The 57,671-nt window shown below is 74.1% G+C and carries 53 protein-coding genes and 1 pseudogene (2 of these 54 running past the window's edge); 20 read left to right on the forward strand and 34 right to left on the reverse strand.

What is annotated here, in order from left to right:
* Positions 1-261: pseudogene (gene shbA / locus AB7F12_RS03410) on the reverse strand (RNA polymerase sigma factor ShbA) (its annotated part extends 285 nt beyond the left edge of the window); the annotation flags it as partial.
* Positions 262-818: 557 nt separating this feature from the next.
* Between shbA and AB7F12_RS03415 the strand changes: the two are divergent.
* The gene (locus tag AB7F12_RS03415; protein WP_428501853.1) at positions 819-1,490 is read left to right on the forward strand and encodes a TetR/AcrR family transcriptional regulator; all 672 of its coding nucleotides are present in this window, start codon (positions 819-821) and stop codon (positions 1,488-1,490) included.
* 43 nt (positions 1,491-1,533) lie between these two features.
* Here the strand turns inward: AB7F12_RS03415 and rocD are convergent, their stop codons facing one another.
* Positions 1,534-2,802: an ornithine--oxo-acid transaminase gene (gene rocD / locus AB7F12_RS03420; protein WP_428501854.1), complete on the reverse strand. Its 1,269-nt coding sequence runs from the start codon at positions 2,800-2,802 to the stop codon at positions 1,534-1,536.
* A 143-nt stretch (positions 2,803-2,945) separates the two neighbouring features.
* Positions 2,946-3,401: an Lrp/AsnC family transcriptional regulator gene (locus AB7F12_RS03425; RefSeq protein WP_428501855.1), complete on the reverse strand. Its 456-nt coding sequence runs from the start codon at positions 3,399-3,401 to the stop codon at positions 2,946-2,948.
* 27 nt (positions 3,402-3,428) lie between these two features.
* On the opposite strand from AB7F12_RS03425, the gene AB7F12_RS03430 reads away from it, so the two are divergent.
* The gene (locus AB7F12_RS03430) at positions 3,429-4,679 is read left to right on the forward strand and encodes an arginine deiminase (protein WP_428501856.1); all 1,251 of its coding nucleotides are present in this window, start codon (positions 3,429-3,431) and stop codon (positions 4,677-4,679) included.
* Positions 4,680-4,805: 126 nt separating this feature from the next.
* Positions 4,806-5,705: a S1 family peptidase gene (locus tag AB7F12_RS03435; RefSeq protein ID WP_428501857.1), complete on the forward strand. Its 900-nt coding sequence runs from the start codon at positions 4,806-4,808 to the stop codon at positions 5,703-5,705.
* Positions 5,706-5,712: 7 nt separating this feature from the next.
* Here the strand turns inward: AB7F12_RS03435 and AB7F12_RS03440 are convergent, their stop codons facing one another.
* A complete protein-coding gene (locus tag AB7F12_RS03440) occupies positions 5,713-7,089 on the reverse strand; it encodes a replication-associated recombination protein A (protein ID WP_428501858.1) in 1,377 nt (458 codons plus the stop codon).
* Between the two features lie 271 nt (positions 7,090-7,360).
* Between AB7F12_RS03440 and AB7F12_RS03445 the strand changes: the two genes are divergently transcribed.
* The 4 genes from AB7F12_RS03445 (at position 7,361) to AB7F12_RS03460 (ending at position 10,800) form a co-directional block, all read left to right on the forward strand.
* A complete protein-coding gene (locus AB7F12_RS03445; RefSeq protein WP_428501859.1) occupies positions 7,361-8,545 on the forward strand; it encodes a PLP-dependent aminotransferase family protein in 1,185 nt (394 codons plus the stop codon).
* Positions 8,546-8,556: 11 nt separating this feature from the next.
* Positions 8,557-9,048 (forward strand): Lrp/AsnC family transcriptional regulator, encoded by a 492-nt coding sequence (locus tag AB7F12_RS03450; RefSeq protein WP_428501860.1) that lies wholly within the window; start codon positions 8,557-8,559, stop codon positions 9,046-9,048.
* Between the two features lie 156 nt (positions 9,049-9,204).
* Positions 9,205-10,359 (forward strand): aminotransferase class I/II-fold pyridoxal phosphate-dependent enzyme, encoded by a 1,155-nt coding sequence (locus tag AB7F12_RS03455; RefSeq protein ID WP_428501861.1) that lies wholly within the window; start codon positions 9,205-9,207, stop codon positions 10,357-10,359.
* 228 nt (positions 10,360-10,587) lie between these two features.
* A complete protein-coding gene (locus tag AB7F12_RS03460) occupies positions 10,588-10,800 on the forward strand; it encodes a hypothetical protein (protein WP_428501862.1) in 213 nt (70 codons plus the stop codon).
* A 156-nt stretch (positions 10,801-10,956) separates the two neighbouring features.
* On the opposite strand, the gene AB7F12_RS03465 is transcribed toward AB7F12_RS03460, so the two are convergent.
* The 3 genes from AB7F12_RS03465 to AB7F12_RS03475 form a co-directional block, all read right to left on the reverse strand.
* Complete coding sequence (locus tag AB7F12_RS03465; protein WP_428516253.1) at positions 10,957-11,844, reverse strand: SGNH/GDSL hydrolase family protein; 888 nt, start codon at positions 11,842-11,844, stop codon at positions 10,957-10,959.
* A 225-nt stretch (positions 11,845-12,069) separates the two neighbouring features.
* The gene (locus AB7F12_RS03470; protein ID WP_428501864.1) at positions 12,070-13,266 is read right to left on the reverse strand and encodes a hypothetical protein; all 1,197 of its coding nucleotides are present in this window, start codon (positions 13,264-13,266) and stop codon (positions 12,070-12,072) included.
* A gap of 133 nt (positions 13,267-13,399) precedes the next feature.
* Positions 13,400-15,838: an intein-containing Rv2578c family radical SAM protein gene (locus tag AB7F12_RS03475; RefSeq protein ID WP_428516251.1), complete on the reverse strand. Its 2,439-nt coding sequence runs from the start codon at positions 15,836-15,838 to the stop codon at positions 13,400-13,402.
* Between the two features lie 77 nt (positions 15,839-15,915).
* Here AB7F12_RS03475 and AB7F12_RS03480 point away from each other — a divergent pair, with 77 nt between their 5' ends.
* Together AB7F12_RS03480 and AB7F12_RS03485 are read left to right on the forward strand one after the other, a co-directional pair.
* Complete coding sequence (locus AB7F12_RS03480) at positions 15,916-16,500, forward strand: gluconokinase (protein WP_428499276.1); 585 nt, start codon at positions 15,916-15,918, stop codon at positions 16,498-16,500.
* 724 nt (positions 16,501-17,224) lie between these two features.
* A complete protein-coding gene (locus AB7F12_RS03485; RefSeq protein ID WP_428499275.1) occupies positions 17,225-18,316 on the forward strand; it encodes a YibE/F family protein in 1,092 nt (363 codons plus the stop codon).
* Here the strand turns inward: AB7F12_RS03485 and AB7F12_RS03490 are convergent.
* From AB7F12_RS03490 to AB7F12_RS03500, 3 genes are read right to left on the reverse strand one after another with little or no spacing between them, the layout of a single operon-like run.
* Positions 18,261-18,833 (reverse strand): class I SAM-dependent methyltransferase, encoded by a 573-nt coding sequence (locus AB7F12_RS03490; protein ID WP_428499274.1) that lies wholly within the window; start codon positions 18,831-18,833, stop codon positions 18,261-18,263. The genes AB7F12_RS03485 and AB7F12_RS03490 overlap by 56 nt on opposite strands.
* A gap of 5 nt (positions 18,834-18,838) precedes the next feature.
* Entirely contained in the window at positions 18,839-20,095 is a 1,257-nt protein-coding gene (gene hisS, locus AB7F12_RS03495) for a histidine--tRNA ligase (protein WP_428499278.1), read from the reverse strand.
* A 26-nt stretch (positions 20,096-20,121) separates the two neighbouring features.
* Positions 20,122-20,814, reverse strand: coding sequence for an MBL fold metallo-hydrolase (locus tag AB7F12_RS03500; RefSeq protein WP_428499273.1), 693 nt, complete (start codon positions 20,812-20,814; stop codon positions 20,122-20,124).
* Between the two features lie 114 nt (positions 20,815-20,928).
* On the opposite strand from AB7F12_RS03500, the gene AB7F12_RS03505 reads away from it, so the two are divergent.
* Complete coding sequence (locus AB7F12_RS03505; protein WP_428499271.1) at positions 20,929-21,789, forward strand: peptidylprolyl isomerase; 861 nt, start codon at positions 20,929-20,931, stop codon at positions 21,787-21,789.
* Here AB7F12_RS03505 and AB7F12_RS03510 read toward each other — a convergent pair.
* The 12 genes from AB7F12_RS03510 to polA all read right to left on the reverse strand — a co-directional run bounded on the left by AB7F12_RS03510 (position 21,782) and on the right by polA (position 35,852).
* A complete protein-coding gene (locus AB7F12_RS03510) occupies positions 21,782-22,162 on the reverse strand; it encodes a peptidoglycan-binding domain-containing protein (RefSeq protein ID WP_428499270.1) in 381 nt (126 codons plus the stop codon). The two genes, AB7F12_RS03505 and AB7F12_RS03510, sit on opposite strands and share 8 nt — an antisense overlap.
* Positions 22,163-22,308: 146 nt before the next feature.
* Entirely contained in the window at positions 22,309-24,639 is a 2,331-nt protein-coding gene (locus AB7F12_RS03515) for a RelA/SpoT family protein (RefSeq protein WP_428499269.1), read from the reverse strand.
* A 32-nt stretch (positions 24,640-24,671) separates the two neighbouring features.
* Positions 24,672-25,220 (reverse strand): adenine phosphoribosyltransferase, encoded by a 549-nt coding sequence (locus tag AB7F12_RS03520; protein WP_428499268.1) that lies wholly within the window; start codon positions 25,218-25,220, stop codon positions 24,672-24,674.
* Positions 25,217-26,485: a protein translocase subunit SecF gene (gene secF / locus AB7F12_RS03525; protein ID WP_428499267.1), complete on the reverse strand. Its 1,269-nt coding sequence runs from the start codon at positions 26,483-26,485 to the stop codon at positions 25,217-25,219. The genes AB7F12_RS03520 and secF overlap by 4 nt, the downstream gene beginning before the upstream one ends.
* Before the next feature lies 1 nt (position 26,486).
* Positions 26,487-28,226 (reverse strand): protein translocase subunit SecD, encoded by a 1,740-nt coding sequence (gene secD, locus AB7F12_RS03530; protein ID WP_428499266.1) that lies wholly within the window; start codon positions 28,224-28,226, stop codon positions 26,487-26,489.
* Positions 28,227-28,325: 99 nt separating this feature from the next.
* Positions 28,326-28,784: a preprotein translocase subunit YajC gene (gene yajC / locus AB7F12_RS03535; protein WP_428499265.1), complete on the reverse strand. Its 459-nt coding sequence runs from the start codon at positions 28,782-28,784 to the stop codon at positions 28,326-28,328.
* An 88-nt stretch (positions 28,785-28,872) separates the two neighbouring features.
* Positions 28,873-29,925: a Holliday junction branch migration DNA helicase RuvB gene (ruvB, locus tag AB7F12_RS03540; RefSeq protein ID WP_428499264.1), complete on the reverse strand. Its 1,053-nt coding sequence runs from the start codon at positions 29,923-29,925 to the stop codon at positions 28,873-28,875.
* 16 nt (positions 29,926-29,941) lie between these two features.
* Positions 29,942-30,544 carry a Holliday junction branch migration protein RuvA gene (ruvA, locus tag AB7F12_RS03545; RefSeq protein ID WP_428499263.1) on the reverse strand — a complete coding sequence of 201 codons (603 nt, stop codon included), beginning with the start codon at positions 30,542-30,544 and terminating at the stop codon, positions 29,942-29,944.
* Positions 30,541-31,110, reverse strand: a complete 570-nt coding sequence (gene ruvC / locus AB7F12_RS03550; protein WP_428499262.1) for a crossover junction endodeoxyribonuclease RuvC — start codon at positions 31,108-31,110, stop codon at positions 30,541-30,543. Before ruvC ends, ruvA begins: the two co-directional genes overlap by 4 nt.
* A 103-nt stretch (positions 31,111-31,213) precedes the next feature.
* Positions 31,214-31,606, reverse strand: a complete 393-nt coding sequence (locus tag AB7F12_RS03555) for a VOC family protein (protein ID WP_428499261.1) — start codon at positions 31,604-31,606, stop codon at positions 31,214-31,216.
* Positions 31,607-31,702: 96 nt separating this feature from the next.
* Positions 31,703-32,899, reverse strand: a complete 1,197-nt coding sequence (locus AB7F12_RS03560; RefSeq protein ID WP_428499260.1) for a hypothetical protein — start codon at positions 32,897-32,899, stop codon at positions 31,703-31,705.
* 148 nt (positions 32,900-33,047) lie between these two features.
* A complete protein-coding gene (gene polA / locus AB7F12_RS03565) occupies positions 33,048-35,852 on the reverse strand; it encodes a DNA polymerase I (RefSeq protein WP_428499259.1) in 2,805 nt (934 codons plus the stop codon).
* 417 nt (positions 35,853-36,269) lie between these two features.
* On the opposite strand from polA, the gene AB7F12_RS03570 reads away from it, so the two are divergent.
* The 7 genes from AB7F12_RS03570 (at position 36,270) to AB7F12_RS03600 (ending at position 42,782) form a co-directional block, all read left to right on the forward strand.
* Positions 36,270-36,845 carry a TerD family protein gene (locus tag AB7F12_RS03570; protein WP_428499258.1) on the forward strand — a complete coding sequence of 192 codons (576 nt, stop codon included), beginning with the start codon at positions 36,270-36,272 and terminating at the stop codon, positions 36,843-36,845.
* 8 nt (positions 36,846-36,853) lie between these two features.
* On the forward strand, positions 36,854-37,576 hold the full coding sequence (locus tag AB7F12_RS03575; RefSeq protein WP_428499257.1) for a TerD family protein: 723 nt from the start codon (positions 36,854-36,856) through the stop codon (positions 37,574-37,576).
* Positions 37,577-37,726: 150 nt separating this feature from the next.
* Complete coding sequence (locus AB7F12_RS03580; protein WP_428499256.1) at positions 37,727-38,911, forward strand: HpcH/HpaI aldolase/citrate lyase family protein; 1,185 nt, start codon at positions 37,727-37,729, stop codon at positions 38,909-38,911.
* Positions 38,908-40,293 carry a phosphoribosyltransferase family protein gene (locus tag AB7F12_RS03585; RefSeq protein WP_428516247.1) on the forward strand — a complete coding sequence of 462 codons (1,386 nt, stop codon included), beginning with the start codon at positions 38,908-38,910 and terminating at the stop codon, positions 40,291-40,293. The genes AB7F12_RS03580 and AB7F12_RS03585 overlap by 4 nt, the downstream gene beginning before the upstream one ends.
* On the forward strand, positions 40,290-41,447 hold the full coding sequence (locus AB7F12_RS03590) for a cysteine protease StiP family protein (RefSeq protein ID WP_428499254.1): 1,158 nt from the start codon (positions 40,290-40,292) through the stop codon (positions 41,445-41,447). Before AB7F12_RS03585 ends, AB7F12_RS03590 begins: the two co-directional genes overlap by 4 nt.
* The gene (locus AB7F12_RS03595; RefSeq protein WP_428499253.1) at positions 41,444-42,295 is read left to right on the forward strand and encodes an HAD family hydrolase; all 852 of its coding nucleotides are present in this window, start codon (positions 41,444-41,446) and stop codon (positions 42,293-42,295) included. Before AB7F12_RS03590 ends, AB7F12_RS03595 begins: the two co-directional genes overlap by 4 nt.
* Before the next feature lie 31 nt (positions 42,296-42,326).
* The gene (locus AB7F12_RS03600) at positions 42,327-42,782 is read left to right on the forward strand and encodes a tellurite resistance TerB family protein (protein WP_428499252.1); all 456 of its coding nucleotides are present in this window, start codon (positions 42,327-42,329) and stop codon (positions 42,780-42,782) included.
* A gap of 67 nt (positions 42,783-42,849) precedes the next feature.
* Here AB7F12_RS03600 and AB7F12_RS03605 read toward each other — a convergent pair whose 3' ends face one another.
* The 4 genes from AB7F12_RS03605 to AB7F12_RS03620 form a co-directional block, all read right to left on the reverse strand.
* Positions 42,850-43,431, reverse strand: coding sequence for a TerD family protein (locus AB7F12_RS03605; protein WP_428499251.1), 582 nt, complete (start codon positions 43,429-43,431; stop codon positions 42,850-42,852).
* Between the two features lie 76 nt (positions 43,432-43,507).
* A complete protein-coding gene (locus tag AB7F12_RS03610) occupies positions 43,508-44,731 on the reverse strand; it encodes a DUF475 domain-containing protein (RefSeq protein WP_428499250.1) in 1,224 nt (407 codons plus the stop codon).
* A 181-nt stretch (positions 44,732-44,912) separates the two neighbouring features.
* The gene (locus AB7F12_RS03615; protein WP_428499249.1) at positions 44,913-46,952 is read right to left on the reverse strand and encodes a hypothetical protein; all 2,040 of its coding nucleotides are present in this window, start codon (positions 46,950-46,952) and stop codon (positions 44,913-44,915) included.
* On the reverse strand, positions 46,945-48,630 hold the full coding sequence (locus AB7F12_RS03620; protein WP_428499248.1) for an Hsp70 family protein: 1,686 nt from the start codon (positions 48,628-48,630) through the stop codon (positions 46,945-46,947). The genes AB7F12_RS03615 and AB7F12_RS03620 overlap by 8 nt, the downstream gene beginning before the upstream one ends.
* A 30-nt stretch (positions 48,631-48,660) precedes the next feature.
* Here AB7F12_RS03620 and grpE point away from each other — a divergent pair, with 30 nt between their 5' ends.
* Positions 48,661-49,095 (forward strand): nucleotide exchange factor GrpE, encoded by a 435-nt coding sequence (gene grpE, locus AB7F12_RS03625; protein ID WP_428499247.1) that lies wholly within the window; start codon positions 48,661-48,663, stop codon positions 49,093-49,095.
* Between the two features lie 56 nt (positions 49,096-49,151).
* Here the strand turns inward: grpE and AB7F12_RS03630 are convergent, their stop codons facing one another.
* The 6 genes from AB7F12_RS03630 to AB7F12_RS03655 form a co-directional block, all read right to left on the reverse strand.
* Positions 49,152-50,021 carry a hypothetical protein gene (locus tag AB7F12_RS03630; protein WP_428499246.1) on the reverse strand — a complete coding sequence of 290 codons (870 nt, stop codon included), beginning with the start codon at positions 50,019-50,021 and terminating at the stop codon, positions 49,152-49,154.
* A 105-nt stretch (positions 50,022-50,126) separates the two neighbouring features.
* Positions 50,127-50,642, reverse strand: coding sequence for a GNAT family N-acetyltransferase (locus AB7F12_RS03635; protein WP_428499245.1), 516 nt, complete (start codon positions 50,640-50,642; stop codon positions 50,127-50,129).
* 30 nt (positions 50,643-50,672) lie between these two features.
* On the reverse strand, positions 50,673-50,966 hold the full coding sequence (locus tag AB7F12_RS03640) for a hypothetical protein (protein WP_428499244.1): 294 nt from the start codon (positions 50,964-50,966) through the stop codon (positions 50,673-50,675).
* A gap of 189 nt (positions 50,967-51,155) precedes the next feature.
* Positions 51,156-51,908 carry a YebC/PmpR family DNA-binding transcriptional regulator gene (locus AB7F12_RS03645; RefSeq protein WP_428499243.1) on the reverse strand — a complete coding sequence of 251 codons (753 nt, stop codon included), beginning with the start codon at positions 51,906-51,908 and terminating at the stop codon, positions 51,156-51,158.
* A 112-nt stretch (positions 51,909-52,020) separates the two neighbouring features.
* The gene (gene pdxT / locus AB7F12_RS03650) at positions 52,021-52,662 is read right to left on the reverse strand and encodes a pyridoxal 5'-phosphate synthase glutaminase subunit PdxT (protein WP_428499242.1); all 642 of its coding nucleotides are present in this window, start codon (positions 52,660-52,662) and stop codon (positions 52,021-52,023) included.
* Between the two features lie 43 nt (positions 52,663-52,705).
* Positions 52,706-54,118 carry an NAD-dependent malic enzyme gene (locus AB7F12_RS03655; protein WP_428499241.1) on the reverse strand — a complete coding sequence of 471 codons (1,413 nt, stop codon included), beginning with the start codon at positions 54,116-54,118 and terminating at the stop codon, positions 52,706-52,708.
* Positions 54,119-54,246: 128 nt separating this feature from the next.
* Between AB7F12_RS03655 and AB7F12_RS03660 the strand changes: the two genes are divergently transcribed.
* Positions 54,247-56,394 carry an elongation factor G-like protein EF-G2 gene (locus AB7F12_RS03660; RefSeq protein WP_428516245.1) on the forward strand — a complete coding sequence of 716 codons (2,148 nt, stop codon included), beginning with the start codon at positions 54,247-54,249 and terminating at the stop codon, positions 56,392-56,394.
* Positions 56,395-56,447: 53 nt separating this feature from the next.
* Here the strand turns inward: AB7F12_RS03660 and AB7F12_RS03665 are convergent, their stop codons facing one another.
* Both AB7F12_RS03665 and AB7F12_RS03670 read right to left on the reverse strand, forming a co-directional pair.
* Entirely contained in the window at positions 56,448-56,756 is a 309-nt protein-coding gene (locus AB7F12_RS03665) for an AzlD domain-containing protein (protein WP_428499239.1), read from the reverse strand.
* On the reverse strand, positions 56,753-57,463 hold the full coding sequence (locus AB7F12_RS03670; RefSeq protein ID WP_428499238.1) for an AzlC family ABC transporter permease: 711 nt from the start codon (positions 57,461-57,463) through the stop codon (positions 56,753-56,755). Before AB7F12_RS03670 ends, AB7F12_RS03665 begins: the two co-directional genes overlap by 4 nt.
* Positions 57,464-57,518: 55 nt before the next feature.
* Here AB7F12_RS03670 and AB7F12_RS03675 point away from each other — a divergent pair, with 55 nt between their 5' ends.
* Positions 57,519-57,671 carry the 5' portion of a helix-turn-helix domain-containing protein gene (locus AB7F12_RS03675; RefSeq protein WP_428499237.1) on the forward strand. Its footprint extends 435 nt past the window's final position, so only the first 153 of its 588 coding nucleotides appear in the window; its start codon is at positions 57,519-57,521; its stop codon lies off the right edge, out of view.

A 57,671-nucleotide genomic window follows, 5' to 3' on the forward strand; every position in this document is an offset into this window, starting at 1 on the left:
GAACGCGTCGGTGACCTTGTGCGCGGCGATGCCGTAGACGAAGGCGCGGAACGACAGTCCCTTGACCGTGTAGTTGGGCAGCGCGCGGACGACGGCGAGGCAGACGTCCTGGGCGACGTCCTCCGCCGCGCCGACGACGCACTCCTGGCGTCCCAGGCGGGCGCGGCAGTAGCGCAGCACCATCGGGTGGATGACCGACAGGAGCGCGTCCCGGGCCCGGGCGTCGCCGGCGACGGCGTCGCCGACGAGCGCCTCGATCAGCTCGGCCGGCCCGTTGGGCTCGTCGTCGGTGATCCCGTCCGGGACATCGTCGGGGGCGTCGTGCAGGGCGCCGACGGCGGGGACGACGGCGGGGACGACGGCGACCGGGCCGGGCTCCGGGAGGCGGGGCGCCGGGATCACCGGGTCGAACGTGGCGGGGTCGAGCAGGTCGGTATCGCGGAGCGTCCGTGGCGCGGCCGCTGCGGTGGTCATCGCGGTGGTGCGGCCGGCGCGGCCGCGCGCGTGAGGTCGATCATGGGGGTCCCCTCCCTGCACCGGACCGCGCCGGCTTCTCCGCCGGCGCGACTCTGCGTCCGGGCTCCGACCCGCGGCAGGGGTCGACGCACCCGTCGTGCGCGAAGGACGTCCCGACAGACCGGTCCACACACCGCGGTCCCCCGACCGCCGGCGAGCGAGGCCTCCCCCGTTCGGCGCGACACGTCCCGCTGTGCCCTGCGAGGGCGTGTCGTTCACCTTTCACCTACAGCTCAGTATTCTGGGTGAATGTCGATTTGGGGTCAAGGGTAATTGGGCCCCATTTGGTTACGCTGGGTGCAATGAGTCCGCCCCGAAAACCCCATTCGTCGGATCCGCGTGCCCGCGCCGCGGCCACGAAGCGCAACCGAACGCGCCGGGCGCTGCTCGAGGCGGCCGACGCGGCGTTCACCGCGCGCGGCTGGGCCCGGACCCGGATCGAGGACGTCGCCGCGACCGCGGGGGTGAGCCCGGCGACGGCGTACAACCACTTCCCGGCCAAGCACGCGCTGATCGCCGCGGTCTACGCGCCCCTGATCGCGCCGCTGGTCGCCACGGAGCACGCCCGCGCCGCGAACGGCGACGACGCCACCGCTCCCGACTCCGCCACCCTGCTGGTGGAGCAGATCCGGGCGCTGGCACGTGTCTGCGTCCGCAACCGCGGCCTGACCAGCGCCTACTGGGCCGCGGCCCAGGACTACGCGGTGCGTGTCGAGGCCCCGCCCGACCCCGAGGACGAGCAGGACCCCCGCACCATCGCCCCGGTCGCCGACGTCCTGCACGACCTGGTCGAACGCGCCCAGGCCGCCGGCGAGCTGCGGCCCGACCCACCGGCGGCCACCGTGTGCCCGATCCTCGTCGACGTCCTGCTGGCCCGGATCGCGCTGCACCCGACCGAGACCGTCGAGGCGCTCACCCGGCTCGTCGCGGGACTGGCGCTGGGCGTGCTCGCGCCGGACCGCCCCGCCCGCTGACCGCCCTGCGCGCTCAGGCCCGGCGAGCTCGGGCCCGGCGCGCTCAGGCCCGGCGCGATCGGTCCCGACGCATGTCCGCGAGCACCTCGCCGAGGACGCGGACGGCGGTGCGCAGGTCGGCCTCGGAGATCACCAGCGGCGGGGACAACCGGACGGTCGCGCCGTGGGTGTCCTTCACCAGCACGCCGCGGGCGCACATCCGTTCGCAGACGTCGCGTCCCGACCCGAGCTCCGGGTCGATGTCGACACCCGCCCACAGCCCGGCGTGACGGAACGTGACGACACCGCGACCCACGAGCATGTCCAGTTCAGTGCTCAATAAGTGACCGAGGGTGACGGCTCGCCGGAGCAACGAGCCCTCCTCCAGAAGGCCGATCACGGCCCGGCCGACCGCCGCCGCGAGCGGGTTCCCGCCGAAGGTGCTCCCGTGCTGACCCGGCCGCAGGACCCGCATGACGGCCGCGTCCGCGACGACCGCGGACACCGGCAGGATGCCCCCACCGAGCGCCTTGCCCAGCAGGTACACGTCGGCGTCGACCCCGCCCAGACCACGGGTCGCGAGGACGTGACCGGTCCGGCCCAGCCCAGACTGGACCTCGTCGGCCACGAACAGGATCCCGGCCTCGGTGCACGCCGCCCGGACCTCGGCCAGGTAGCCGGGCGGCGGCACGACCACGCCCGCCTCGCCCTGCACCGGCTCGATCATCACCGCGACCGTGTCGGGGCCGATCACCGCGCGCAGCGCAGCGGCGTCGCCGTACTCCACGACGTCGAAGCCGCCGGGGAACGGGCCGAACCCGTCGCGCGCCTCGGGGTCGGTGGAGAAGCCGACGATGCTGATCGTCCGGCCGTGGAACGCCCGGGCCGCGACGACGATCCGTGCCCGGTCCCGGGGCACGCCACGCACCTCGTAGCCCCACTTGCGGGCCAGCTTGAGCCCCGACTCCACGGCCTCGGCACCGGTGTTCATCGGCAGCACCATGTCCTTGCCGACGAGTGCGGCCAGCTCGGCGCAGAACAGGCCGAGCCGGTCGTTGCCGAACGCGCGGCTGGTGAGGGTCAGCCGGTCGAGCTGCGCGTGGGCGGCCGCGAGCAGGTCGGGATGGGCGTGACCGAAGTTCAGGGCGGAGTAGCCGGCGAGGCAGTCGATGTGGCTGCGCCCCTCGACGTCGACGACCCGGGCGCCGCTGCCGCGGGCGAGGACGACGGGCAGCGGCGCGTAGTTGTGCGCCGAGTGCGCCGCGAGCAGGGCCTCGTGGTGGGCGGTCGCCTCCCCGGGGCCGGCGTGCTGGGGCGGGGTCGTGAGGGTCACGGTGGCGCCTCCCGTCGTCCGTGTCACCGTCGTCCTCCCACGCTAGGAACGCCTCGGACGTGCCACAACGCCGCGACGTTGCACGTGCGCGCGGGATCGTTGCGTCCTGACCGCGATCGCCGACCGATCGTTGCGCGGGCGCGTCAGGCGGTGCGCGGACCCGCTCCACGGCGCAGCAGCGGCGACAGCACCAGTACCGACTTCGTGCGGGCGACGAACGGCTCCGCCCCGATACGCTCGAGCACCCGCTCGAAGTCGCGCATGTCGGCGGCCAGGATGTGCAGCAGCGCGTCGGCCTCGCCCGAGATCGTGCTCGCGTCGACCACCTCCGCGTGCTGCTCGACCGCGGCGCGGATCGTCTCCGGCGGCGTCGACGAGCGGCAGTACAGCTCGACGTAGCCCTCGACTGTCCAGCCCAGCGCGGCCGGGTCCAGCGTCACCGTGAACCCCGTGATCGCCCCGCCCTCGCGGAGCCGGTCGACGCGCCGCTTCACCGCCGACGCCGTCAGCCCCACCCGGGCGCCGAGGCCGGCGTAGCTGCGCCGGGCGTCGGCGGCGAGCAGCGCCAGCAGCTGCTCGTCGAGCCGGTCCAGGTGCATCGGCCCATCATCGGCCACGATGGGCACATGGTGGAGCCTTCGCTGCGTGCCGGCCCGTCGTTCCGGGTCGACTCCGAGGTCGGCACGCTGCGCCGCGTCGTCGTCCACCGGCCCGGGCTGGAGCTCAAACGGCTCACCCCCGGCAACAAGGACCGGCTGCTGTTCGACGACGTGCTGTGGGTCGCGCGGGCCCAGGCCGAGCACGACCGGTTCGTCGCCGTCCTGCGCGAACGCGGTGTGCGGGTGGACCTGTTCGGCGACCTGCTGCGGGCGACCCTGGCCGTCCCCGCGGCCCGCAAGTACGTGCTCGACACCGTCGTCGACGACCGGGTCTACGGGCCGCTGGCCGTCGACGGGCTGCGGGCCTGCATGGACGCGATGGACGTCGACACCCTGGCCGAGCACCTGGCAGGCGGGATCACCAAGCGGGAGGTGCTGGAGCGGATCGCCGAACCGGCGTCGATGGCCTTCCACGTCCTCGACCTCGACGACTTCGTCCTCGAGCCGCTGCCCAACCACCTCTACACGCGCGACACCTCGGTGTGGATCCACAGTGGTGTCGCCGTCAACTCGATGCGGCGCGAGGCCCGGATGCGCGAGACCGTGCACTGGGAGGCGGTCTACCGCTGGCACCCCGAGTTCGCCGCCGCCGAGTTCGCCACCTGGTCCGACGGTGCCGCCGACGGCCCGGCGACCGTCGAGGGCGGCGACGTGCTCGTCGTCGGCGGCGGCGCGTTGCTGGTCGGGCTGTCCGAGCGGACCACCCCGCAGGGGGTGGAACGGCTGGCGCGCAGGCTGTTCGCCGGGGGCGAGATCGACCGGATCGTGGCGCTGCGGCTGCCGTCGTCGCGGGCGCAGATGCACCTCGACACCGTCATGACGATGGCCGACCCCGAGACGCTCGTGACCTACGCCGGCCTCGGCGAGCTGCCCGCCTACACCGTCCGGCCCGGGCCGCGCCCCGACGCGATGCACGTGACCGACCATGCGCCGCAGCAGATGTACACCGCGATCGCCGCGGCGCTCGGCGTCGGGACGCTCCGGGTCCTGACCGCCGAGCAGGACGTCCACGCCGCCGAACGCGAGCAGTGGGACGACGGGTGCAACGTGCTCGCGGTCGCGCCGGGCGTCGTCGTCGCCTACGAGCGCAACGTCACCACCAACTCGCACCTGCGGCGCAACGGGATAGAGGTCCTGGAGATCCCCGGCGGCGAGCTGGGCCGCGGTCGCGGCGGACCGCGGTGCATGAGCTGCCCGCTGCTGCGCGACCCCGCCTGACGGGCCCGCAGGCGCCGCCGACGGCGACAAGGGGTGACGAACACGACCCGGACGTGCACCGGGCGTGACCGCCGTTGCCGACGATCGTTCACCGGGAGACGCCTCCCACGAGAAGGGCTCCCCGCCGTGTCCGTCCGTCTCCGCCGTGTGATCTGCGGTGTCGCCATCCTCGCTGCCGCAGTCACCACGCTGCTGGCCGCGACACTCGCGGCGCCCGCGTCCGCGGCCCCGGTGACCGCCCTGCTCGACCCGGCCGCCGTCAAAGCGCTCCTCGACGGCCGCGCCGCGCTCGGGCTGCCCGCCGAGGTCGCCGACTACGGCGTGGACCCGCAGAGCGGACGCCTCGTCGTCGACCTCACCGGCTCCCGGACACCCGCCGTCGACGAGCTGCTCGCCGGCGTCGCCCCGGACGTCCTCGACGTCCGGACCGACGCCCCCGCGCCCCGCCACCACGCCACCACGCTGAAGGGCGGCGACACCATCATCAGCGGCTCACGGCGCTGCACCCTCGGCTTCCCGGCGACGGGCGGCGGCCGCACATGGCTGCTCACCGCGGGCCACTGCACCCGCGGGTCCGGGACGTGGAACGTCGAGACGGCCGGTGACGCGCTCATCCCCGTCGGCTCCGGCGCGCGCACCGCGTCGTCGGGCACCGACGTCGGTGCCGTGCCCGTCTCCGGGACCGGGGTACAGGTCCGCGGCATCGTCGGCGCGGTCGCGGTGCGGGGCTCGACCCCGGCCGCCGTCGGGTCGTCGGTCTGCCTCTACGGCTCCACCAGCGGGCGCGTCTGCGGGACCATCACCGCCCTCGACCGGACCGTGAACTTCGAGGGCACCATCCAGTACGGCATGACGGCGACGTCGATCTGCTCGGCGGAGGGCGACTCCGGCGGCCCCTACATCACCTCGTCGGGCCAGGCGCAGGGCATCCACTCCGGCGGCGGCACCGGCCGCGGCTGCACCAGCTACTTCACCCCGATCAGGCCGGCGCTCTCGACGTTCGGGCTGACGCTGCTGACGAGCTGACCCGCACTCACGTCGGCTCGCGCGCGGCGGTGTCCCCGCGCACCGCCCGGCGCAGCCTCGGGACCCGCTCCGCGAGTACCCGCTCCGCGCCCCGCGACGTCGGGGAGTAGTAGTCGCGGCCGACGAGGTCGTCCGGCGGGTACTGCTGGGCCAGGACGCCGTCGGCGACGTCGTGGGGGTAGCGGTAGCCGATCGCGTTGCCCAGCTTCTCCGCCCCCGAGTAGTGCCCGTCGCGCAGGTGGGCCGGCACCGACCCCACCTTGCCCGCCCGCACGTCGGCCATCGCCGCGTCGATCGCCGTGATCGCCGAGTTCGACTTGGGTGCCGTGGCCAGGTGCAACGTCGCCTGCGACAGCGCGATCCGCGCCTCCGGCATGCCGACGAGCTGCACCACCTGCGCGGCCGCGGTGGCCGCCAGCAGCGCCGTCGGGTCGGCCAGGCCGATGTCCTCGCTCGCGTGGATCATCAGCCGGCGCGCGATGAACCGCGCGTCCTCCCCCGCGACGATCATCCGGGCCAGGTAGTGCAGCGCCGCGTCCGGATCGGAGCCGCGGATCGACTTGATGAACGCGCTGATGACGTCGTAGTGCTGGTCGCCCGCCCGGTCGTAGCGGACGGCGACCTCGGTGACCGCGCGCTCCACCTCGGTCACCCCGACCTCGGTGCCCCCGTCGGCGCGCACCCCGTCGGCCGCGGCCTCCAGCGCCGTGAGCGCCCGCCGCGCGTCGCCCGCCGCGAGCCGGACCAGGACCTCCTCGCCGTCGTCGGTGAGCGCGACGGCACCGGCGAGGCCGCGCTCGTCGGTGACCGCGCGGCGCAGCAGCCCCCGCAGCTCGTCGGGCTCCAGCGACCGCAGCTGCAGCACCAGCGACCGCGACAGCAGCGGCGCCACCACCGAGAACGACGGGTTCTCCGTGGTGGCCGCGACGAGCAGCACCACGCGGTCCTCGACCGCACCGAGCAGCGCGTCCTGCTGGGTCTTGGAGAAGCGGTGCACCTCGTCGATGAACAGCACCGTGCCGGTGCCGTCACGGTCGAGACGGCGACGGGCGTCGTCGATCACCGCCCGCAGCTCCTTCACCCCCGCCGAGAGCGCCGAGAGCGCCACGAACCGGCGCGACGCGCCGCCGGAGCCCGCCATCAGCCGCGCCAGCGTCGTCTTGCCCGTGCCGGGCGGGCCGTAGAGCAGCACCGACGCCGCCGAGCCGCCCTCGAGCAGCCGCCGCAGCGGGGCACCGGGCCCCAGCAGGTGGCGCTGGCCCGCGACCTCGTCGAGCGACCGCGGGCGCATCCGCGCCGCGAGCGGCGCACCCGGGCGGACGTGACCCTCGTCGGGATCGGCCCCGTCGTCCGGGGAGATGTCGAACAGCCCGTCGATGCTCATCGGGGTGCAGCCTGCCATCGGGCACCGACGACCTCGCAACGACCTCGGAACCACCCGATCCAGGTGTGCCACATGTTGAGATCACAGTTCCGGATCGCAGAAACGCGACGACAATCGTGGGCAGGGTCCGGCCCAACCGGCCACACCCCACACCTCTCGCAGTGATCGATCCGCGCGGGACATGCGGTCGGGCGCCCACCAGCGCCCGACCCGACCCCGCCCGGTGCTGCGGCCCCGCCACCGGGCACCGTCCCGTGCCCCGGAGGCCCTCATGAGCTCCCTCGCCCCACACCCCTACCCGCTCTCCGCCCGGCTGCGCGACGTCCGCAGCTCCGCGATCCGCGACCTGCTCACCCTCACCGCCCGCGCCGACGTGCTCAGCCTCGCGGGCGGCCTGCCCGCCGCCGACCTGCTGCCGCACACCCGGATCGCCGACTCCGCCGCCCGCGCGCTCGCCACACCCGGCGCCGCCCAGTACAGCGAGACCGCCGGCGTCGCCACCCTGCGCGAGGTCGTCGCCGGGCTCGAGTCCGCCCGCACCGGCCGCGACATCGGCACCGGCGACGTCGTCGTCACCAGCGGGTCCCAGCAGGCCCTCGACCTGCTGGCCCGCGCCACCCTCGACCCCGGCGACGCCGTCGTCGTCGAGGACCCCGCCTACGTCGGCGCGCTGCAGGTGTTCCAGGCCGCCGGCGCCGTCCTGCACGGCGTGCCCGTCGACTCCGCGGGCATGGACGTCGACGCCCTCGAGGTGCTCCTGCTGGGCGGGCTGCGGCCCCGGCTCGTGCACACCGTGGCGAGCTTCCACAACCCGCGCGGCGTCACCCTGTCGCAGGCGCGGCGGGCCCGGCTGTGCGCACTCGCCGACCGCTACGGCTTCCTCGTCGTCGAGGACGACCCCTACGGCCTCCTCTCCTTCGACGGGCCGCCGCCGGTCCCCGTCGCCGCCCACGGCGAACGCGTCGCCCGCCTCGGCAGCGCCTCCAAGGTCCTCGCACCCGCCCTGCGCGTCGGCTGGCTCGTCGCACCCCCCGAGGTGTGCGCCGGCGTCGAACGGCTCAAGCAGTCCACCGACCTCTGCGGCTCCGCACTCACCCAGACCGTCGCCGCCGAGCTCCTCGCCGACAGCACCTGGTTCGACGAGCACCTGCGCGGCCTGCGTACCGCCTACCGGTCCCGGGCCCGGGCCCTCACCGACGCGCTCGACGACGCCTTCGGCGACACGATCACCCGCAGCACACCCACCGGCGGGATGTTCTGCTGGGTCGAGTTCCGCGACGGCCGCGACACCGGCGCGCTGCTGCCACGGGCCGTCGACCACGGCGTCGCGTTCGTGCCCGGAGCCGCGTTCGCCGTCGGCGCGCCGCTGACGTCGGCACTGCGATGCAGCTTCGCCGGCTACCCCGAACCGGTGCTGCGCGACGCGGTCCTGCGGTTCGCGGCCGCGGCGACGTAGGGTTGTCGATCGTGCGGGAGATCCTCGAGTTACTGGAACGCGACTCCTCGTTGAGCCACGACACCATCGCGACGATGCTCGGCCTGCCCGTCGAGGAGGTGTCGGCCCGGATCGCGGAGTGGGAGACCAGCGGCGTCATCCGCCGCTACAAGGCCGTCGTCGACTGGGAAGCCGTCGACGACGCCATCGCCCGCGAGAGCGTCGTCGCCTTCATCGACGTCTCCGTCGCCCCGGCACGCGGCGTCGGGTTCGACGACGTGGCGCTGCGCATCTCGCGCTTCGACGAGGTCACCAGCGTGCACCTCGTGTCCGGCGGGCACGACCTGCGCTGCACCGTCGTCGGCCGCGACATCCGCGCCATCAGCGACTTCGTCAGCCAGCGGCTGTCCACCATCGACCGGGTCATGTCGACCGCGACGCACTTCGTCCTCAAGACCCACAAACGTGACGGCGACGTCTTCGCCGAGCCGGAGCCCGACCACCGGCTCCGCGTCACACCCTGACGGGCGCCCCATGGCCCCCTCACCGCGGTCCCGGCGCCCGGACGGCACCCGGCGGCGTCGCGGCGCCCCGGTACACCCGCGCTCCGTCCCGCCCCGAACCGCCCGGATCACCGAGCCCGTCGACGGCGACCGACCAGACACCCCCTTGGAGACCCCGTGAAGCCCCTCAACGAGGTCATCGCCGCCTGCCCGCCCTCGGGGATCCGGCGCTTCTTCGACATCGCCGCCGAGATGGACGACGTCATCTCCCTCGGCGTCGGCGAGCCCGACTTCGTCACACCGTGGCGCATCCGCGAGGCCGGCATCTACGCCCTCGAGCACGGCTACACCACCTACACCTCCAACGCCGGGCTCCCGGCCCTGCGCATGCTGATCTGCTCGGACCTGCAGCAGCGCTACGGCGCCGAGTACGCGTGGGACACCGAGTGCCTCATCACCACCGGCGTGTCCGAGGGTCTCGACCTCGCCCTGCGGGTACTGCTCAACCCCGGCGACGAGGTGATCATCCCGGAACCCTGCTACGTCGCCTACGAGCCGTGCGTGGCCTTCGCCGGCGGCACCACCGTGCGGGTGCCGACGCGCTGGGAGGACCGCTTCACCGTCGACGTCGACGTCGTCGCCGCCGCGATCACCCCGCGCACCAAGGCGATCCTGATCGGGTCGCCCGCCAACCCCACCGGTGCCGTACAGCCCCGCGAGACTCTGCAGGCGCTCGCCCGGCTCGCCGAGAAGCACGACCTGTACCTGATCTCCGACGAGATCTACGACCGGCTCACCTACAACGGCAGCCACACCTGCCTGGGCGCCGTCCCCGAGGCCCGCGACCGCACCGTCGTCCTCGGCGGGTTCTCGAAGGCCCAGGCCATGACGGGCTGGCGCGTCGGCTGGATCTGCGCGCCGCAGGCCGTCGCGGAACTGTGCGTGCGGGTGCACCAGTACACGATGCTGTGCGCACCCCACGTCTCCCAGCTCGCCGCCGTCGAGGCGCTGACCTCGGCCGAGACCGACGTCTCGGAGATGGTGGCCGACTACGACCGCCGCCGGCGGGTGTTCGTGAAGGGGCTGCGCGAGATCGGCCTGGAATGCCCGGAGCCCGACGGCGCCTTCTACGCCTTCCCGAGCATCCGCACGTCCGGCCTCGACTCCGAGACCTTCGCCGAGCGGCTGCTCAAGGAGCACGGCGTCGCCGTCGTGCCCGGCAACGTCTTCGGACCGTCCGGCGAGGGGCACGTCCGCTGCTCCTACGCCACCGCGCTCCCCCAGCTCGAGACCGCCGTCGACCGCATGGCGACGTTCCTGCAGAGCCTCTGACATCGCGCCGGTCCGGGCTGCTGCCCCGGGTGCCGCCGGGACCGGTCCACGGCTGGGGCGGCCCGGACCGTTGCCCACCGCGACGGTCGGACCTCCGAGTGTCCACACCGCGACCGTCCGGGCCCCGAGTGTCGGGGGCCGAGCGGAGTTGCACGATCGCAACGCCCCGGCCGCCGGAACGCGGGTGTCGTTCACCGTTGCGCAACACCGCCGCGGGACGCTGAGGGCATGGCTGCCACGAGCACCCCCGACACCTGCCCCAGCTGCGCCCGGCCGCGGACCACCACGGACCCCGGTGGGCTCGCCTGGAGCAGCGAGCACCTCGCCGACGGCACCGTCGTCCTCACCTGCGGTGACTGCACCCGTGCGCAGCTCTGGCGCATCGAGGCCCTCCTCGCGCCCGAGCCCGTCGCCGTGCCGGCCCCCGCCCACGCCGCCTGATCCGCACGTCGGGGCCGCCCGGCCCCGGATGCGGGGTGTCGATCCCGGCACCGGGGGACGCCCTCGCCCGGTGCCGGGCGACGTCCCCGCCCCGGCGCAGCGCGCCGGGGGGCCGCGGCGACCCCGCGCTGCACCGACCACGGCACCAGGTGGTTCTCAGCCGGCGGCGCGGACCTCCACGGCCGCAGGACCGGCGGCGCCGCCCGGGCCGGCCGTCGTCGGCACCGCGGACAACGGCGCCGCGTCCCGGACCCGACACGACCCGCCCCGGCCCGCCCGCACCCCGTCGAGCAGCCCGGCGAGGATCACCGGGGCGAGGTCGCGGCCGCGGCGCACCAGCCACGGAACCCCCTTCACGACGAGCCACGCCACCCGGTGCACGGTCGTGACCCGGCGCCCGCCCGCGCAGGTCAGCGACACAGGTCCGGCAGGCTCGAAGGTGCCGGCGGCGATGTCGGCGAGCGCCGCGGCGAGCCTGCGGTGCCCGAGCTCGGACGGGTGCAGCCGGTCGACGGCCCAGGCGGACCTGTCGTAGCCGCCGGGCAGCCCGTCGAGATCCAGGACGGCCGCACCGGCGCGCCCGGCGGCGGCGTCGACCGCGGCGTTGAGCGCGGCGATCCGGGCGTGCAGGGCCCGGCGCAACGGCGCCGGCAGCCGGAACACCCGGGTGTGGTCGTGGTAGCGCATGACGACGACCAGCGCACCCGACGCGCGCAGCGCCGCGATCGTCGTGGCGCAGTCGGCCTCGATGGCGACCGGGTCGAAGTCGGCGCGCAGCGTGTCGTTCATGCCGGCGCACACGACGGCCACGTCGACCGGGGTGTCCACGGCCGACTCGACGACCGACGGCAGCTGTTCGCGGAGCACCGCACCCATCCGGGCACCGGACCGTGCCCGGTTGTCGAGGACGCAGGCCGGGCCGAGGGCGTCGCGCAGCAGCACCGGGAACCCGCGCCAGCCGCCGTCGACGGGGTCGCCGATGCCGACGGCCGTCGAGTCGCCGAGCACGACGAGCCGGCCCGCCGCACGCCGCGGCGGGGCCACCGGTCCGGGCGGGCGGCCCGGCCGTGGGGTGCAGGGGCGGGCGGGCTGCGGGCCACGCGGGGGCGCTGCGGAAGCGGGTTCGGAACGCAGCGGCGGGGCAGACGGCGGGGTCACGGCGGTCACCCTCGCTCCGGCGCCCCGACCTGCGGTGTGCGTACGGTGACGTGTCACGGGCGACCCGCGGAACGTCCGGTGCCCCGGGCCCGTCCGGCCCGACGGGCGGGGTCAGGCCGTGCTGCGGAACGCCGGGTAGAGCGGAAGGGCCGCCGGGGCGTCGGAGAAACGGGCACGCAGCGCCGCGGTGATCGACTCGGCGAGCTCCACCGTCGCGTCGAGGCCCCCCGCTTCGGCCGCGGCGACGCCGAGCCGGCGCCAGTAGTCGCACAGTGCGGTGCTGATCCGGGGCGACCGCCCCGTCTCCGGGCCGACCGACGTGTCGCGTTCCCGGATGCGCGGCAGGAACCACCAGGTGCACAACCACACCCACAGCAGCTGCGCGTCGAGGAGGCGGCGGTCCAGGCGCAGCGGGTCGTCGAGGTCGGGCCAGACGACGGCGATCTCGTCGCGCCAGGCCTCCAGCATCGCCTCGCTCATGCCGTCGGGCATCGCGAAGCTGGCCCGGCAGCCGGGGAACGGGACCCGGAAGTAGGCGGCGTCGAGCGCGACGTCGCGGAAGCAGCCCCACTCGAAGTCGACGAACCGCACACCGCGGCTGGTGACGAGGTTGTTGTCGGGGCAGGTGTCGGACGGGCTGAACGCCCGGTACCGGGTGCCGCCGAGCAGCCGTGCGGTCTCGTGGGCCTGTGCCTGCGCCGTGGCCGTGGTGCTCACCCCGAGGACGGACCGGAGCAGGTCGGGCACCCCGGCGATGGCGGCGCGGGCCTCGTCGGCGATCGGGTCGCGCCAGGCCTTCTCCCCCAGCCTGCGCAGCAGCGCCCCGAAGTCGTTCTCCCGACCGGCGGTGGCGGCCTGCATCCGGCCGAGCGCGCGGGCCCAGCCGACGAGGTAGCGCTGCGCGGCGGCCGGGTCGGGCCCGAAGAGCTTGTCGGCGAGCGTGGAACTGCGGCCCAGGTCCTCCAGGACGAGGAGCCGGGCCTGCGGGTCGTGGGCGATGATCACGGGGCTGGGCCGGGCGTCGGCGGGCAGCGCCGTGAACAGCTGGCAGCTGGCGACCTCGAAGTGGAACGGGTCGGGCCGGTCGGCGTCGGGCTCGGCGACGTAGTGCTTCACCACGACGCTGCGGCGCATCGAGAACGGGTTGCGGGCCACGCGGGCACGCGCGACCACGGACCGGTCGCTGCCGCCGAGGTCCTCGGGATCGGCGAGCACGACAGATGCGCCGTACCGGCGGGTCAGCAGGCGCTCCGCAGCCGCCAGCGCCGCGAGCACCGGCCTGGGGAAGTCGGCCAGGTCACGAACCATCGTGGTCGACCTTACCCGGCGCGGCCCCGGTCGAACCCACATGTCCGACGCAGACTCCGGATACGCCCCGGCCGCGGTGTCGGCGCCCGGGCCCGGCCGGGGTCCGGTGCACGCCGCTGCGCCGCCCCGATGCTCACAGCAGGCTCAGCTGTTCACCCTGGTCCGAGGCCTGCGCGCCCCGTTGCGCCGCACCACTGCCCGGGACGTCGCCACCGGCGCCGTCCGCAGCATCGACCCGCCCCCGCAGCCGCATCGTCGTCACCGGCCGGTCGAGGCCGTGACGACGCAGCAGGGGCGTGACCCGCTCCCCCAGCGCCCGGCGGTACTCGGGGTCGACGTAGGCACCACGCCGGTACAGGTGCGCGTACCGCTCGACCAGACCGGGGTGCTCCCGGGCGAGCCATTGCAGGAACCACTCCCGGGTGCCGGGGCGCAGGTGCAACGCCAGGACGGTGGCTCCCGTCGCACCGGCCGCCGCGATCCGGCCCAGCACGGCGTCGAGAGCCTCGGCCGAGTCGCTCAGGCAGGGCAGCACCGGCGCGACCATCACCCCGCAGGGCAGTCCGGCGTCGGTGATGCGGCGGACGAGGTCGAGCCTGGCCCGCGGCGACGGCGCACCCGGTTCCAGCCCGGAATGCAGTTCCTCGTCGAGCAGCGCGATGGAGACACCGAGCCCGACCGGCACGTCGTCGGCCGCCGCGGCGATGTCGGGCAGGTCGCGGGTCAGGACGGTGCCCTTGGTCAGCACCGAGAACGGTGTTCCCGTGTCGGCGAGCGACCGCAGGATGGCCGGCATCAGCCGGTACCGGCCCTCGGCCCGCTGGTAGGGGTCGGTGTTGGTACCCATCGCGACCGGCTCGCGGCGCCACCGCGGCCTGCGCAGCTCCCGGTCGAGGACGCGCGCGGCGTTGACCTTGACGACGATCTGGTTGTCGAAGTCGGCTCCCGCGTCGAGGTCGAGGTAGGTGTGGGTGTTGCGGGCGAAGCAGTTGTGACTGATCACGCCCTCGGCGACGAAGTCGCCCGTGCCGGTGGTGATGTCGAACATCGGCTGCCGCCGACCCAGCACACGAATCCCGACGACCTGCGCACCCACCGCAGCCACCGCAGCACCGGCCATGTCGCGCACCGCGGCCGAGCTCGGGTCGACGCGGCCGACGAGCCGTACGACGGTGTTGGCGTCGCCCGGCAGGACCGCCTCGACGACGCCCTCCACACCGACGCACCCGGTGGACGACGAGGCGAACCGCAGGCCCAGGCCACGACCGGCCGCGACCAGGCGCTCGACGAGCTCCTCGCCGCGGGGCCCCGCCGCGCGCACCACCAGACCGTCGGCCGTCCGCTCACCCGCCGCGTCGAGCACGCCCGCGACGAAACCGGCGCACCAGTCGAGCCCGGGGCGCAGCGGCCACCCGCTCGGACGGGCCACGACGCCCGCCGCACGGACACCCCCGCCGGACGGCAACGGGACGCGCCGCAGCCCGGGCTCACCGGCCTCGCGGCCGGGTCCGCGGGTCCGGACCCGCGGACCCGCCGCCGGGCGGTTCGCCGGCGAGGACCACACGCCGGGCTCGCCGCGGAGCCGCGTCCACCGCCCGGGACCCGCGGGGGTGGGTCGCCCGGCGGCGACCGGTCGGCCGGTGCCGGAGGCCTGCGGGCGACCGGGTGCCGGAACGGCCGGACCGCAACGCCCGGCGGCCGACGACGTCGCGGGGCCACTCTCGTCGACCGGTACGACGACCGCTCCGCCCCGCGCGGCGGAGCCGGCGGCCGTCTCGTCGCGCGCTGCGCGGCGGGCCGCCCCTCCCGTCGCGAGCTCGTCGGGGGCGGGGACCTGCAGCTCACCCGGCGCGGCCTCGGCGGTGACCGACACCATCCGGTGCAGCCGGGCAAGCGTCTCCAGCGGAATCCGGTCCGACGGGAACGTCTCGTCGGACTCGGCAGCCGGATGGGCCGCGTCGGCCCTCGCGACACCGCACAGGTACCCGGCCCGGTAGCCGGGGGTCCACTCCGGCGGCTGCGTCGGCGCGCCCGGACCGAGCAGCGTCTCGCCCGGACGCAGGTGCGGGCGACGGCCGCTGCGACACCATCCCGGCGCGACGTGCCGCCAGCCCCGGGAGGTGAGGAAGCGGTGCTCACCGCTGGTGACGAGGCGCGTCCCGTCACTCAGCTCGACCTCCCAGCCCTCGCGGTCGGTCTCCCAGTGTGCGAGGACCTGGGTCCGGACGTAGCGGCGGACACCGTCGGCCCCCCTCTCGGTGCCGAGGACGGCGTCGCCCACCCCCAGCTCGGCGATCGGACGCGTCCGCCCGTCGGCCAGGAGGACCCTCGTGGCGCCGTCGAGGCAGTAGACACACGCGTGCGAACAGCCGCGGTAGGGGTTGACCGTCCACGAGAACGGCATCGGCGAGCCGCCCGGCACCCTGTTCAGCATCGACTTCGCCTCCACCTCGTGGAACACCGTGCCGGCGAACTCCGGCGTCCGTACGCTGCGCAGCAGCCCACGCAACCCCGGCAGCGCCGCATCGCCGCCCACCCCGTCGTCCCCGACCTGCTGTCCGCTCCACCGCACCCACTGATTCGAACATGTGTTCGAACTCCGGGCAAGCTCTCGACCCGCGCCGGGCGCCGACCGTGCATCCTGAGCCGGTGAGCGGCACCAGGGCACCCGGCCGTCGGCGACCCGGCCTTCCGCGACCCGACCACGCAGCCGCGACGACGACGCTGGTGGTCGCCGGGGTCGCGGGCTCCGGGAAGTCGACGGTCGCGCGCGCGGTGGCCGAGCGGACGGGCTGGGCGTTCGTCGAGGGCGACGACCTGCACCCCGAGGCCAACCGCCGCAAGATGGCCGCGGGCGTGCCGCTCGACGACGCCGACCGGCTCCCGTGGCTGCGGCGCATCGCCGACTGGGTCGGGGCGCGGGAACAGGAGGGGCGGTCCGCGGTGGTCGCCTGCTCGGCGCTGCGCCGCCGCTACCGCGACCTGCTCCGCGACGGGCACCCGTCGGTCCGGTTCGCCCTGCTGGAGGTCCCCGCCGACGTGCTCGACGCCAGGCTGCGGGCCCGACAGGGGCACTTCATGCCGGCGTCGTTGCTCGGCAGCCAGCTCGCGACGCTGGAGCCGCTCGACCCCGACGAACCAGGCTCGGTCCATCCCGCGGACGGTCCGGTGGCCGCGTCGGTCGCCGCGGTCCTCGCCGGTCTCGGCAGGCTGCCGCCGGCACCCGGGGGCTGACCGCGGCGGGAGCGGCCGTCGCCCGGTGGCCGCCGGACCGGGGTCGGGTTGGGAGGATGCGCACGTGCCCCCGCCCGAGGACCGACGCCGGCGCACCGCGCCGACCCCGGACACCCGGCCGCGCCGCCACCGAGCCCCCGAGCCGGATCGCCGCTCGGTTCACGGCCCGGGCCGCGAGCAGGACCCCGGCCCGGGCCCCGAACCGGAGACGCCGGTCCTCGGCGTACGGGAAGTCGACGTACGGGAAGTCGACGTACGGGAAGTCGACGTACGGGAAGTCGACGTACGGAAAGTTGGCATACGGGAGGTCGGCGTACCGGACGGCGGCGAACCGGACCTCGGCGTGCCGGACAGCGGCGAACGGGGGGTCGGCGTACCGGACCTCGGCGAGCGCCCGCCGCACAGGGCGCCGGACCCGCCGCCCACGTCCCGGGCACCGCGCCCGGCCCCCCCACACCCCGGCCCCGACACCGACCGCGACCCGGCGCCGCCCGCCACAACGGCTCACAGCGAACCCCGGCACCACAGCGAACCCCGGCACCACAGCGCCCCGCAGGAGCCGCACGCCCCCCGCGGCCGCAGCGACCCCGCGACCACCGACCACCCCCGCCGCACACCACCCCGCGGAGCTCGCCGCCGAGCCACCCCCACCGGCCACGGACACGGACACGGACCGACCGGACCGTCGGCACGTCGTGTCCGCGTCCTGATCGCCGCGCTCCTCGTGCCCTGCGCACTCGCGACGCTGGTCGGCCTGGTCGTGCTCTGGCCACGAGGCGGCCCGCCGACGACGGTCGCGCAGCCCGGCACACCCGTCGACGCCCAGGTCGTCGCGGCCCAGCGCGCCGACTGTTCCCCCGGTGACGGCACGAACGCCTGCCTCGGGCTGACGGTGCGGATGGAGGACGGCCCGCTGCCGGGTCGCGATCTCGTCCAGATCCTGCCGGTGGAGCCCTCGACACCGCGGTTCGCGGTCGGCGACGAGGTCGTGCTGCAGTGGTCGGGCGCCGACCCCCTCGACCCGGGCTCCTACCAGGTCGTCGACTTCCAGCGCGGGGCGCCGCTGATCTGGCTGGCGGCGCTGTTCGCGGCGGCGGTCCTGGCGCTGGGCCGGTGGCGCGGGCTGGCGGCGCTGGTCGCGCTGGGCCTGACGTTCGTGGTGCTGCTGATGTTCGTGCTGCCGTCGATCGTGTCGGGGCACGACCCGCTGGCGGTGGCGATCGTCGGGTCGTGCCTGGTGATGTTCGTGGTGCTGTACCTGACGCACGGGCTGTCCGCCCGGACGTCGACGGCGGTGCTGGGGACGTTGGCGTCGCTGGCGTTGATCGGGGTGCTGGGCGCGGTGTTCGCGGGCGCGGCCCGGCTCACGGGTCTGGACGACCAGACGGCGAACCTCATCGCGACGCTGGGGGCGCCCGTCGACGCCCGCGGGCTGCTGCTGGCGGGGTTCGTGATCGGCGCGCTGGGGGTGCTGGACGACGTCACGGTGACGCAGACGAGCGCGGTGTGGGAGCTGCGGGCGGCGAACCCGGACCTGTCCGCCGCGGCGCTGTTCGCGGCGGCGATGCGGATCGGGCGCGATCACGTGTCGTCGGCGGTGAACACGCTGGTGCTGGCCTACGCGGGTGCGTCGCTACCGTTGATGCTGATCTTCTCGGTGTCCGGCGACGGGCTGGGGCACGTGCTGACGATCGGGGACGTGGCGACGGAGATCGTGCGGACGCTGGTCGGCAGCATCGGGCTGGTGGCGTCGGTGCCGATCACGACGGGTCTGGCGGCGTTGGTGGCGAGCCGGGAGCCGCGGCCGGCGGCGTGACCGCGATCAAGGTCGCAGCGCCGTCGCCCTCCTCGTGGGCGACGACGTCCAGCCCGGCGAACGCCGCCGCCAGCTCGCCCGGTACGGCCCGGAAGGGGCCGGGCTCGTCGTCGATCTCCGACAGCACGGTGAGGACGAGCATCCCGCCCGGCGCCAGCACGGCCGTGAACGCCGGGTAGAGCCGTGGGTCGCGGAACCGCTGGCAGACGATGAGGTCGTAGGGTCCCGCGCAGTCGGCGGGCAGCCCCGCGTCGAGGTCGGCGAGGATCCACCGGACCCGTGGTTCGAGCGCCGCGCCGGCCGCGAGCGCGACGGGTGACACGTCGACGGCGTCGACGACGAACCCGCGCCGGGCCAACCATGCCGCGACCGTCCCGCGTCCGCAGGCGACGTCGAGCGCCCGGCCGCCCGCGGGCAGCAGGTGCTCGCGTCCGCGCAGCGCGTCGGGTGGGGCCGGGGCCCCGGCGCCCGCGACGGTGTGCCGGGCGTCCCAGCGTTCCCGGTCGGCGACGGCCACCGGCGTCAGCCGGCGACGCGCGCGGCGACCGTGTCGACCACCGCGTCGAGCGCGACGGCATCCTGGTCGCCGGAGGCGAGGTCCTTGACGCCGATCGTCCCGGCCTCGATGTCGCGCTCGCCCAGGACGAGCGCGAACCGTGCACCGGACCGGTCGGCGGACTTCATCGCGCCCTTGAGCCCGCGCCCGCCGTAGGACACGTCGACGCGTACCCCGGTGCGGCGCAGCGCCGCGGCGACGACGACGAGCCGGTCGAGTGCCCGCTCGCCGAGGGGTACGCAGAAGACGTCGACGCGCGGGGCGTCGTCGACCGCGATGCCTTCGGCCCGGCAGGCCAGCAGGGTGCGGTCGACGCCGATGCCGAACCCGACGCCGGACAGCGCCTGCCCGCCGAGGACCTCCATGAGCCCGTCGTAGCGGCCGCCGCCGCCGATGCCGGACTGGGCGCCGAGGCCGTCGTGGACGAACTCGAACGTCGTCTTCGTGTAGTAGTCCAGGCCGCGGACCATGCGCGGGTTCTCGACGTAGGCCACGCCCAGGTCGTCGAGGTGGCGTTTCACCGCGGCGTGGTGCGCGGCGGAGGTGTCGGAGAGGTGGTCGACGAGCAGCGGCGCGTCGGCGAGCAGCGCGCGGACCTCGGGGCGCTTGTCGTCGAGCACGCGCAGCGGGTTGATCGCGGCGCGGTGGCGGGTGGCCTCGTCGAGCGGCAGCCCGGCGAGGAACTCCTGGAGCCGCTCGCGGTAGGCGGGCCGGCACTCGGCGTCGCCCAGCGACGTCAGCTCCAGCCGGTAGCCGGTGAGCCCGAGGGAGCGGAAGCCCTCGTCGGCGACGGCGATGACCTCGGCGTCGAGGGCCGGGTCGTCTACCCCGATGGCCTCGACGCCGACCTGCTGGAGCTGGCGGTAGCGGCCCGCCTGGGGGCGTTCGTAGCGGAAGAACGGCCCGGCGTAGCGCAGTTTGACGGGCAGGCCCTGCCGGTCGAGGCCGTGTTCGATCACGGCGCGGACGACGCCGGCGGTGCCCTCGGGGCGCAACGTCACCGAGCGGTCGCCGCGGTCGGCGAACGAGTACATCTCCTTGCTGACGACGTCGGTGGACTCCCCCACGCCGCGGGCGTAGAGGCCGGTGTCCTCGAAGATCGGCAGCTCGATGTGGCCGTAGCCGGCGCGGTCGGCGGCGGCGACGAGCGCGTCGCGGACGCGGACGAACCCGTCGGCGGGCAGGTACTCCGGGATGCCCTTGGGCGCGGCGAACGGCTGCAGCCGCGCGGTGCCGGTCCGGGTGGCGGTCACATTCCCCTCCGTGCGGGCGGCATCTCGCCCAGGTCCTGCAGGAACGGGTTGGTGGCCCGCTCCCTGCCGATGGTGGTCGTCGGGCCGTGGCCGGGTAGTACGAACCCGGAGTCGTCGCGCACGAGCAGCTTGTCGCGCACGCTGGCCAGCAGCTGCTGGTGCGACCCGCCCGGGAGGTCGGTCCGGCCGACCGACCCCGCGAACAGGGTGTCGCCGGCGAGGATGACCTCGGTCCCGTCGTCGGACGGGGTGCTGAACACGACCGAGCCCGGTGTGTGGCCGGGGGTGTGGTCGACGCGCAGGGTCAGCCCGGCGAGCTCGAGGTCGGACCCGTCGGCGAGCAGTTCGACCGACCGCGGCTCCCGCAGTTCCAGGCGGCCGCCGAAGAACGCGGCGGACTCCGCGGAGATGCCCTTCAACGGGTCGGCGAGCATGTCCCGGTCGTCGGGGTGGATCCAGGCGGGGATGTCGTTGCCGTCGCACACGGGCGCGACACTGAACGTGTGGTCGAAGTGCCCGTGGGTGAGCAGGACGGCGACGGGGCTCAGCCGGTGCTCGGCGAGCAGCTCCTCGAGGGGCTCGACCGCGTCCTGTCCGGGGTCGACGACGATGCACGCCTCCCCCGCCGCGCGGGCGAGCACGTAGCAGTTGGTCTGGAACGACCCGGCCGGGAAACCTGCGACGAGCACCCCGCAACAGTAGTCGCGCCCGCCCAGGTTCCTCTCAGGGACGGTGGATAGGCTCGCGCGACCGGCCGCTCCCGCCGGAAATGCCGGATAACCAGGCCAGGAGGATGCACCGCGGTGGCCACGAACCAGATGCGACGCGAGGCGGCCAAGCGCAAGCTCGCGCAGCAGCAGATGCGCCGGGCCGAGCAGGCGCGGCGCCGCAAGCAGGTCGCCACGATCACGACGGCCGTCGTCGTGGTGGTGGTCGTCGTCGGCGTCGTGCTGCTCACGACGATCGGGTCGGGCGGCGGGTCGAGCACCCCGTCGTCGACGGATCCGAGCAGCAGCGCCGCCGCGGGCGTCACGCCCGACGCGATCCCGACGGCCACGGTCCCGCTGCCGACGCGCCCGGACCCGTTCCCCGCGACGGTGTCGTGCGACTACAAGGCCTCCGGTACGCCGTCGAAGCCGGTGAACCCGCCCCCGGGTGCCGACGTGAGTGCCCGCGGCACCGTCCCGGTGACGTTGCAGACCAGCGCGGGTGCCATCCCGATGACGCTGTCGCGTGACCTGGCGCCGTGTGCGGTGAACAGCTTCGTGAGCCTGGCCCAGCAGGGCTACTTCGACGGGTCGGGCTGCCACCGGCTCACCACGTCGGCGGGGCTGCAGGTGCTGCAGTGCGGCGACCCGACCGGCACGGGCTCCGGCGGTCCCGGCTACCAGTTCGCCGACGAGGTGTTCCCGCAGCTCACCTACGGCCGCGGCCTGCTCGCGATGGCCAACGCCGGCCCGGACACCAACGGCAGCCAGTTCTTCATGATCTACGGCGACGCACAGCTCCCGCCGAGCTACACGGTGTTCGGCGAGATCTCGCCCGAGGGCCTGCAGGTGATCGACACGGTGGCGAAGGCCGGCAGCGACGGCTCGATGGAGTCCGGCGCGGGCGGCGGCAAGCCGATCACCCCGGTGACGATCGAGAAGACCACCGTCAGCTGACGACGCGACTCGCGAACGGCCCCCGTGCACGGCGACGAGCACGGGGGCCGTTCGGCGTCCGGCAGCCCCCGCGGGTCGGGGCCGTGCCGTCCCAGGCGGCCCGCCAGGTCCGCGGGCCGAGCTTGCCCGACGGGGTCGAGCCGTTGGCGCGCTGCAGGTCCAGGACGGCGAGGCGGGGCGTCTCCAGACAGCAGCCGGTGCCCTGGAAGCCGTAGCCGTGGCGGTTCATCTGCAGCTGCCACTTCTTCAGGGCGGGGTCGCAGTCGCCGTAGGTCCAGACCTTGCCGGGCCATGCGGGCGGTCCGGCCGGGGTGGGCGGCGGCGTGGCGGGCGAGGTGCCGAGACCGAGGATGCTGTCACGCGGTGTCGCCACAAGATCACGAGGCGGAACGTTGGGGAGCGACCACGGCCGTCACAAGAGTTGTCTCGGGTACCGCACGTGTGCGTGCGCCACGTGCGGTACCCGATCGAGTAGGGGCGTCGGACCCCGAGCGCCGTCGGTCGCGCCGCGGTCGTGTCTCAGCTCGCGGAGGTCACGCGGTAGACGTCGTAGACGCCCTCGACGTTGCGGACCGCGCGGAGCAGGTGCCCGAGGTGCTTCGGGTCGCCCATCTCGAAGCTGAACCGCGACACCGCGACCCGGTCGCGCGACGTCGTCACCGACGCCGACAGGATGTTGACCCGCTCGTCGGCCAGGACCTTCGTGACGTCGGAGAGCAGCCGGTGCCGGTCGAGCGCCTCGACCTGGATCGCGACGAGGAACACCGACCCCGGCGACACCGCCCAGGCCACGTCGAGCAGCCGTTCGGAGCGGGCCTGCAGGTCGAGCGCGTTGGTGCAGTCGGTGCGGTGGACGCTGATGCCGCCACCGCGCGTCACGAAGCCGAGGATGTCGTCGCCGGGCACGGGCGTGCAGCAGCGGGCGAGCTTGGTGTACATGTCGCCCGCGGAGCTGCCGTCGGGGTTGACGACCATGACGCCCGCGTCGCCGGTGGGCCTGCGCTGTCGCACGGTGGACGGGGTGGAGCGCTCCGCGAGCTCCTCCTCCGCGTCCTCCATGCCGCCCAGCAGCGCGACGAGGCGCTGCACGACGTGGCGGGCGCTGGCGTGGCCCTCCCCGACGGCGGCGTAGAGCCCGGACAGGTCGGGGAAGTGCAGCTCGCGCGACAGCGCGGCCATCGAGTCGGGTGAGGCGAGGCGCTGCAGCGGCATGCCGGTGCGCCGCGCCTCACGGGTGATGGCGTCCTTGCCGGCTTCGATGGCCTCTTCGCGGCGTTCCTTGGCGAACCAGTGCTTGATCTTCGTCTTGGCCCGCGGGGACGCGACGAACGACAGCCAGTCGCGGCTCGGGCCGGCGCCCTCGGCCTTGGAGGTGAAGATCTCGACAACGTCGCCGGACTCCAGGGTCCGTTCGAGCGCGACGAGGCGGCCGTTGACCCGCGACCCGATGCAGCGGTTGCCGACCTCGGTGTGCACGGCGTACGCCAGGTCGACCGGTGTCGAGCCGGTGGGCAGCGTGACGACGTCACCCTTGGGGGTGAAGACGAAGATCTCCTGCGACGCCAGGTCGAAGCGCAGCGACTCGAGGAAGTCGCCGGGGTCGGCGGCCTCCCGCTGCCAGTCGAGGAGCTGGCGCATCCAGGACATCTCGTCGATCTCGACGGTCTGGGCCCCGTTCGAGCCCTTCGTCTCCTTGTAGCGCCAGTGCGCGGCGATGCCGTACTCGGCGGTGCGGTGCATCTCGCGGGTGCGGATCTGCACCTCGAGCGGCTTTCCGTCGGGACCGATCACGGTGGTGTGCAACGACTGGTAGACCCCGAAGCGGGGCTGGGCGATGTAGTCCTTGAACCGGCCCGGCATCGGCTGCCACAGGGCGTGGACCATGCCCATGGCCGCGTAGCAGTCGCGGACCTCGTCGACGAGCACCCGGACCCCGACGAGGTCGTGGATGTCGTCGAAGTCGCGGCCCTTGACGATCATCTTGCGGTAGATCGAGTAGTAGTGCTTGGGCCTGCCCTCGACGGTCGCGGCGATCCGCGCGCCCTCGAGCTGCTGCATGACCTCGTCGATGACCTGCTTGAGGTAGGTGTCGCGCGACGGCGCCCGGGTGGCGACGAGCCGGACGATCTCCTCGTACTTCTTGGGGTGCAGGATCGCGAACGACAGGTCCTCGAGCTCCCACTTGACCGTCGCCATGCCGAGCCGGTGCGCCAGCGGCGCCATCACCTCGAGGGTCTCGCGGGCCTTCTTGGCCTGCTTCTCCGGCGGCAGGAAGCGCATGGTGCGCATGTTGTGCAGCCGGTCGGACAGCTTGATGACCAGGACCCGGGGGTCGCGGGCCATGGCGACGACCATCTTGCGGATGGTCTCGGCCTCCGCGGCCGAGCCGAACTCGACCTTGTCGAGCTTGGTGACGCCGTCGACGAGGTGCGCGACCTCGTCGCCGAAGTCGGTGGACAGCCGCTCGAGGGAGTAGTCGGTGTCCTCGACGGTGTCGTGCAGCAGGGCCGCGACCAGCGTCGTCGTGTCCATGCCCAGCTCGGCCAGGATCGTGGCGACGGCCAGCGGATGCGTGATGTACGGGTCGCCCGACTTGCGCTTCTGGTGGGCGTGCTTGGCCTCGGCGACGTCGTAGGCGCTCTGCAGCAGCCCCAGGTCGGCGTTGGGGTGCATGGTGCGGTGCACGGTCGCCAGCGGCTCGAGGACCGGTTTGACGATCGCGACGCGCTGCGGGGTCATCCTGCGGGCGATGCGGGCGCGGACACGGCGCGTCGCCGAAGGTTTCGTCACCGCCGAGCCGGGGCCCTCGGGACCGGGGACCGGCGGCGCGGCCGGTTGCAGATCCGTCATGCGCGCTCCACCTCGAGAAGGATAGCCCCGGCTCAGTACGTCAGCAGCGAGTGGACCTCGACACCGCCCAGCGCGCCGCGCCCGCCCAGCGCCACGAGCTCGACGAGCGTGCCGAACCCCGTCACGGTCGCGCCGACGTCGGCGAGCAGCGCGCACGTCGCCGCCGCGGTCCCGCCGGTGGCCAGCACGTCGTCGACGACGAACACCCGCGCCCCGGGCGCGACGACGCCCTCGGGGAGCTCCAGGGTGGCCTCGCCGTACTCGAGGGCGTAGCTGCGGCTCGCGGCGACCCGCGGCAGCTTGCCCGCCTTGCGCACCGGGACGACGCCGACACCGGCGACGACGGCCACCGCGGACCCGATGAGGAACCCGCGGGCCTCGACACCTGCGACGAGGTCGGCCTCGCCGACCAGGGCCGCGAGCTCGGTGGCGACGACGGTGAGCGCCTGCGCATCGGCGAGGACGGGTGTGATGTCGCGGAACAGCACTCCCGGCTCGGGGTAGTCCGGCACGTCCCGGACCAGCGCCGCGAGCTGCTCGGCCGGGTCGTCGTCCGGGTCACCGACCGGCTGGGCCGTCATCGCCTGCGCTGCTTCCCGGAGGGCTGCCCGGTGGGCCTGCCGGACTTGCCCGTCGGCCGCCCGGCCCCGCCGCCCTGGGGGCGGCGGCGGCGCTGCGCACGGGCGGGGGTGCCCGCCGCCGCGGCGACGGCACGCTCGCGGCGCAGGTCCGCCGCGACCGACTCCTCGTCGGTGGCGTCGAGCTCGTCGGCGGCGGCCGAACCGTCGGAGGTCCCGGCCCGGGCGGCCCGCGCGCGGCGGGCCTTGACCCGTTCGGCCTGTTTGCGGAAGCGCGGGTCGCGCATCTTCAGGTCGACCAGCAGCGGGGTGGCCAGCAACAGCGACGACAAGGCGCCCGCGACGATACCGACGAGCTGCACCAGCGCCAGGTCGGCGAGCGTGCCGACGCCCAGCAGCCCGACCCCGACGACCATCAGCCCGAGGACGGGCAGGACGGCGATGAGCGAGGTGTTGATCGAGCGCATCAGGGTCTGGTTGAGCGCCAGGTTGGCGGCCTCCCCGTAGGTGCGCCGTGTCAGGCCCAGCAGCCCGCGCACGTTCTCACGCACCTTGTCGAACACGACGACCGTGTCGTACAGGGAGAACCCGAGGATCGTGAGCAGGCCGATGACCGTGGCCGGGGTGACCTCGAAACCGATGATCGAGTAGATGCCGGCCGTGACGATGACGTCGTGCAGCAGCGCGACCAGCGCCGCGACGGCCATCGCCCGTTCGAAGTAGAACGCCAGGAACAGCGTCACCAGCACCAGGAACACCGCGAGCGCGATGACCGCCTGCCGGGTGATCTGCCCACCCCAGATGCCGCTGACCGCGCTGTCGCTGATGGCCTGCGGCGACGGTGTGCCGTCGGGTCCGAGGGGCTGGAACGCCGCGAACAGGGCGTCCTTGAGCGCGAGCGTCTGCGCCTGGTCGATCGGCTCGGACCGCAGCTGGATCGTGGCCGACGCGCCGCTCCCGGCCACCTGCACCGACGCCGGCTCCTGGCCGACGCTGCGCTGGTAGACGTCGGAGACCTGCTGGGTGGAGATCGGGCCGGCCGCTCCGGTGGCCGAGAACTGGATCTTCGTGCCGCCGGTGAAGTCGATCCCGAGGTTGAAGCCGCGCAGGACGATCGACAGCAGGCAGATCAGCACCAGGGCGCCGAACGTGACGTACCAGATCTTGCGCTTGCCGACGATGTCGAACGCGCCGGTGCCGGTGTAGAGCCTGCTCAGCGTGCTGCCGCGGGGCTTGCCCGCGGTCGTGCCCGCGCTCCGGTCAGCCACGTCAGACCCCCTTCCCGGCCGTCGCGGCCGCCCGCCGACGTTCTGCGCCGATCTTCGCGACGCTGCCGAGCCCGGACAGCGCCGGGCTGGAGAAGATCTTGGAGTTCGACGCCAGCGCGACGAGCGGGTGCGTCACCAGGAACACGACGAGCAGGTCGAGGACCGTCGACATGCCGAGGGTGAACGCGAAGCCCTTCACCTGGCCGACCGCGAGGACGTAGAGCACCGCGGAGGCGAGGAAGCTGACGGCATCGGCCGACAGGATCGTGCGCCGGGCCCGCACCCAGCCCCGCGGCACGGCCGCCCTGAAGGTTCTGCCCTCGCGCATCTCGTCCTTGAGGCGTTCGAAGAAGATGACGAACGAGTCGGCCGTGATGCCGATGGCGACGATGAACCCGGCGACGCCGGCGAGGTCGAGGGTCAGCCCGACCCATCTGCCGAGGAGCACCAGGACGGCGTAGACGACCACTCCCGACAGGACCAGCGACAGGATCGTCAGCACGCCGAGGATCCGGTAGTAGAACAGGCAGTAGACGAACACCAGGGCGAGCCCGATGGCACCCGCGATGAGCCCGGCCTCCAGTGACGCCGTGCCGAGGGTGGCCGAGATCGTCTCGGCCTGCGAGGACTGGAACGACAGCGGCAGCGAGCCGTAGCGCAGGATGCCGGCGAGGTCCTGGGCACGCTGCTGGTTGAAGTTGCCGCTGACCTCGGTGGCGCCGAAGATCGGCTGGTTGATCGTCGGTGCGGACACGACCTGGCCGTCGAGGACGAAGGCCGCTTGCTTGCCGACGTTCTGGCTCGTGAAGTCGCCCCACTTCGTGGCGGCGGCGGACTTGAAGGTCAGGCTGACGACCCAGTCGACGCTGTTCTGGTTCTGCCCGGCCTGGGCGTTGTCGATGTCGGTGCCCTCGATCAGCGTGGCGTCGAGGATGTACTTCGCCTGGCCGTCCTCGCTGCACGCGACGAGCGGCAGTGCCGGGTCGTCGTAGCCGAGCAACGGGTCCTGCTTCGAGCAGTCCAGCGCCGCCAGCGCGGCCTGCAGTACGGCGGGGTCGGTGCTCTGGCGGGTGGCCTTCGCCTGGTCGACCGCCGCCTTCAGGGCCGGGTCGACCGGCTCGGACGCGGTACCGCCCGGGGCGGCGGGCGCCGTCGGGGCACCGGTGCCGGGCGTCGGCGGCGGCGTCTGCTGGGCCGGCAGCGGCGTCGAGTACGACGCCGGCGCGACCGCACCGTGGGAGGTGTCGAGCGAGCCCAGACCCTGCGGCTGCCCGGTGGGCGGGGGCCCGGAACCGGCCCCGGTCCCGCCCTGACCGGTCGTGCCGCCCGGGGTGGCGGGCACGCCGGCCGGCGGCGGGCCTGCGGCCGCGGACTGCAGGACGGGCCGGATCCGGAGCTGGGCGGTCTGCCCGAGCGACTTGGCCTCGTCACCACCGTCACCGGGGACGGTGATGTTGATGTTCGTCCCGTCGAGGACGACCTCGGCGCCGCTCACGCCGAGCCCGTTCACCCGCCGTTCGATGATCTCCTGGGCCTGCACGAGCTGGTCGCGCGGCGGGGCCTCACCCGTCGTGGTCCGTGCGGTGAGCGTCACCTGCGTGCCGCCCTGCAGGTCGATCCCCAGCTTGGGGGTTGCCTTCCCGTCGCCTGTGAAGAACACCAGTGCGTACAGGACGACGACGATCCCGACGAACGACGCCAGGTACCGCCAGGGGCGGATACGCCCCGGGGTGGTTGCCACGTACAGGTCTCCAGAGGTAGCCGAGCACCCGACGGCCGGGGCCCGGGCGGGCAGCCCGGTGCGCCGATCACATCGACCGGCGCGGCTGCCCTCGGGTCGTCAGTTGCGCGAGCCCGGCGTGCCGCCCGTCTGGGCGTCGTCGTCGGTGGAACCGGCCGTGCCGTTGGTGCTGGTGCCGTTGCCGGCGGCGCCACCGGTGGGGGTGGCGTCGGTGTTCTTCTCCAGCGACGGCCGCGTCGGCTCGGCCGGAGCCGGCGCGATGGCGTCGTCCCCGGTCAGCTCCGACGCGTCGTCGGGGGTGGTGTCGACCTTGTCGCGGACGGCGGCACGCAGCCACGTCGTGACGACACCGTCGGCGATCTCGAGGTCGATCGTGTCCTCGTAGGAGGAGTCGACGATGGTGCCGCGCAGGCCGGACGTCGTGGTAACGACGTCGCCGACCTCGAGGGCGGCCTGGAGGCGCTGGGTCTCCTGCATCTGCCGGCGCTGCTTGCGCCCGGACAGGAAGATCGGGATGAACAGCAGGAGGATGAGCAGGGGAAAGAGCAGCGTTTCCATGATCTTCTGAGATCTCCGTATCTTCGCAGGTCGGCCCGAGTCTGCCAGCACCGCGGATCGCGCGACGCCGGGGCCTCGACCGCCTCGTTCAGAACAACGCCCGGGACGCCTGACCGGTGACGTCCGGAGGAGGAACCATCCCGAGATGGGCCCATGCCGCGGCGGTCGCGACCCGGCCCCTCGGCGTGCGGGCCAGCATGCCTGCGCGCACAAGATACGGCTCGCAGACCTCCTCGACGGTACCGGGTTCCTCGCCGACCGCCACGGCCAGTGTGGAGACGCCCACCGGGCCCCCGCCGAACGACCTGACCAGCGCGGACAGCACCGCCCGGTCGAGCCGGTCGAGGCCGAGCGCGTCGACGTCGTAGACGGCGAGCGCCTCGCGGGCCACCTCGAGGGTCACCGCACCGTCGGCGCGGACCTCCGCGAAGTCGCGGACCCGGCGCAGCAGCCGGTTGGCGATGCGGGGTGTGCCGCGGGAGCGGCGGGCGATCTCGACGGCCCCGTCGGGACGCAGGTCGACCCCGAGGATGACGGCCGCGCGCCGCAGCACCAGCTCCAGCTCGGCGGGCTCGTAGAACTCCATGTGACCGGTGAACCCGAAGCGGTCGCGCAGCGGCCCGGTCAGCGCACCGGACCGTGTCGTGGCCCCGACCAGCGTGAACGGCGCGATGTCGAGCGGGATCGACGTCGCCCCGGGCCCCTTGCCGACGACCACGTCGACCCGGAAGTCCTCCATCGCGAGGTAGAGCATCTCCTCGGCGGGCCGGGCGATGCGGTGGATCTCGTCGATGAACAGGACGTCGCCGGGCAGCAGGTTGGACAGCATCGCGGCGAGGTCTCCCGCGCGTTCCAGCGCGGGACCCGACGTCAGCCGGATCGCCGCACCCAGCTCGGCCGCGACGATCATCGACAGGCTCGTCTTGCCCAGCCCGGGCGGGCCGGACAGCAGGATGTGGTCGGGCGGGGCACCGCGGCGCCGGGCCCCTTCCAGCACGAGCTCCAGCTGTTCGCGCACCCGCGGCTGGCCGATGAACTCGTCGAGCCGCCGCGGCCGCAGTGAGCCCTCGACGTCGAGGTCCTCGTCGAGCGCCTCCGCGGTGACGTCCCTGTCCGGCTCGTACTCCTCCGCGGCGCTCACGGGGTGTCCTCCCGGTTCACGTGCGGCCCAGCTGCGCGAGCGCCGAGCGCAGCAGCGTCGACGGGTCGGCGTCCGGCGAGCCCGCGAGCACCCCGTCGACGGCCGCCTCGGCGGGCCGGGCGGTGAAGCCCAGCCCGACCAACGCCTCGACGACCTGGTCGCGGCGGGTGTTTCCGGTGACCGGGGGCGGCGCGTCGCCGTGCACGACCGGGACGGGGGCGACGACCTTGTCGCGCAGCTCGACGACGAGACGTTCCGCGCTCTTGCGCCCCACGCCGGGGATGCGGGTGAGCGTCGTCAGGTCGCCCTCGGCGAGGGCGCGGCGCAGGGTGTCCGGGTCGAGTACCGCCAGCGTGGCCAGTGCCAGCCGCGGACCGACCCCGGTGACCGTCTGCAGCAGCACGAACAGCTCGCGCTCCTCGACGTCGGCGAACCCGTACAGGGTCATCGAGTCCTCGCGGACCACCAGCAACGTCGCCAGCCGGGCCTCGTGTCCGCGGCGCAGCCCGGCGAGCGTTCCCGGGGTGGCGTGAACGGCGTAGCCGACGCCGTTGCCGGCCTCGACGACGGCGTGGTCGAGGCCGATCGAGAGCACCTCGCCGCGGACGCTGGCGATCATCGGGACGCTCCCTTCGCCGCGGCGGCGAGCCGGGCCCTGTGCTTCTTCGCGAGCTCCGCGGACCGGGCCTGCGCCTCGGCCATCCGCGACTGCATCGGGCCGCGCCAGCAGTGGCAGATGGCCAGCGCCAGCGCGTCCGCCGCGTCGGCGGGCCGGGGCGGGGCGTCGAGGCCCAGCAGCCGCGTCACCATCGTCGTGACCTGGGCCTTGTCGGCCCGGCCCGCGCCGGTGACGGCCGCCTTCACCTCGCTGGGGGTGTGGAACGCGACCGGCAGCCCCGCCCGGGCGGCGGCCAGTGCGACGACGCCGCTGGCCTGGGCGGTGCCCATCACGGTGCGGACGTTGTTCTGGCTGAACACGCGCTCGACCGCCACGACGTCGGGCGAGAACGCGGCGATCCACCGGTCGGCCGCGTCGGCGACGGCGAGCAGCCGCCGGGCGAGCGGCACGTCGGCGGAGGTGCGGACGACGTCGACGGCGACGAACGAGACCCCCCGGCCTCCGGTGGCGTCGACGACACCGATACCGCAGCGCGTCAGCCCCGGGTCGACGCCGAGCACCCGCACCCGCATCTCCTCCTCGCACGAACAGCCGTTCGAGGCCGAAGGCTACCGGCCGGGCCGGTCGGGGCCGTGCGGGGCACGCCGGGGCGCCGTCACCCGACCGGTGTCAGCTACCGGGATCCGCCTTGTCGTTCACGAACAGCACCCGGCCCTCGGGGTCGACGACCTGGATGTAGCTGCCCGACGGCTCGTGGGTGGGGCCGTCGACCTCGACGCCGGCGGCCCGCAGCGTCTCGGCGGTGGCCAGCAGGTCGTGGCACGACAGCGTCAGCGTGGCGAGCCGGTCGGGTTCGCGGTGGTAGGCGCGCGCCGGGGTGAGCACGATGCTGGTCTGCGCACCGGGCAGCGCGACCTCCACCCAGCGCGCGCCCGGCCACAGCGCGCGGTCGACGGTCTTCGCGAAGCCGAGCTTCGCGAAGAAGGCGACCATGACGTCCTGGTTCTCGACGGCCAGCATCGCCGAGGCGATGCGGGCGATGACGGGCGGTCCGACGTCCATGACGATCATCCTGACCGACCGGGCGAGGCCGCGCACCCACCCGGCGGGTGAGCACCCGGGTACGCCCGGCGGCAACGCGCCCCCGGCACAGCGGGCTCACGACGCAGCCAGGCCGCCTGGGTCTGCGGGGTCGCCGAGGTCGTCGAACAGCCGGTTGGACAGGCATGCGCGCAGGTAGGGCACGCCTGCGGTGTAGCCGGAGCCGGGCGCGTCGCCGAGCATCCGGACGGCCAGCCCGTGGTGCGCCGCCTTCCAGCGCTGGTGCTGGGCCTCGAGCCTGCGCAGCGCCCGGGCGAGCGCCGCACCGTCGACGGTGCCGGGATCGGTGCCGGGCCTCGCCGCGCGGCGGGCGTCGGAGAGCGTGTCGACGCCCGCCTCGACCGCCGACCGCACACGCGGCACGTTCGCGAACGCCGCCGACTCCAGGCGCACCGTGGCGGGCCTGGCACAGGCGGCCTCGAACCGCTTGTACTGCTCGGACTGGATCGCGCTGGCACCCTCGGTGTGCACGCGGAAGTCGGCGAAGGCCTCGACCCGCAGGGTCGCGACCAGCCGGAACAGCATCGCGGCCCGGGCGAACACGAGGTCGGCGTACTCGACGTGGGCGACGGCCTCGCGGGCGCGGCCCGCCCGCAGTGCGGCGGTCGCGGCGACCATCGCGTCGGCCAGCGTGGTGAAGATCATCTCGTGGGCCTGCAGCGCACGGATGAAGAAGTACTCGTCGTGGCGGGTCGACACCGGCTGCACCGTCAGGTCGAACCAGCCGGCGAGCCCGGTCGCGGGCAGCGCCGGCAGCGCGACCGCGTCGAGCTCGTCGTCCGCGGACACCGGGCGGTCCTCGGAGGCCGCGACGATACGCAGCGCGTGCCGGATGCGCTTGCGCCGCGTCGCCGCGTCGGGCAGGTCGGGGCCGGCGGCGCGGCGCTCGAAGCGGACGACGTCGGCCAGCAGCAGCGCGGCGAGCCGTTCCGGGGTCAGCCCGGCCGCGGCCTGGACCCGTTCGAGCAGCGGCAGCGCCAGGTAGGTGCGGTTGTGGAAGCGGCCCTCGTGGCGGGCGAGGACGCAGCCGAGGTAGGCGTCGAGGAACGGATGTCCGGCGCCGTGGCGGCGGCGCAGCTCCCCGAGCCGGACCAGCATCGCCACCGGCAGCGCGTGGGTGCCGGTCCGCCGCACCTGGGCGGCGACGACGGCCGCGATCGCCGGGGCGTCCAGCGCAGCGCCGCGCGGGATCATCGGCACACCGGGGTACGGCGCGGGCGCGGGACCCGGATCCCCGCTGGTGGTGGCGTCCATGACGGTCCACGGTCGCGGACCGGGCCCGGTCACGCGATCGGGTCCACCCCCGGATCGCTCCCGCCGACCCCCCGGGGGAGAACCCCCGGCCCCGAGGGCGCAGGCGAGCGCCCGCCCACCCGGGCGGAGCCGGGTCCGTCGGCCGCCGCTAGTGCGCCGCGGTGTCCCAGCTCGCGCCGTAGCCGACGGAGACCTCCAGCGGCACCGACAGCTCGTGCGCCGCCGCCATCTCGCGACGGACCAGCGTGTCGACCGTGTCCCGCTCGCCGTCGGCCACCTCGAGCACCAGTTCGTCGTGCACCTGCAGCAGCATCCGGCTGCGCAGCCCCTCGGCGGCGAGCGCGGCGTGCACGCGCAGCATCGCGACCTTGATGATGTCGGCCGCGCTGCCCTGGATCGGCGCGTTGAGCGCCATCCGTTCGGCCATCTCGCGGCGCTGCCGGTTGTCGCTGGTCAGGTCCGGCAGGTAGCGGCGGCGCCCCAGCATCGTGGCGGTGTAGCCGTCCTTGCGGGCGACGTCGACGATGCTGCGCAGGTAGTCGCGCACACCGCCGAAGGTCTCGAAGTAGTCGTCCATCAGCCCGCGCGCCTCCTCGGTGGAGATGCGCAGCTGCCCCGACAGCCCGAAGGCCGACAGGCCGTACGCGAGGCCGTAGTTCATCGCCTTGATCTTGGCGCGCTGCTCGGGGGTGACCGCCGTGGCCTCGACGCCGAACACCTTCGACGCGGTCTCGGAGTGGAAGTCACGCCGGGAGTTGAACGCCTCGATGAGCGCCTCGTCCTCCGACAGGTGCGCCATGATCCGCATCTCGATCTGGCTGTAGTCGGCCGTCATCAGCTGCGCGAAGCCGTCGCCGACGACGAACGTCTCCCGGATCCGGCGGCCCTCGGCGGTCCGGATGGGCACGTTCTGCAGGTTCGGGTCGGTCGAGGAGAGCCGGCCGGTGGCCGCGATGGTCTGCGAGTACGTGGTGTGGATGCGCCCGTCGGCCGCGATCGACTTGAGCAGCCCGTCGACCGTCACCTTCAGGCGGGTGGCGTCGCGGTGCTGGAGCAGGTGCATCAGGAACGCGTGCTCGGTCTGCTCGAACAGGCTCTGCAGCGCGTCGGCGTCGGTGGTGTAGCCGGTCTTGGTGCGCTTGGTCTTGGGCATGTTCAGCTCGTCGAACAGCACGACCTGCAGCTGTTTCGGCGAGCCGAGGTTGATCTCCTTGCCGATCACCGCGTAGGCGTCCTGCGCGGCCTGCTGCACGCGGCCGGCGAACTCGGCCTCCAGCGACTCCAGGTGCGCCCGGTCGACCGCGATGCCGGCCGCCTCCAGGTCGGCCAGGACGAACGCCAGCGGCTGCTCCAGCTCGAGCAGCAGCCCGTTCTGCTCCTTCTCGGCCAGCTCGGCCCCGAGTGCGTCGGCCAGCTCGGCGACGGCCGACGCGGCGACCATCTCGGCGTCGGCGTGCGCGCGGTCGGCCTCCTCCTCACCGCCGAGCAACGACAGCTGCCCGTCGGCCGGGGCGCCCTCCATGGCCAGCTCGCGGCGCAGGTAGCGCAGCGCCAGGTCGGCCAGGTCGAACGAGCGCTGCCCGGGCCGGGCCAGGTACGCGGCGAGCGCGGTGTCGCTGGTGAGGCCCGCCAGCGTCCAGCCACGCCCACGCAGCGCGTGCAGCACCGCCTTCACGTCGTGCGACGCCTTGGGCACCGACGGGTCGGCCAGCCACTCCCCCAGCGCCGCCTCGTCGTCCGGGGTGAGGCCGCGCACGTCGAGATAGCCCGCGACGGGGACGCCGGCCTGCGCGCCCTCGGCGCGGTCCTCGACCGTGGGCTCGCCGGTGGCCAGCGCGATGCCGGTGAAGTCGCGCTCGGTGATGGCGCCCGAGACCCCGGAGAACGCCACCCCGACCCGGCGGCCGTCGCGGGCGTTCGCGCTCAGCCAGGTGCGCACCGAGCCCGGCGCGATCACCGCGCCCTCGACGTCGAACCCCGACTCGGCCTCGGGCTCGGCGCTCTGCAGCGTGGAGAACAACCGCTCCCGCAGGACCCGGAACTCCAGCTCGTCGAACAGCCGGTGCACCGCGTCGCGGTCCCAGGGGCGGACCTCGAGATCGTCGGGGACGCCGTCGAGCGCGACGTCGCGTACCAGCTCGGTGAGCTGACGGTTGAGCAGCACGTTGGCCAGGTTCGCCCGCAGCGCGTCGCCCGCCTTGCCCCTCACCTCGTCGACCCGGTCGGTCAGCTCGGCGAGCGACCCGAACTCGCGCACCCACTTCGCCGCGGTCTTCTCCCCGACCCCGGGGATGGAGGGCAGGTTGTCGCTGGGGTCGCCGCGCAGCGCCGCGAAGTCGGGGTACTGGCCCGGGGTGAGCCCGTAGCGGCTGTCGACCTCCGCCGGGTCGATCCGGCCCAGGTCGGACACGCCGCGCTTGGGATAGAGGACGGTCACGTTGTCGGTGACCAGCTGGAACGCGTCGCGGTCGCCGGTGGTGATGAGCACGTGGTAGCCGGCGGCCTCGGCCTGGGTGGTGAGGGTGGCGATGACGTCGTCGGCCTCGAAGCCCTCCACGGCGAACACCGGGATGTTGAGCGCGCCCAGGACCTCCTTGATGAGGTCGACCTGGCCCCGGAAGTCGTCCGGCGTGGACGACCGGTTCGCCTTGTAGTCGGCGTAGCGCTCCGAGCGGAACGTGCGCCGCGAGACGTCGAACGCCACGGCCAGGTGCGTCGGCTGCTCGTCGCGCAATAGGTTGATCAGCATCGACGTGAAGCCGTAGACCGCGTTGGTGGTCTGCCCCGTGCCGGTGCGGAAGTTCTCCGCCGGCAGCGCGAAGAAGGCGCGGTAGGCGAGGGAGTGCCCGTCGAGCAGGAGCAGCCGCTTGCCGCCCGCCGGTGCGGGCGCGGCGGCGGCGGCCTTCGCGGGTGAGGCGGGCTTCTTCGCGGTGGTACCTGTGGCGGGGCTCATCGCGGGCGAGTCTAGGACCGGGCACCGACGATTCCGCCCGCGGCGTCCACCCGCGCGCCACCGCGCCGCGGGGCCGCCGTGCGGGGGCCCGCAGGGGTGCCCTGCCGCGCACCGCCGTGCCAGGATCGGCGACGGACGGTACCGAACGGAACGGGCCGGCCGGCGTGGCGCGCCGGGTCGTGGAACCAACCGCCGTGCCCACACGTTCACCGTGCACGGACCGCCCCATCGATCCCGTTCGTCCCGATATGCTCGCCGACCGTGCGAGCGGGGCCGGTTCACCGGCCGGGTCCCAGGACCCACGCCGGCACGAGCGACACCTGCGGCGAGAGCACCACCGGCCGCGGGGCGACACGAGCCACACCAGCGACAACCGCGACACCGACAGAGTTCAACTCGACAGATTCGGAGCACGACGTGAGCGTCAGCCTCACCAAGGGTGGAAACGTCAGCCTGACCAAGGAGGCGCCCGGCCTCTCCAACGTGGTCGTCGGCCTCGGCTGGGACGTGCGCACGACCACCGGCACCGAGTTCGACCTCGACGCCTCCGCCATCGTCCTGGGTGCCGACGGCAAGGTGCTGTCCGACAAGCACTTCATCTTCTTCAACAACCTGACCAGCCCGGACAACGCCGTGGAGCACACCGGCGACAACCTGACCGGTGAGGGCGAGGGCGACGACGAGCAGGTCAAGGTCAACCTCAGCGGCCTGGGCGCCGACGTCGACAAGGTCGTCTTCCCCGTCAGCATCTACGACGCCGACACCCGCTCGCAGAACTTCGGCCAGGTGCGCAACGCGTTCATCCGCGTCGTCAACGCCGCCGACCAGAAGGAGCTCGCCCGCTACGACCTCACCGAGGACGCCTCGACCGAGACCGCGATGGTCTTCGGCGAGCTGTACCGCGCCGGGTCGGACTGGAAGTTCCGCGCGGTCGGCCAGGGCTACGCCTCCGGCCTGGCGGGCATCGCCCGCGACTTCGGCGTCAACGTCTGACGTCCGTCGTGGCGATCGACTACACGAAGCGCCCCGGCAAGGCCTCCGCCCCGGCTCCGGCCGCGGGCGGGGCCCCGGGGGGCGCCGCGCCCGCAGCGGCCGGCGGCGCTCCGGTGTCGCTGTCGAAGGTGACGCTCACCAAGTCCGCGCCGTCGGTGTCGCTGTCCAAGCGGGGCGCGACGGGCGGGCAGCTGCGGGTCAACCTGCAGTGGAGCACCGGTGCGCAGCCGGTGAAGCGCGGCCTGTTCAGCCGCGGCGGGTCCGGGGCCATCGACCTCGACCTCGCGTGCCTGTGGGAGTTCACCGACGGCAGCAAGGGCGTCGTGCAGGCTCTCGGTAACGCGTTCTCCGCCCCCGGCTACGGCCCGCCGATCATCCATCTCGACGGTGACGACCGGTCGGGCTCGGCCGCCGGCGGCGAGAACATGTTCATCGACCTGTCCCGTGTCGCGGAGATCCGGCGGATCCTGGTGTTCACCTTCATTTACGAGGGTGTCCCCAACTGGGCCAGCGCCGATGGGATCGTCACGCTGTTCCCCGCCTCCGGACCCGAGATCGAGGTGCGTCTCGACGAGCCCGACCCGCAGGCCCGCACCTGCGTCATCGCAATGCTCGAGAACCGCGGCGGCGACCTCGTCGTCAACCGCGAGATGCGCTACATCCGTGGTGGGCAGTCCGACGTGGACCGCGCCTACGGGTGGGGCATGCAGTGGGCACGCGGCAGCAAGTGACGACGTCCGCGGCGTGACCCACGCCGCGTACGTCGTGCCCGGCCGCGGACCCGGGGGCCACACCGCGGTGGCGTCGACGTCGTGCAGGACTGCTCCGCGCGGGCGACACCTCCCGCGCGGGGAACCCATGAGGAAGACGAGGAAGAACCCGTGCGCCACTTCGGGTCCCTGACCGCGGCCGACGCCGCGGCACTGTTCGAGCGCCTCCCGCAGGACTTCGGCCGCGACAGCGGGTCCGACCTCCTGTCGGTGGCGCTCGGCGCGACGCTCTACATGCCCGGCGACCGGCCCGCGCTGGCCGCCGACATCGCCAAGCAGGCGACGGCCGGGGTCACCTCGGTCGTCGTCTGCCTGGAGGACGCGATCGCCGACGACCGGGTCGCCGACGCGGAGGCCAACATCGTCGCCTCGCTGGGCGAGCTGCACCGGGGGGCGACCGCCGACGGCGACCCCGGCGCACCCGGTCTCCCCCTGGTGTTCGTCCGGGTCCGCGAACCCGGTCAGATCACCGCGCTCGTCGACCGGCTCGGGGACTCGGTGGAGGTGCTCGACGGGTTCGTCCTGCCCAAGTTCACCGCCGCCACCGGCACCCCGTTCCTCACCGCGCTCGACACCGCCGAACGCGGCTGCGGGCGCCGGCTGTGGGCGATGCCGGTGATCGAGTCGGGCACGGTCCTCTACGCGGAGTCGCGTGTCGACGAGCTGGCCCGGCTGCGCGCGCTGCTGCACCGCGACCGCCACCGCGTGCTGGCCGTGCGCCTGGGCGCCACCGACCTGTGCGCCCTCTACGGGCTGCGGCGCACCGCCGACTTCTCCATCTACGACGTCAAGGTCGTCGCCGACCTGATCGCCGACGTCGTCAACGTGCTGGGCCGCGCCGACGGCACCGGATTCACGGTGACCGGCCCGGTCTGGGAGTACTACGGGCACGCCGAGCGCCTGTTCAAGCCGCAGCTGCGGCGCACCCCGTTCGAGGAGCACGACGAGTCCGAGCTGCGCGGCAGCCTCGTCTCGCGGGCGATCGACGGGCTGATCCGCGAGGTGCAGCTCGACCGCGTCAACGGCTTGCAGGGCAAGACCGCGATCCACCCGAGCCACGTCGCGATCGTCAACGCGCTCTCGGTGGTGAGCTCGGAGGAGTACCACGACGCGCGCGACGTCGCGGGCACCGACCGGCCGGGCGGGGTGATGGCCTCGGGCAGCGGCGTCCGGATGAACGAGATCCGCCCGCACGCCGCGTGGGCGCGGCGCACCCTGTTGCGCGCCGAGGTGTTCGGGGTCTCCGCGCCGGGGGTGTCGGTGGTCGACCTGCTCGCGTCGAGCCTGTCGCGGTGACCGCCTCCGCACCGCGCACCACGTCCCGCTCCGTCGTCGAGGGCATGGGTGTCGTGCTCCACGACGCCGGTGGCGCCGGGGACGCCGACCCGCGCGTGCTGCTGGGCCTGGCGCTGCGCCGCAACCCCCGCCGCGCCCAGCTGCTGGTGTCGCGGGTGCTGGGCAAACACGTCCCGACCGACCCGAGGCTGGTCCGCGCGGCGGGGCTGCTGCTCGGGGCGCGCGTCGCCGACGTGCTCGACGACCGCGCCCCCCGCCCGGTGCCCGTCGCGCTGCTGCACGCCGCGGTCGGGGGCAACCGGGCCGCGGCGGCCGACGTCCACGCGGGCGCCGTCGCGGCGACCGCCGCCGGCGGGGGCCCGTCCCACGACGTCGCCGTCGTCGGGTTCGCCGAGACCGCGACGGCGCTGGGGCACTGCGTCGCGGAGGCCCTCGGCGCCGACTACCTGCACTCGACGCGCCGGCCGGTCGCGGACGTCGCCACCGCGGGCGGGTTCACCGAGGAGCACTCGCACGCCACCGACCACCTGCTGCTGCCCACCGACCCCGCGTTCCTGGCCACCCCGCGGCCGTTGGTGCTGGTCGACGACGAGCTGTCGACCGGCCGTACCGCGTTCAACACCATCGCCGCGCTGCACCGGGCCGCACCGCGGGGGCGCTACGTGCTGGCCGCACTGGTCGACTCCCGCCCGCCCGACAGCCGCCTCGTCGACGACGTGGCGGCGCTGGGCGCGCGGCTCGACGTCGTCTGCCTGGCCCGGGCGTCGATCGAGCTGCCGGCCGACCTCGCCGAGCGTGCCGACGCACTGCGTGCCGCGATCGATGCCGTTCCCGGCGCCGGCCCGTCCGGTCCCGGCGCACACCCGCCGCAGGTCGCGCGGCTCCGGCTCGCCGGCCTCGGCTGGCCCGCCGCCACCCCCGAGGGCGGGCGGCACGGCTTCGGCCCGGCCGACCACGCGCGCCTCGGGGCCGCGCTGCCGGCGATGGCCGCGGCGCTGGCCGGGGCCGCCGGGCTGCGCCCGGGGGCGCGGACGCTCGTCCTGGGCACCGAGGAGCTGATGGCGGTGCCGCTGCGGCTCGCGCAGGAGCTCGCCGACGCGGGACACGACATCGCCTTCTCGACCACGACACGCTCCCCCGCCGTGGTCACCCACGACCCCGGCTACGCGCTGACGTCGGGCATCACCTTCCCCGCCCACGACGACCCGGCCGACGGGCCCGGGCCCCGCTACGCCTACAACGTCGGCGTCCCGGGCGACGTGCGCTGGGACCACGTGCTCGTCGTCGTCGACCCCCCGGCCGACACCCCCGCGCTCGACACCGGGCTGCTGGCCGCACTCGCCGACCGGGCGTCCGTCCTCACCGTGGTGGTGACCCCGTGAACTTCCCGAAACCATTGCGCGGCAGCACTTCCGACGGTGACGCCGGCTTCGGCAGCTACGCGCCCGACGAGGTGGGCTGGCTGCTCACCGACCTCTCCGGCGTCGAGCTGGAGGCGCCGACCGAGGAGCGCGAGGAGGCAATCCAGAGCGGCGGCGCGCACTACGCGGAGTCGCTGCCGAAGGAGTTCCAGCCCGACCCCGACTACCTGGCGCTGTACCGGCGCGCCCTCGACGGGTCGGCGCTGCGGCTGGCCCGGGCGGTCGCGACCGTCACCGAGCTGGTCCTCGCCGAACGCGGGCGCGACGTCACGCTGGTATCGCTCGCCCGGGCGGGCACGCCGGTCGGGATCCTGGTGCGCCGCTGGGCCGCTCACGCCCACGGTCTCGACCTGCCGCACTACGCGGTGTCGATCGTCCGCGGCCGCGGCATCGACACCGTCGCGCTCGGCTACCTGGCCGCGCACCACGACCCGTCGCGTGTCGTGTTCGTCGACGGCTGGACCGGCAAGGGCGCGATCTCGCGCGAGCTGACCGCCGCCCTCGACGGCCACGCCGCCACCACCGGGACCCGGTTCGACCCCGACCTCGCCGTCCTGGCCGACCCGGGACGCTGCGCACGCACCTACGGCACCCGCGACGACTGGCTCGTCGCCTCGGCCTGCCTGAACTCGACGGTGTCGGGCCTGGTGTCGCGCACGGTGCTCAACCCGGCGCTGCTGCGCCCCGGCGAGTACCACGGCGCGAAGTTCTACCGCGGGCTCGCCGACGCGGACGTCTCCGCCGACTTCCTCGACACCGTCACCGCCGCCTTCGGGCAGGTCGGCGACGTGTCGGCGCCCAGCGACCGGACCGTCGACCCGGACCGCACGGCCGAGGTCGCGCGGGTCGGCGCCCGCTACGGCGTCGACGACGTCAACCTCGTCAAACCCGGCGTCGGTGAGACGACGCGGGTGCTGCTGCGCCGCGTGCCGTGGCGGGTGCTGGTGCGCGCGGGCGCGCCCGCCGAGGACATCGCGCACGTCGTGCTGCTCGCGCAGCGCCGCGGCGTCCCCGTCGAGGAGGTGCCGGGCCTGCCGTACAACTGTGTCGGGCTCATCCATCCCCGCTTCACCCGCGGCGCGACCGGCGCCGACGGCCTGGCGGTGGCGGGGTGAGCGCTCCGGTGAGGCCCGTGGTGTGCCTCGACCTCGACCGCACCGTCATCTACTCCGCCGCCGCGCTGGCCCTCGACGTGCCCGACGAGCTCGCACCGCGGCTGCTGTGCGTCGAGACCTACCGGGCCGCGCCGCTGTCGTTCATGACCGAACGGGCGGCCGCGACGTTCCTGCGGCTGCGTGCGGCGGCCACCGTGGTGCCGACGACGACCCGCACGGTCGCCCAGCTCGCCCGCGTCAGGCTGCCCGGCCCACCGGCGCGGTTCGCGGTGGCGGCCAACGGCGGGCACCTGCTCGTCGACGGGGTGCCCGATGCCGGCTGGGCCGCGCTGGTCCGCAGCCGCCTCGCCGGGGTCGCACCGATCGCCGAGGTGCGCGCACACCTCGACGGGATGGCGGGCCCGTTCGTGCGGACGCTGCGCGACGCCGACGGGATGTTCGTCTACGCGGTCGTCGACCGGGACGCGCTGCCGGCGGGCTGGGTCGACGACCTCGGCGCCTGGTGCGGGCCACGGGGCTGGCGGGTGTCGTTGCAGGGCCGCAAGGTCTACGCCGTCCCCGTGCCGCTGACGAAGGCCGCAGCGGCGGAGGAGGTCCGGGCCCGCTGTGGCGGCGGAGCGCTGTTCGCGGCCGGGGACTCGCTGCTCGACACCGATCTGCTCGAGGCCGCCGACGTCGCCGTCCGCCCGGCGCACGGGGAGCTGGCCGACACCGGGTGGCGGCGCCCGCACCTGACCGTCACGGCTGCCCGCGGGGTGGCGGGCGGCGAGGAGCTCCTGGAACTCCTTGCGAGCCAGGTGATTCGTACCGAAATTCCCGTTTCTGGCAGTCTGGGGGCGGGCGCCTGAGCGTCCGCCACATCGAGGAAGGAAGCCATACATGGCGCTGTGGGACCAGCTCAAGGAACGGGCGGCCGACATGTCCGCCAACGCGAAGACCCAGGTGGGCAAGTTCAAGAACAAGGACTTCGCGAACGCGAGCATGGCGATCTGCGCCCTCATCGCGGCGGCCGACGGGACGATCTCGCCGGAGGAGCGCACGAAGACGGCCAACTTCATCACGAGCAACGACGTGCTGTCGATCTTCCCCGCCAGCGAGCTGCTCGAGAAGTTCACCTTCTACGCCTCGAAGCTGGAGAAGGACTACGACTTCGGCAAGGTCGAGGCGATCCAGACGATCGCGAAGCTCAAGAGCAAGCAGGACGCCGCCCGCGCGGTGATCCAGGTCGGCATCATCATCGGCGGCGCCGACGGCAACTTCGACGACGACGAGAAGCAGGCCGTCCGCGAGGCGTGCAACGCCGTCGGCATCGCGCCGTCGGAGTTCGACCTGTAAGCAGCTCCGCCCACACGAACGGCCCGCGTCCCTCACGGGGCGCGGGCCGTCGTCGTCGGGCGAACGCCTACAGGTAGCCGGCCGTGGCGGGCACCAGGTCCTGCACGGTGCGGCCGCTCGCGGTGGCGCCGATCGCCGTCATCGTCCACTCCCCCGAGCCGGCGCGCGACACCTTGGCCATGATCTGGGCGTTGTGCTGGCCCGAACCGCTCAGGTCGTAGCGCGCGAGCTCCTCGCCGGTGGTCTCGTCGACGAGGCGGCAGAACGCGTTCTCGATCTGGGAGAAGTCCTGGCCGGTGAACGAGTTCACCGTGAACACGATCTGGGTGGTGCCCGGCGAGAGCCGGGTGAGGTCGACGATGACCGACTCGTCGTCGCCGTCCCCGTCGCCGGTGAGGTTGTCGCCGGTGTGGCGCACCGACCCGTCGCGACTCTGCAGCTGGCGGAACCAGACGGCGTCGACGAGCTGGCCGGCACCGTCGAACAGCAGCGCCGACGCGTCGAGGTCGATCGACTGCGACTTCGACCCGCCGAACAGGCCGCGCTTCTTCACCGCGTCCCAGCCCAGGCCCATACGCACGACGGACAGGGTGCCCCCGCCGCGCTTGGCCAGCGACACCTTCTGGCCCTTGGTCAGGTTCACGCTCATGCAATGGCTCCGTTCACAGGGTTACGGGGTCATCCGGTACGAGCGGGCGGGCGGCCGAGGGACCGCCCGCCCCGTGCTACTTGCGGACCTGGTCACCGGACCCGGTCGTGGGCGCGTCGACGTCCGCCCCGGCGGCCGCGGCACCGTCGGGCGTGTGGTCGGACGCGGCCTTCTCCGCGGCGAGCTCGTCGACCGGCTGCTCGGTCTGCACGCCCTGGCGGGCCAGCCTGCGGTTGCGCAGGATGCTCGACAGGAACGCCGCGCCGATGAACGCGACACCGATGAGACCCGTGACGATCTCGTTGACGTGGAAGCCGATGCCGACCAGCAGGATCACCGACAGCGCGCCGATGGCCCAGTGCGCGCCGTGCTCGAGGTAGACGTAGTCCTGCAGGGTTCCCTTGCGCACCAGGAACACCGTCAGCGACCGGACGAACATCGCGCCGATGAGGCCGAGGCCCAGGGCGATGAGGATCGGGTCGGTGGTGACGGCGAAGGCACCGATGACGCCGTCGAAGGAGAACGCCGCGTCGAGGACCTCGAGGTAGAGGAACAGGAAGAAGCCGGCCTTGCCGGTGGCCTTCGCGAGGGTCGACGGGCCGCCGCTGCGCCCGGCCTTCGCCGCACCGTCGTCGTCGCCGCCCGCGAGGGCGTCGGCCCCGCCGGCCTGCTCGAACAAGTCACCGAGACCGTTGACGAGCAGGTAGGTGACCAGGCCCAGCGAGCCCGCGACGAGCACCTTGCCCGGCTCCGCGGCCAGCGTGCTGGCGAGGATGACGAGGGCGCCGATCGCGATGACGATGGAGACGCGGTTCAGCGCGCCGATCTTGACGAGCGGACGCTCCAGCCACGTGAGCCAGCTGTGCTCGCGCTCCTCGAACACCCAGTCGAGGAACAGCATGAACAGGAACATGCCGCCGAAGGCCGCGATCTCGGGGTAGGCCTGGTTGAGCAGGTAGGCGTAGCTCGTCGGGTCGGACTCGGGTCGTTGCTCGAGGGCGAGCTGGAACGCCTCGATCGGGCCGAGGTTCGCCGTGACGCCCACGATGAGCAGCGGGAACACGAGCCGCATCCCGAAGACGGCGATCACGATGCCGATCGTCAGGAAGATCTTCTGCCAGAACGGGCTCATCCGTTCGAGCACGGTCGCGTTGACCACCGCGTTGTCGAAGGAGAGCGAAATCTCCAGGATGCCGAGGATCGCGCACAGGATCAGCGCCTCGACACCGCCGTAGAGGAAGGCGACGACCAGGGACACGATCGTGACCGCGTACGACCATCCGAAGATGCGAAGGTTCATGTCCTCTACTTCTGTTGCGCTCGTATGGGGCCTCACGGCCCGGCGGGCTCGTGCCCGTCACCGGTCGCGGCAACGGTATCGCCGGTGATCAGGACACCGGTCGGCGGTCTCCTGAAACAGGACATCCCGCCCGATCCCAGTGTGCCCGGACCGGCCGGGAGCGCGGCGGGCGTGGAGCAGGTCACCCGTCCGAGCACGCCCGGGGCGCGACGTCGCCCGGGGAGGCGCCGTCGTCGAGCAGAACGACCTCGTACACCGGAAGGTTCCCGGGTGGGACGTTCGCGTCGTCGACCGACGTACCGAACACCCGCCCCACGACGCTCCAGCCACCGTCCGGGCGACGCCGCCGGACGCGGTAGCAGGAGGTGGGCTCCCCCGCCCAGCCGACGTGCACGACGCCACCGGCGCCGCGCTCGGCACGCACCGCCGACGGCCCGGCGCCCGGCGGCGACACCTGCTGCGCGGCAACGGGTTGCGGAGCGTCGTCGGAGCGGGTGGGGGCGGAGGCCCGGCCGTCGACGAGCGCGGTGACCCGGTAGACGGGCGCCTCGACGCCGGGTGGTGCGCCACCGTCCTCGATCGCCGCGTCACCGGTCCGGCCGACGACCCGCCACACCCCCTCGGAGGTGAGCCGCTCCACCTTGTGCGTCACCCCGGCGCCCGCCGTCGGTTCCCACAGCACGACGACGGCGCCGGCGCCGTCGCGGGCCGCGGACACCCAGGCGGGACACGCGGGCGGCGCCTGCTCCGAGAGCGCGTCCAACGCGCCGGCGTGGTCGACGCAGGCCTGGAGCACCGCCCTGAGCGCACGCACGCGGTCGGCGGGGGGCCCGGCCGGCGCCTGCGCGACGGCGCGATCGGCGGCAGCGACCCGGTCGCGGGCCTCGGCCGCGGCGTCGGCGGCGGTCCGGCCGTCGCCGCTCGGCACGTCCGAGGCGGTGCGGCACAGCCGGTCGGCGAGGCCCTCGGCCTCGACCCAACGCCGGGCGGCGCGGGCGGCGTCGAGCACGAGCCAGGTGCGGGTGGCCTCGGCGAGGACGGCGTCGATCTCGCCCGCGAGCGCGCGGGCCTGGGTGCCGGGCGCCCCGTCGAGACCGCCGACGTCGCCCAGCAGCGCCGCCGCGGCGCGGGGCCTGCCCTCGCGCAGGGCGCGACGGACCTCGCGCAGGTCGGGGCCCGGACGCGGCGGGGCGGGGTCGCGGCGCCGGGGCGCGGGGGCGGCGGGTACCGGTTCGACCTCCGCGCCGAGCTCCGCCGCCAGCCGCCGCACGAGGGCGGCAGCGGCCGCCCGGTCCAGACCTCCCTCGACGGCGGCATCGACGAGGTGGGCGTGGTCCTCGGCGACGAGCCGGTCCTCGACCAGCACCGCCGCCCGGACCTGCGGCCGGAGCCTGTCGGCGACGTCGGCCGCCACGGCGGCGAGGTAGCCGGTGATCGCCCGCGGCCCGGTCTCGAGCAGGTCCGCGACGTGCACGAGGAGCTCGTCGACGACGACGCGCAGCCGGTCGGGGGGCAGCTCCCGGGCCCGGGCACGCCAGCCGGCGGCCCTCTCCGCGACCTCCTCGGGGCCGGCGTCGGTACCCAGGCCGAGCAGCGCCAGCAGCGTCGGTGGCGCCGTCGCGCCGGTGAGCCTGCCGAACTCGTCGAGCAGTGCGCGGACCTCGCGCCGCCGCGCCGGGCCGACCACGGGCACCTCGGGCGCGGGGACGGCGACCGCGGGCAGCAGCCGGTGCCGGTTCAGCCGCGCGGTCACCTCGGCGCGGTCGAGCCCGGCGAGCGCGCCGACGTCGTACAGGCCCTCGACCTTGTCGGCCGGCACCCCGCCGTGCCGGTCGACGAGCCGCCCGATCGCGGCATCGAGGAGGCGGTAGCGAGCCGCGTCCCGCTGCTCGCGCACCGCCCGGGCCGCCACGGCGGCGACCCGGCGCCGCCCCGGGTCACGCAGGTCGGCGCTGCGCTCATCGTGGCCCGCGACCAGCTCCGCGACGAGCACCCGGTACTTCGGGTGGTCGCGCTGGCGCTGCCAGAACCCCCACACCTCGTCGACGCGGGCCTGCACGGCGGCGTCGTCGAGGGCGCCGGCGGCCGCGGCGTCGACGGGGATGTCGTAGAGCTCGAACGGGTCGGACGTGTCGGGGCCGCCGCGGCGCTCGACCGCCGCCAGCACCCGCTTGCGGTAACCGTTGGGGTCGAACGGCTCCAGCGTCCCGGGGTCAGCCACGACGGCGGGCCCGGCCCAGCTGGTCGCGTTCGCGGGCGACCTCGGACTGCGACAACGTGGCGCCGGTCGTGGCGGTGAGCTCCAGCGGCAGCGCGGCGTCGACGTGGAACGCGGTGACGTGCAGGACCCCGTCGAACCCCATCTCGAACGTCACCCGGATCTCCGAACCCTCGTCGTGGCCGGGCGGGATGCCGGTGATCTCGCCCTGGATGAGGACCTTGACGTCCTGGGCGCGCTGCGACTCCGCCTGGCCCTGCTGCTCGACGACGGTGAGCTGCACGACGGACTGGTCGGCCCGCACCGTCCCGAAGGAGCGGCTGGTGCGCACGGGGAGCCGGTCGTTGCGGTGGACCAGCCACGTCGGTTCGAGGCGGCCGGCGTCGCCGAGCGCGAGGACGCCGAACCCGCGGGACACCACGGTGTCGACGCGGATCTCCACGGCCCGGCGGACCTGCGCGAGCGGGACCGCGAAGGCGTCGGCGACGCGGCGGCAGGCGTCGTCGAGGTCCGCCGACGCGGCGTCCTCGACGGGCTCGCCGTCGCGCAGCCGCCCCCGGCTGCGCAGGTCGGCCCCGACCATGCGCTCCAGCTCCTTCTTCTCCCCGTACAGCGCCGCACCGCGGGCCACGGCGAGGTCCGGGTCGTGCAGCAGCGGCTCCAGCCCGAGCTCGTGGCGCAGCGCCTCGGCCACCGCCGGCATCCGCGACGACCCGCCGACGAGCAGCACCCGGTCGACGCGGTCGACGCCGCGCCGCGCCGCCTCGGCCAGGCAGGACCGGGTGAGGTCGATCGTGCGGCGCAGCAACGGCGCGGTCAGCTCGGCGAGCTCCGTGCGGGTCACCGGCACCGTGACCCGGGCCCCGTCGTGGGCGACGACGACATCGGTGCGCTCGGCGTCGGACAGCTCGCGCTTGGCGCGCTCGGCGGCCAGGACCAGGGCCTGGGCACCGGCCGAGTCGTCGAGCGGGTCCTCGGCACCGGGTTCGGCCCCGCCGAACTCCCGCGACAGGTGCAGCGCGAGCCGCTCGTCCCAGTCGGCGCCGCCGAGCTGGTGGTCGCCCTCCACGGCGAGCACCGAGATGCGGCGGTCGGCCAGCTCGATGACGGTCACGTCGAAGGTGCCGCCACCGAGGTCGTAGACGAGGACGGTCTCCGGGTCGGCGACGTCACCCTTGCGCATTCCGACGCTGCCGTCGAGGCGGCCGAACCCGTAGGACAGGGCGGCGGCGATCGGCTCGGACAGCACGTCGACGACGTCGAGGCCCGCGTAGACACCGGCCTGCACCGTCGCGCGGCGTTCCTCGTCGCCGAAGTACGCGGGCACCGTGATGACGGCCGACCCCGGTTCCACGCCGTCGGCGAAGCGTGCGTCGGCGACCAGGCTCGACAGGATCAGCGACGACACCGCGGGGGCCGACCACGCCTTGCCGTGCGCGACGAACCGCCACGCCGCGTCGCCCATCCGGCGCTTGACCAGGGCGCACACGTGCTCCGGGTCGAGCCGGGCCTCGCGGCGGGCACCCTCACCGACGACGTACTCGTCACGGGAGGCGAACAGCACGACCGACGGGGTGGTCGGCTCCCCCGACATCCCCGTGAGCACCACGGGGCTCCCGTCGGGGGCGATGCGGGCGATGGCGGAGTTGGTCGTGCCGAGATCGATACCGTGGACGGCCACGGCGTCAGGCTATCGATAGGTTCGAGCACCGTGAGCGAACCTTCCCTTCGCGACATCGCGGACAAGGTCGACGACGTGGCCCGGCTGCTCGCGCGGCAGGCCACCGCCTCGTCCGCGCGTCCCGCCGCCACCGGCCCGGACCCCGACACATCCCTGCTCGTCGACCTGCACGCGCTGCGCGCCGACGCCCTGACCTGCGCGGCGACCGCCGCGGGGGCGCCGGACGCCGAGGCGTTCGAGGCGCTGGCCGCCGGGCTGGAGCGGGTCCTCGCCGGACGCGGTGGGCTCGTCGTGACCCCCCTGCCCGGCGACGTGTTCGACGCGGCGACCATGGAGGCCGCCGAGGTCACGCCGACCGCCGACGCGACCCTGGACCGGACCGTGGTCGCGACCCTGGCAGACGGCCTGCGCGCGGGCGGGCGATGCGTGCGGCCGGCCCGGGTCCGGGTGCACCGGGCGCGGTGAACCCGCCGGGACACCGCACCGCGCGGCCGCCACCCTCGCGGGTGGCGCCGCTGCCGTCAGCGCACCTTCCCCGCGAGTTCGACGGCCAGGTTGCAGTTGGCGTCGTCGGTGGCGAAGCCGACCGCGGCGCCGGGGCCGGCACCGGGGTCGAGCTGGATCTGCGGCAGGCCACCCTCCCCGCCCGCGGTCGTCGACACGTAGACCAGCAGGTCGCCACGGCGCACCAGGGCACCCGCCGAGCTGGTGCCGTCACCGGTCGTGCAGAACGCCTCGTCGCCCGCCTCGACGGACTTCGCGAAGTACGCCGACGAGGACACCGTGATCCCGTTGCCGCGGTCCTCGCTCGTGCCCTGCGCCTTGACCAGCTCGGCCTGGAAGCGGGCCGCGGCGTCGCCACCGGAGTAGCGGGCGATCCGGGCGAGCTTGCCGAGGTCGCTGTCGCCGGAGCCTGACTGGACGGCCCAGCACGTCTGCGCGTCGGGCAGCACCCGGGAGTCGAGGATCGGGGCCGCGATGGACCCGATGCCGCCCATCGCGATCACGTCGAAGGTACCGCCCAGCACGGAGTCGACGTCCTCGGTCGACACCACGGGGCACTCACCACCCGCACCGCCGGTGACGCCCGCGGCCACGCTCGTCACGGCCCGGTAGGCGAAGAAGCCGCCCACCCCGATCAGGACGACCAGCGCCACCACGACGATCGCGACGATCAGGCCCGTGTTGCTCCTGCGCGGCGGCGCGGGCGGCGGCGGGGGCGGCAGGTGGTTGCCGCCCCGCTGCGGGCCCAGCGGGTAGCCCCCACCGGGCGGCGGCGGGTGGCCACCGCCCGGTCCGAAGGGCGGATGCGCGCCGGGCGGCGGCGGACCGGGCGGCGGGGGCGGGTACCAGCGGCCGTCGGGGCCCTGCGTCCAACCGGGAGTGCTCACGGCGGGTCTCCGTTTCCCGTACTCCTGCCGTCCACGCCCAGGTCCGGGACGCGCGGTTCGCGCGACATTGTCCGCGGACGGGTGCGGGGCCCCGCAGCGGGGCCCTCACACCTCGGCCGGCAGCGGTTCCCGGTCGCGCTCCATGCGCACCAGCCCGACTCCTGCGTCGTCGACGACGGTGCCGGTCCTGCGGTAGCCCGCCGCACCGTAGAACCGCAGGTTGTCCTCACTGCGACCACCCGTGACCAGCCAGAACGAGCGGACCGACGCGGGCGCCGCGGCATGCAGGGCCGCCAGCAACGCCCGGCCCACCCCGCCGCCCTGCACGTCCGGGGCCACCGTGAACCGGACGACCTCCATCGCCGCCCCGTCGATCCGGCCCCGGACCGACCCGACGAGCCGGGACCCGAGCCACGCCGCCCGTGCCACCAGCGCGGGCCCGGCACCGGCGAGGTCGGCGCGGATCTCCTGCACGGTCTCGCGCAACGGCGGGATGCCGGGTGCGTGGTAGCGCTGCGCCTCGGTGACGTAGGCGGCGCGCTGCACCGTCAGCATCTCGCCGGCGTGCTCCGGGGACGGGACCCCGATCCGCAGGACCGTCGCGACATCGGGGGCCACCATGGCGGCGACCCTATCCAGCGCCGGATCCGGTCAGTGCGTCCCGGCGCGGAAAGGGAGATCGTCGAACGGGTCCGACGACCCGTCGTCGTCGTGCAGCTCGAAATGCATCACCCGCGCCCAGGCGCCCTCCTTGGTCTCGGAGGGCTGGATCGCATCGGCGACGACCGAGTGCGACCGCGTCGCCAGGAAGTCGAACACCGGATCGAAGGCGGGGTCGGTCATCTCCGTGAGGAGCGAGAACTCCGCGATGACGTACGACCCGACCAGGACGGCGTCGACCACGCCGACGTTCGCCGCGAGCACCGTCAACTCCTCGTCATCCACGCCTCGATGTTGCATGCAAAGAGTGGGTAAAGCAAGGCTAAAGGCGCTCGGAATGACGTGGCTCTCGAATTCGGGTCGGCAAAGAATGTGAAACCAAGCGAATCCGATATCGGAGGCGAATCGCCTGTGGCGTGACGATCCCGACGAACCGAACGACTCCCTGCGGTCCGCGACGGGCGCGGCCGGCGGTCAGGCGTCGACCGCCTCCATGACCTCGTCGCTCACGTCGAAGTTGGCGTAGACGTTCTGCACCTCGTCGGAGTCCTCCAGGGCGTCGATCAGCTTGAAGACCTTCTTCGCGCCGTCGGCATCGAGCTCGACCTGCATCGTCGGCAGGAACGTCGGGTCGGCCGAGTCGTAGTCGATGCCCGCGTCGACCAACGCCGTGCGGACCGCGATCAGATCGGTGGCCTCCGAGACGACCTCGAAGGACTCCCCCAGGTCGTTGACCTCCTCGGCACCCGCATCGAGCACCGCCAGCAGGACGTCGTCCTCGCTGAGCCCGGCCTTCGGGACGATCACGACGCCCTTGCGGTTGAACAGGTACGCCACGGAACCCGGGTCGGCCATCGCCCCGCCGTTGCGGGTCATGGCCGTGCGCACCTCGGTGGCGGCCCGGTTGCGGTTGTCGGTCAGGCACTCGATCAGCAGCGCGACACCGTTGGGGCCATAACCCTCGTAGGTGATGTTCTGGTAGTCGGCACCCCCGGCGTCGGCACCCGAGCCACGCTTGACGGCGCGGTCGATGTTGTCGTTGGGGACGGAGCTCTTCTTCGCCTTCTGGATCGCGTCGAACAGCGTCGGGTTGCCGTCGGGGTCACCACCACCGGTGCGCGCCGCGACCTCGATGTTCTTGATCAGCTTGGCGAACATCTTGCCCCGGCGGGCGTCGATGACGGCCTTCTTGTGCTTGGTCGTCGCCCATTTGGAGTGGCCGCTCATCGGCAGGACCTTCCTTTCCGCTGCTCACGTGCGGCACATCTCGGCGACCGGGCCGGGCCCACCAGGGCCGCGCAGCCGGGAACACACCGAACCTGCCGGAAACCGTTCGATCCTACCGGCGGCCCGCGACCGCCTCACGCACCATGTCGCAGAACAGCGCATGCACCCGGGTGTCGCCGGTCAGCTCGGGGTGGAACGCCGTCGCCAGGACGGGGCCCTGCCGCACCGCCACCGCCCGGCCTGCGGCCTCACCGGCGTCGTGGCCCGCGCTGGTGACCGGCGGGACCGAGGCGAGGACCTCCACCCCGGCACCGACCTTCTCCACCCACGGCGCCCGGATGAACACGGCCCGCACCGGGTCGCCCTCGACACCGTCGAAGTCCAGGTCGGTCTCGAACGAGTCGACCTGACGACCGAACGCGTTGCGGCGCACCACGACATCGAGCCCGCCGAGCTGCTGCTGGTCGGGGCGCCCGTCGAGCACCTCCGACGCCAGCAGGATCATGCCCGCGCACGACCCGTACGCGGGCATGCCGTCGGCGATCCGGGCCCGCAGCGGCTCGAGCAGCTCGAAGACCCCGAGCAGGTTGCTCATCGTGGTCGACTCCCCGCCCGGGATCACGAGCCCGTCCACGGCCGCGAGCTCCGCGGCGCGGCGCACGGGGCGCCCCTCGGCACCGCAGGCCGACAGCGCGGACAGATGCTCACGGACGTCGCCCTGCAGGGCGAGGACTCCGATGACAGGCGCGTTCACGGGCACCCAGGATAGTCGCCGCGACCGGGGTAGAACGCCACGCTCACGCGGGCCGACCTGTGGGCTCGGACTCCTTCGCGTCGCGCGTCGCCGCGGCGCGCACCGCCTCCGCCACCGCCGGCGCGACCGAGGTGTCGAACACGCTCGGCACGATGAACGACGGGTTCGGCTCCGCGACGACGTCGGCGATCGCCGCCGACGCGGCGAGCAGCATCGTGTCGGTGATGTCGCGGGCATGGGCGTCGAGCAGGCCGCGGAACACACCCGGGAACGCCAGCACGTTGTTGATCTGGTTCGGGTAGTCCGAACGGCCCGTCGCGACGACCGCGGCGTGCTGGTGCGCGACCGCCGGGTCGATCTCCGGGTCGGGGTTGGCGAGGGCGAAGACGACCGCGTCGTCGGCCATCGTCGCCACCTCGGTGGCGCCGAACAGGTTCGGCGCCGACACCCCGATGAACACGTCGGCACCGACGAGCGCGTCGGCCAGCGAGCCGGATGTGTTCCGCGCGTTGGTGATCGACGCGATCTCGACGAGGTTCGCGTCCATGCCCGCGCGGTCGCGGTGCACGATGCCGTCGACGTCGACGGCGACGACGTCCGCGGTCTGCTCGGAGGTGAGCAGCCGGATGATCGCCGAGCCCGCCGCACCCACCCCGCAGACGACGACGCGGACGTCGGCGAACTTCTTGCCCACCACACGCAGCGCGTTGCGCAACGCCGCGAGCACGACGACGGCGGTGCCGTGCTGGTCGTCGTGGAAGACCGGGATGTCGAGCAGCTCGCGCAGCCGGCGCTCGATCTCGAAGCACCGCGGCGCGGCGATGTCCTCGAGGTTGATGCCGCCGTAGGCGGGCGCGAGGATCTCGACGGTCCGGATGATCTCCTCGGTGTCCTGGGTGTCCAGGCACACCGGCCACGCGTCGACGCCGGCGAACCTCTTGAACAGGGCCGCCTTGCCCTCCATCACCGGCATGGCCGCGGCCGCGCCGAGGTTGCCCAGGCCCAGCACCGCCGAGCCGTCGGTGACCACGGCGACCGTGTTGCGTTTGATCGTCAGCCGCCGGGCATCGGCGGGGTTGGCCGCGATCGCCTGGCAGACCCGCGCCACGCCGGGGGTGTAGGCGCGGGAGAGGTCGTCGCGGTTGCGCAGGCTGACCTTCGACTGGATCTCGATCTTGCCGCCCAGGTGCAGCAGGAAGGTCCGGTCCGACACCTTGCGCACCGAGACACCCGGCAGCGCCTCGAGCGCGGCGGTGATCTCCTCGGCGTGCGCCTCGTTGAGCGCGTTGCAGCTGATGTCGACGACGATCGTGTCGGTCCGCGCCTCGACGACGTCGTACGCGGTGACGACACCACCGACGCGGCCGACCGCGACGGCGAGGTCACCTGCGGCACTGGCGGACGCGGGCGCCTCGACGCGCGCGGTGATGGCATAACCGGGACCGGGGATGGGCACGGCCGACGACCCTACTCCGCGCGTAATCCCGGTTCCGGGGGTTGTGACCGACCCGGTACGGGTGTGAAATCGAGCACAGCCCGGCGCAACGGGGCGCCGCGCTCGACACCACCGTGGAGGTGGTCGCGATGGCCGGCAGAGCAGACAGCGGGCAACGTGCGGGGGCCGGCCGGGCCCCCGCCGTCACCGATCCCGCCCACGTACGCAACGTGGTCCTCGTCGGGCCCAGCGGAGCAGGGAAGACGACGCTCGTCGAGGCCCTGCTGGCCCACACCGGCGTCATCCCCCGCCAGGGCACCGTCCTCGACGGGACGACCGTCTGCGACCACGACCCGGCCGCCGTCCGCCAGCAGCGCTCCGTCGCGCTGTCGGTCGCCCCGTTCGTGCACGACGGGACGAAGATCAACCTCATCGACACCCCCGGCTACGGCGACTTCGTCGGCGAGCTGCGCGCCGGGCTGCGCGCCGCCGACGCCGCCCTCTTCGTGATCCCGGCGTCGGAGGGCCACGAGGGCTCCGTCGACCCCGCGACGGTCGCGCAGTGGGAGGAGTGCGCCGAGGTCGGGATGCCCCGCGCCGTCGTCGTCGCCCGCTGCGACCACGCCCGCGCCTCGCTGGAGGCGACCATCGACGCCTGCCGCGACGCCTTCGGCGCCGGCGTCGCACCCCTCTACCTGCCGATCCGGTCCGCCGACGGCGGCCTCGCCGACCTCTACGGGCTGCTCTCCCAGACCCCCGAGGGCGCGGCACCCGACGGCGCCGACGACGCCCGCGGCGAGCTCATCGAAGGCATCATCGAGCAGTCCGAGGACGAGTCGCTCATGGAGCGCTACCTCGGCGGCGAGGACATCGACGTCGCCACGCTCGTCGACGACCTCGAGACGGCCGTGGCACGCGGCTCGTTCCACCCCGTCGTCCCGGTCTGCGCCTCCAGCGGCATCGGGCTCGACGCGCTCCTGGAGGTCGTCGTCGGCGGCTTCCCCTCGCCCCTGGAGCACCCGCTGCCCCGCGTCTCCGGCGTCGACGGCAGCTCCCACGACGCACTGGCCGCCGACCCCGCCGGGCCGCTGGCCGCCGAGGTCGTGCGCACCTCCGCCGACGCCTACGTGGGCCGGGTCTCGCTGGTCCGGGTGTTCTCCGGCACGCTGCGCCCGGACGCCACCGTGCACGTCAGCGGGCACATCCCGGTACAGCGCACCCCGTCCGACGACGGCGTGCCGGGCGAGGTCGCCGACGACAACGGCCACGACGTCGACGAGCGCCTCGCCCACGTCTACTCACCGCTGGGCGCCACGCTCCGCGAGGTCGACAGCTGCATCGCCGGCGACATCTGCGCGCTCACCAAGCTCGGGTCCGCCGAGACCGGCGACACCGTCTCCGCCGCCGACCACCCACTGCTCCTGCAGGCCTGGGAGCTGCCCGACCCGCTGCTGCCCGTCGCGGTCGTCGCACACTCCCGCGGCGACGAGGACGCGCTGATCAAGACGCTGTCCAAGATCGTCGCCGCGGACCCCACGCTGCGCCTGGAACGCAACTCCGAGACCCACCAGACCGTGCTGTGGTGCATGGGCGAGGCACACGCCGACGTCGTCCTGTCGCGGCTGCGCGCCGGCGGCGCCGAGGTCGACACCGAACCCGTGCGCGTCCCCATGCGAGTGTCCTTGGCGCGCAAGGGAAGGGTCACCGGACGCCACGTCAAGCAGTCGGGCGGGCACGGCCAGTACGCTGTCTGCCACGTCGAGTTCGAGCCGCTGCCGCGCGGCAGCGGGTTCGTGTTCGCGTCGAAGGTCGTCGGCGGCTCGGTACCGACGCAGTTCGTCCCCAGCGTCGAGAAGGGCATCCGCGCCCAGCTCGAACGCGGGCTCACCGCAGGCGGCGAGACCGCCTACCCGGTGCTCGACGTCAAGGCCACACTCGTCGACGGCAAGGCGCACAGCGTCGACTCCTCCGACGCCGCCTTCCAGACCGCCGGCGGGCTCGCGCTGCGCGAGGCCGCCGAGGTGTGCGGGACGGTCCTGCTCGAACCGCTCGACGACGTGCGCGTCCGCATCCCCGACGAGCACCTCGGGTCGGTCCTGGGCGACCTGTCCGCGCGACGCGGACGCGTCCTGGGCACCGAGGTCGCCGGCCTCGGTCGCACCCTGGTCGTCGCCGAGGTCCCGGCGGTGGAGCTGCTGCGCTACGCCGTCGACCTGCGGGCCACGACCTCCGGCACGGCCACCTTCACCCGCACCTTCGCCCGCTACGACGCCGCCCCGGCATCCGTGGGCGCCTGACCCTGTCGGTGGCGACGGTCGCGTCGGCGACCGTCGCCACCCACGACCGCTCGTCACGGCACCCCGAGCAGCCGCAACCCCGCCGTCGTACCCGCGGCCAGCAGGACGACCAGCACGAACGGCACCCGCAGCAACGCCGAGAGCGCCCCCACCGCCACACCCGCCGGGCGCGCCCACCCCGCGAAACCACCCGCCTCGGTGAGCGCAGCCGTCGCCGCGAGCGCCACGAGCAGCGCCGTCGCGCCCAGGTCGAGCAGCCGCTGCACCTTCGCGGGCACCTCGACACGCCCGCGCAACAGCAACCCCGACAGCCGCATCAGATAGGTGCCGACCCCGAGCACCAGGACCGCCGTCCAGGTCACGACGACACCGTCGCCAGGGGTGCGCCGCCCGCCAGGGCCAGACCCGCGAGCCCGGCCAGGACCGGCAGGCCGGGCGGGAGGAACGGCGTCGCCGCCAGGGCGACCGCCGCGGCGCCCAGACCGACCCGCCGCGCGTCCGCGGCCCGCAGGCCCGGCAGCAACAGGGCCAGCAGGGCCGCCGGGAACGCGGAGTCGATGCCGAACGCGTTCGGGTCGGGCACCGCGGCACCCGCGACCGCACCGAGCAGCGTGCCGATGTTCCACAACAGGAAGAACGAGATGCCGCAGGCCCAGAACGCCCGGCGCGCCCGCGGACCCGCGCCGCGCGCCCGGGAGAACGCGACCGCCTCGTCGATCAGGATGTGCGCGCCGAGCACCCGGCCCAGTGGCCGGTCGGCGACCACGGGCGCCATCGCGAGCCCGAACGGGATGTGCCGGGCGTTGAGCAGCAGCCCACCCATGACCGCGGCGAGCACTCCGCCGCCCGCGGCGACGACCGCCACGACCAGGAACTGCGACCCGCCCGCGAAGACGATCACCGACATGCCGACGACCATCGGCAACGGGATCCCCGCGGCGGCCGCGAGCGCCCCGAACGACGCCCCGACGACGCCGAGGGCAACAGCCAGGGCGAGGACGTCGCCGAGGTCGGCACGCGACCCGTCGGCCGGGCTCCCCGACGCGGGTGTTCGACAAAACGAACGCATGGTGTTCTACACTGAACACCCAGCCCAGTGTTCGTCAAGTCGCACGAGGAGACCGGTGGAGCGAACGGACGAGACGACGACCGTCGACGCACCCGAAGGCCCACCCCTGCGCGCGATCGCCGACGCGGTCCGCCGCGAACGCACCCGGCGCGCACTCTCCCTCGGCGAGCTCGCCCGCCGCGCGGGACTGTCGAAATCCACGTTGTCC

The organism is Pseudonocardia sp. (assembly GCF_050250275.1).
Lineage (GTDB): Bacteria > Actinomycetota > Actinomycetes > Mycobacteriales > Pseudonocardiaceae > Pseudonocardia.

Coding starts and splice junctions, on each gene's coding strand:
- AB7F12_RS03440 (WP_428501858.1), bottom strand. CDS start 7,089: ATGAGCATCGACGGGCTGTTCGACATCTCCCCGGACGACGGGGCCGAT.
- AB7F12_RS03415 (WP_428501853.1), top strand. CDS start 819: ATGAGTCCGCCCCGAAAACCCCATTCGTCGGATCCGCGTGCCCGCGCC.
- AB7F12_RS03470 (WP_428501864.1), bottom strand. CDS start 13,266: ATGGTTCGTGACCTGGCCGACTTCCCCAGGCCGGTGCTCGCGGCGCTG.
- AB7F12_RS03610 (WP_428499250.1), bottom strand. CDS start 44,731: ATGAACCTTCGCATCTTCGGATGGTCGTACGCGGTCACGATCGTGTCC.
- AB7F12_RS03515 (WP_428499269.1), bottom strand. CDS start 24,639: ATGACGGATCTGCAACCGGCCGCGCCGCCGGTCCCCGGTCCCGAGGGC.
- AB7F12_RS03430 (WP_428501856.1), top strand. CDS start 3,429: ATGGTGGAGCCTTCGCTGCGTGCCGGCCCGTCGTTCCGGGTCGACTCC.
- AB7F12_RS03460 (WP_428501862.1), top strand. CDS start 10,588: ATGGCTGCCACGAGCACCCCCGACACCTGCCCCAGCTGCGCCCGGCCG.
- AB7F12_RS03560 (WP_428499260.1), bottom strand. CDS start 32,899: ATGGACGCCACCACCAGCGGGGATCCGGGTCCCGCGCCCGCGCCGTAC.
- AB7F12_RS03520 (WP_428499268.1), bottom strand. CDS start 25,220: ATGACGGCCCAGCCGGTCGGTGACCCGGACGACGACCCGGCCGAGCAG.
- AB7F12_RS03555 (WP_428499261.1), bottom strand. CDS start 31,606: ATGGACGTCGGACCGCCCGTCATCGCCCGCATCGCCTCGGCGATGCTG.
- AB7F12_RS03635 (WP_428499245.1), bottom strand. CDS start 50,642: ATGGTGGCCCCCGATGTCGCGACGGTCCTGCGGATCGGGGTCCCGTCC.
- AB7F12_RS03600 (WP_428499252.1), top strand. CDS start 42,327: ATGGCGCTGTGGGACCAGCTCAAGGAACGGGCGGCCGACATGTCCGCC.
- ruvA (WP_428499263.1), bottom strand. CDS start 30,544: ATGATCGCCAGCGTCCGCGGCGAGGTGCTCTCGATCGGCCTCGACCAC.
- AB7F12_RS03645 (WP_428499243.1), bottom strand. CDS start 51,908: ATGAGCGGCCACTCCAAATGGGCGACGACCAAGCACAAGAAGGCCGTC.
- AB7F12_RS03670 (WP_428499238.1), bottom strand. CDS start 57,463: ATGCGTTCGTTTTGTCGAACACCCGCGTCGGGGAGCCCGGCCGACGGG.
- AB7F12_RS03660 (WP_428516245.1), top strand. CDS start 54,247: ATGGCCGGCAGAGCAGACAGCGGGCAACGTGCGGGGGCCGGCCGGGCC.
- polA (WP_428499259.1), bottom strand. CDS start 35,852: ATGAGCCCCGCCACAGGTACCACCGCGAAGAAGCCCGCCTCACCCGCG.
- AB7F12_RS03425 (WP_428501855.1), bottom strand. CDS start 3,401: ATGCACCTGGACCGGCTCGACGAGCAGCTGCTGGCGCTGCTCGCCGCC.
- yajC (WP_428499265.1), bottom strand. CDS start 28,784: ATGGAAACGCTGCTCTTTCCCCTGCTCATCCTCCTGCTGTTCATCCCG.
- AB7F12_RS03605 (WP_428499251.1), bottom strand. CDS start 43,431: ATGAGCGTGAACCTGACCAAGGGCCAGAAGGTGTCGCTGGCCAAGCGC.
- AB7F12_RS03445 (WP_428501859.1), top strand. CDS start 7,361: ATGAGCTCCCTCGCCCCACACCCCTACCCGCTCTCCGCCCGGCTGCGC.